The organism is Lysinibacillus sp. NPDC095746 (genome assembly GCF_044763535.1).
In the GTDB taxonomy this organism is placed as follows: Bacteria; Bacillota; Bacilli; order Bacillales_A; family Planococcaceae; genus Lysinibacillus.
Genome location: NZ_JBIWGL010000036.1, coordinates 1 through 45,788 on the forward strand (window position 1 = coordinate 1; position 45,788 = coordinate 45,788).

The 45,788-nt window shown below is 35.3% G+C and carries 41 protein-coding genes and 2 pseudogenes; 19 read left to right on the forward strand and 24 right to left on the reverse strand.

What is annotated here, in order from left to right; all coding sequences use genetic code 11:
- Positions 1-255: 255 nt before the first annotated feature.
- Positions 256-878 (forward strand): annotated as a pseudogene (locus ACIQ7N_RS20405) (response regulator transcription factor).
- Positions 875-1,255: a hypothetical protein gene (locus tag ACIQ7N_RS20410; RefSeq protein WP_402935592.1), complete on the forward strand. Its 381-nt coding sequence runs from the start codon at positions 875-877 to the stop codon at positions 1,253-1,255. The pseudogene ACIQ7N_RS20405 and the gene ACIQ7N_RS20410 overlap by 4 nt, the downstream one beginning before the upstream one ends.
- 766 nt (positions 1,256-2,021) lie before the next feature.
- On the opposite strand, the gene ACIQ7N_RS20415 is transcribed toward ACIQ7N_RS20410, so the two are convergent.
- On the reverse strand, positions 2,022-2,237 hold the full coding sequence (locus ACIQ7N_RS20415; RefSeq protein WP_402935595.1) for a hypothetical protein: 216 nt from the start codon (positions 2,235-2,237) through the stop codon (positions 2,022-2,024).
- Positions 2,238-2,746: 509 nt separating this feature from the next.
- On the opposite strand from ACIQ7N_RS20415, the gene ACIQ7N_RS20420 reads away from it, so the two are divergent.
- The 10 genes from ACIQ7N_RS20420 (at position 2,747) to ACIQ7N_RS20465 (ending at position 9,894) form a co-directional block, all read left to right on the forward strand.
- Positions 2,747-3,040, forward strand: coding sequence for a hypothetical protein (locus ACIQ7N_RS20420; protein ID WP_402935598.1), 294 nt, complete (start codon positions 2,747-2,749; stop codon positions 3,038-3,040).
- A 335-nt stretch (positions 3,041-3,375) separates the two neighbouring features.
- On the forward strand, positions 3,376-3,702 hold the full coding sequence (locus ACIQ7N_RS20425; RefSeq protein WP_402935696.1) for an ArsR/SmtB family transcription factor: 327 nt from the start codon (positions 3,376-3,378) through the stop codon (positions 3,700-3,702).
- Complete coding sequence (gene arsB, locus ACIQ7N_RS20430) at positions 3,702-4,760, forward strand: ACR3 family arsenite efflux transporter (protein ID WP_402935601.1); 1,059 nt, start codon at positions 3,702-3,704, stop codon at positions 4,758-4,760. The genes ACIQ7N_RS20425 and arsB overlap by 1 nt, the downstream gene beginning before the upstream one ends.
- 12 nt (positions 4,761-4,772) lie before the next feature.
- Complete coding sequence (gene arsC / locus ACIQ7N_RS20435) at positions 4,773-5,192, forward strand: arsenate reductase (thioredoxin) (RefSeq protein WP_402935604.1); 420 nt, start codon at positions 4,773-4,775, stop codon at positions 5,190-5,192.
- A gap of 1 nt (position 5,193) precedes the next feature.
- Complete coding sequence (gene arsD, locus ACIQ7N_RS20440) at positions 5,194-5,553, forward strand: arsenite efflux transporter metallochaperone ArsD (RefSeq protein ID WP_402935607.1); 360 nt, start codon at positions 5,194-5,196, stop codon at positions 5,551-5,553.
- Position 5,554: 1 nt separating this feature from the next.
- Entirely contained in the window at positions 5,555-7,321 is a 1,767-nt protein-coding gene (gene arsA, locus ACIQ7N_RS20445; RefSeq protein ID WP_402935610.1) for an arsenical pump-driving ATPase, read from the forward strand.
- A complete protein-coding gene (locus ACIQ7N_RS20450) occupies positions 7,318-7,599 on the forward strand; it encodes a Fe-S cluster assembly protein HesB (RefSeq protein WP_402935613.1) in 282 nt (93 codons plus the stop codon). The genes arsA and ACIQ7N_RS20450 overlap by 4 nt, the downstream gene beginning before the upstream one ends.
- 64 nt (positions 7,600-7,663) lie before the next feature.
- On the forward strand, positions 7,664-7,885 hold the full coding sequence (locus tag ACIQ7N_RS20455) for a hypothetical protein (RefSeq protein ID WP_402935616.1): 222 nt from the start codon (positions 7,664-7,666) through the stop codon (positions 7,883-7,885).
- A 101-nt stretch (positions 7,886-7,986) separates the two neighbouring features.
- Positions 7,987-9,342 (forward strand): NAD(P)-binding domain-containing protein, encoded by a 1,356-nt coding sequence (locus ACIQ7N_RS20460; RefSeq protein ID WP_402935699.1) that lies wholly within the window; start codon positions 7,987-7,989, stop codon positions 9,340-9,342.
- A 57-nt stretch (positions 9,343-9,399) separates the two neighbouring features.
- Entirely contained in the window at positions 9,400-9,894 is a 495-nt protein-coding gene (locus ACIQ7N_RS20465; protein ID WP_402935619.1) for a GNAT family N-acetyltransferase, read from the forward strand.
- 490 nt (positions 9,895-10,384) lie between these two features.
- Here ACIQ7N_RS20465 and ACIQ7N_RS20470 read toward each other — a convergent pair whose 3' ends face one another.
- From ACIQ7N_RS20470 to allW, 15 genes and pseudogenes are all read right to left on the reverse strand, one after another.
- The gene (locus ACIQ7N_RS20470) at positions 10,385-10,798 is read right to left on the reverse strand and encodes an epimerase (RefSeq protein WP_402935622.1); all 414 of its coding nucleotides are present in this window, start codon (positions 10,796-10,798) and stop codon (positions 10,385-10,387) included.
- A 972-nt stretch (positions 10,799-11,770) separates the two neighbouring features.
- Positions 11,771-12,292 carry a hypothetical protein gene (locus ACIQ7N_RS20475; RefSeq protein ID WP_402935624.1) on the reverse strand — a complete coding sequence of 174 codons (522 nt, stop codon included), beginning with the start codon at positions 12,290-12,292 and terminating at the stop codon, positions 11,771-11,773.
- Between the two features lie 290 nt (positions 12,293-12,582).
- Positions 12,583-13,526 (reverse strand): annotated as a pseudogene (locus tag ACIQ7N_RS20480) (alpha/beta hydrolase fold domain-containing protein).
- Positions 13,527-13,932: 406 nt separating this feature from the next.
- Complete coding sequence (locus ACIQ7N_RS20485; RefSeq protein WP_274066825.1) at positions 13,933-14,382, reverse strand: GNAT family N-acetyltransferase; 450 nt, start codon at positions 14,380-14,382, stop codon at positions 13,933-13,935.
- 692 nt (positions 14,383-15,074) lie between these two features.
- Positions 15,075-15,791, reverse strand: a complete 717-nt coding sequence (locus tag ACIQ7N_RS20490) for a polysaccharide deacetylase family protein (RefSeq protein WP_402935627.1) — start codon at positions 15,789-15,791, stop codon at positions 15,075-15,077.
- A 368-nt stretch (positions 15,792-16,159) separates the two neighbouring features.
- A complete protein-coding gene (gene arcC, locus ACIQ7N_RS20495; protein WP_402935630.1) occupies positions 16,160-17,092 on the reverse strand; it encodes a carbamate kinase in 933 nt (310 codons plus the stop codon).
- Positions 17,093-17,097: 5 nt separating this feature from the next.
- Positions 17,098-17,868: an oxamate carbamoyltransferase subunit AllH family protein gene (locus tag ACIQ7N_RS20500; protein WP_402935633.1), complete on the reverse strand. Its 771-nt coding sequence runs from the start codon at positions 17,866-17,868 to the stop codon at positions 17,098-17,100.
- Entirely contained in the window at positions 17,865-19,130 is a 1,266-nt protein-coding gene (locus ACIQ7N_RS20505) for a YlbE family protein (RefSeq protein ID WP_402935636.1), read from the reverse strand. The genes ACIQ7N_RS20500 and ACIQ7N_RS20505 overlap by 4 nt, the downstream gene beginning before the upstream one ends.
- A complete protein-coding gene (locus tag ACIQ7N_RS20510; RefSeq protein ID WP_402935639.1) occupies positions 19,130-20,884 on the reverse strand; it encodes an acyl-CoA synthetase FdrA in 1,755 nt (584 codons plus the stop codon). The genes ACIQ7N_RS20505 and ACIQ7N_RS20510 overlap by 1 nt, the downstream gene beginning before the upstream one ends.
- A 17-nt stretch (positions 20,885-20,901) precedes the next feature.
- Complete coding sequence (gene allD, locus ACIQ7N_RS20515; protein ID WP_402935642.1) at positions 20,902-21,951, reverse strand: ureidoglycolate dehydrogenase; 1,050 nt, start codon at positions 21,949-21,951, stop codon at positions 20,902-20,904.
- 131 nt (positions 21,952-22,082) lie between these two features.
- Positions 22,083-22,886, reverse strand: a complete 804-nt coding sequence (gene allE / locus ACIQ7N_RS20520; RefSeq protein WP_402935644.1) for a (S)-ureidoglycine aminohydrolase — start codon at positions 22,884-22,886, stop codon at positions 22,083-22,085.
- Positions 22,887-22,913: 27 nt separating this feature from the next.
- The gene (allC, locus tag ACIQ7N_RS20525) at positions 22,914-24,143 is read right to left on the reverse strand and encodes an allantoate deiminase (RefSeq protein ID WP_402935647.1); all 1,230 of its coding nucleotides are present in this window, start codon (positions 24,141-24,143) and stop codon (positions 22,914-22,916) included.
- A gap of 361 nt (positions 24,144-24,504) precedes the next feature.
- Positions 24,505-26,130: a lactate permease LctP family transporter gene (locus ACIQ7N_RS20530; protein ID WP_402935650.1), complete on the reverse strand. Its 1,626-nt coding sequence runs from the start codon at positions 26,128-26,130 to the stop codon at positions 24,505-24,507.
- A gap of 430 nt (positions 26,131-26,560) precedes the next feature.
- A complete protein-coding gene (gene allB, locus ACIQ7N_RS20535) occupies positions 26,561-27,940 on the reverse strand; it encodes an allantoinase AllB (protein ID WP_402935653.1) in 1,380 nt (459 codons plus the stop codon).
- 15 nt (positions 27,941-27,955) lie between these two features.
- Positions 27,956-29,401, reverse strand: coding sequence for an allantoin permease (allW, locus tag ACIQ7N_RS20540; protein ID WP_402935656.1), 1,446 nt, complete (start codon positions 29,399-29,401; stop codon positions 27,956-27,958).
- 149 nt (positions 29,402-29,550) lie between these two features.
- On the opposite strand from allW, the gene ACIQ7N_RS20545 reads away from it, so the two are divergent.
- The gene (locus tag ACIQ7N_RS20545; RefSeq protein ID WP_402935658.1) at positions 29,551-31,164 is read left to right on the forward strand and encodes a PucR family transcriptional regulator; all 1,614 of its coding nucleotides are present in this window, start codon (positions 29,551-29,553) and stop codon (positions 31,162-31,164) included.
- 181 nt (positions 31,165-31,345) lie between these two features.
- Here the strand turns inward: ACIQ7N_RS20545 and ACIQ7N_RS20550 are convergent, their stop codons facing one another.
- The 6 genes from ACIQ7N_RS20550 to ACIQ7N_RS20575 all read right to left on the reverse strand — a co-directional run bounded on the left by ACIQ7N_RS20550 (position 31,346) and on the right by ACIQ7N_RS20575 (position 38,993).
- Entirely contained in the window at positions 31,346-32,599 is a 1,254-nt protein-coding gene (locus ACIQ7N_RS20550) for an MFS transporter (RefSeq protein ID WP_132362136.1), read from the reverse strand.
- A 455-nt stretch (positions 32,600-33,054) separates the two neighbouring features.
- Positions 33,055-33,438 carry a cupin domain-containing protein gene (locus tag ACIQ7N_RS20555; protein WP_402935662.1) on the reverse strand — a complete coding sequence of 128 codons (384 nt, stop codon included), beginning with the start codon at positions 33,436-33,438 and terminating at the stop codon, positions 33,055-33,057.
- A gap of 43 nt (positions 33,439-33,481) precedes the next feature.
- Positions 33,482-34,441 (reverse strand): 2-hydroxyacid dehydrogenase, encoded by a 960-nt coding sequence (locus ACIQ7N_RS20560; protein ID WP_402935665.1) that lies wholly within the window; start codon positions 34,439-34,441, stop codon positions 33,482-33,484.
- A gap of 390 nt (positions 34,442-34,831) precedes the next feature.
- On the reverse strand, positions 34,832-37,156 hold the full coding sequence (locus ACIQ7N_RS20565) for an ABC transporter permease (protein ID WP_402935668.1): 2,325 nt from the start codon (positions 37,154-37,156) through the stop codon (positions 34,832-34,834).
- 2 nt (positions 37,157-37,158) lie between these two features.
- Positions 37,159-37,863: an ABC transporter ATP-binding protein gene (locus ACIQ7N_RS20570; protein ID WP_402935671.1), complete on the reverse strand. Its 705-nt coding sequence runs from the start codon at positions 37,861-37,863 to the stop codon at positions 37,159-37,161.
- Between the two features lie 542 nt (positions 37,864-38,405).
- Positions 38,406-38,993: an SCO family protein gene (locus tag ACIQ7N_RS20575; RefSeq protein WP_402935674.1), complete on the reverse strand. Its 588-nt coding sequence runs from the start codon at positions 38,991-38,993 to the stop codon at positions 38,406-38,408.
- Positions 38,994-39,580: 587 nt separating this feature from the next.
- Between ACIQ7N_RS20575 and ACIQ7N_RS20580 the strand changes: the two genes are divergently transcribed.
- From ACIQ7N_RS20580 to ACIQ7N_RS20600, 5 genes are all read left to right on the forward strand, one after another.
- Entirely contained in the window at positions 39,581-39,916 is a 336-nt protein-coding gene (locus tag ACIQ7N_RS20580) for a DUF485 domain-containing protein (RefSeq protein WP_402935677.1), read from the forward strand.
- Entirely contained in the window at positions 39,917-41,470 is a 1,554-nt protein-coding gene (locus ACIQ7N_RS20585; RefSeq protein ID WP_132362121.1) for a solute symporter family protein, read from the forward strand. It begins immediately after the preceding gene.
- A gap of 489 nt (positions 41,471-41,959) precedes the next feature.
- On the forward strand, positions 41,960-42,298 hold the full coding sequence (locus ACIQ7N_RS20590) for a DUF485 domain-containing protein (RefSeq protein ID WP_402935681.1): 339 nt from the start codon (positions 41,960-41,962) through the stop codon (positions 42,296-42,298).
- 8 nt (positions 42,299-42,306) lie between these two features.
- The gene (locus tag ACIQ7N_RS20595; protein ID WP_402935702.1) at positions 42,307-43,851 is read left to right on the forward strand and encodes a solute symporter family protein; all 1,545 of its coding nucleotides are present in this window, start codon (positions 42,307-42,309) and stop codon (positions 43,849-43,851) included.
- A 280-nt stretch (positions 43,852-44,131) separates the two neighbouring features.
- Positions 44,132-44,314: a hypothetical protein gene (locus tag ACIQ7N_RS20600; protein WP_402935684.1), complete on the forward strand. Its 183-nt coding sequence runs from the start codon at positions 44,132-44,134 to the stop codon at positions 44,312-44,314.
- Here ACIQ7N_RS20600 and ACIQ7N_RS20605 read toward each other — a convergent pair.
- Both ACIQ7N_RS20605 and ACIQ7N_RS20610 read right to left on the reverse strand, forming a co-directional pair.
- Complete coding sequence (locus tag ACIQ7N_RS20605; RefSeq protein WP_402935687.1) at positions 44,311-44,733, reverse strand: DUF5360 family protein; 423 nt, start codon at positions 44,731-44,733, stop codon at positions 44,311-44,313. The genes ACIQ7N_RS20600 and ACIQ7N_RS20605 overlap by 4 nt on opposite strands.
- Before the next feature lie 13 nt (positions 44,734-44,746).
- Positions 44,747-45,319 carry a TetR/AcrR family transcriptional regulator gene (locus ACIQ7N_RS20610; RefSeq protein WP_402935690.1) on the reverse strand — a complete coding sequence of 191 codons (573 nt, stop codon included), beginning with the start codon at positions 45,317-45,319 and terminating at the stop codon, positions 44,747-44,749.
- Between the two features lie 155 nt (positions 45,320-45,474).
- Between ACIQ7N_RS20610 and ACIQ7N_RS20615 the strand changes: the two genes are divergently transcribed.
- Positions 45,475-45,684 (forward strand): hypothetical protein, encoded by a 210-nt coding sequence (locus tag ACIQ7N_RS20615; RefSeq protein ID WP_402935693.1) that lies wholly within the window; start codon positions 45,475-45,477, stop codon positions 45,682-45,684.
- Positions 45,685-45,788: the final 104 nt, after the last annotated feature.

The following is a 45,788-nucleotide window of genomic DNA, read 5'->3' on the forward strand; positions in this document are numbered from 1 at the left end:
GTAGTTGACATAAAGAAGCACCTCCTATAATTTGATACATTTATCGTACCGGAGGTGCCTGGTTGTTTATATGCGTTATTTGATTACGGGCTTACGTAATATTAGTAGTATCTAATGTATTATTCCAATCAGAACAAGGCAATCTTAATGTTACATAAGGAAAAATTTTAGAATTAAAACAGTAGGGGTATAGACATGAAAAATACCAACATTTTGGTCGTTGAAGATGAAGAGAAAATTGCACGTTTATAAGAAATAGAGTTAACATATGAAGGTTATAACATAGGAAAAGCATTAAATGGTAAGGATGGCTTATCCATGTTTCGTGAAAAAATCTTGGGATTTAGTTTTATTGGATGTCATGCTTCCAGAAGTTAGTGGAATTGAGGTGTTACGGCGTATTCGAATAAGCGATCAGGTTACTCCTGTTATCTTACTCACCGCAAAGGATTCTGTTGAGGATAAGGTGTCTGGATTAGATTTAGGGGCAAACGATTATATAACTAAGCCGTTTCAAATTGAGGAAGTGTTAGCACGAATTCGTGCAACATTAAGGTTAATTCAAAAACGTAAGGATGTGGAGTTGAACAATGACTGGCACCAAGTTGCTGATTTAAGGGTGAGTGAAGTGACACGGGAAGTCATGAGGGGCGAAAACTTGATTGAACTAACTCCTCGTGAATTTGATTTACTTGTATATTTAATGGTGCATTCACGTCAAGTTCTAAACAGGGAACAGCTCTTAAATGGGGTATGGGGATACGAATATCGTCGATGTCTATATCCGTTATTTACGAAACAAAATTGATAAACCATATGATAATGCGTTAATTCATACCGTTCGAGGTATTGGTTATGTGCTGAAGGAATCAAGATGAAGCTTAGAAGTAAAATAAATCTTTATACTACAGTTATGTTCATTTGTTTATTGATAGTGATAAATACTGCAATCTATTTATCATTTAGTCACATGATGTATTCAAGTGAATTAGAACGGACAAAGGCTGAAGCATTAAAAATGAGCAGAGGAATTACTCAATCTGGGTCGTCGATACAGCCTAATACATTACTTCGTGCCTATGTACCGATTAATGGAATGCTTAGGATTGTAAGGTCAGATGGAAAAGCAATTTCTTCCGTAACAGCTCCAGGCAAGCAAGACCTTCTTAGTGGGATAGCGTTGTGCAGTAGCAACTTGGCGCGATGCAATGCAACAGGTTACTATCCCGGAATTAATAAATGTAATTTAAGTTGAAAACATTACAACTATAAAATGTGTGTAAATGAAGAAAAAAACCATCTCCAATAGCTAAAAAGCAATTTATAGAATTGGAAAAATGTAAAACATTTAAGGGAATATACTATATAAAATGCTCCTCTATAAATTATCTAGGTTTTTGACATCGAATTAAAAAATAAATAAATGTAAAAGGGTCACTTGAGCCAAAGTGACCCCAAAAGCCAATAAATTTTTAGAAGGTGGAGAGCTAAGCAAATTTGCTTAACACTATTATAACTATGTTTGATTGGTTAGTTTTGTATAGGGAGTTGCCTAAAATAGAATAAACCATAACGGCGAGGTCGTTATAGTTTTAAGGTAGTGTGTGAGAAATATTTTTTCGGAACAACATGAAGATGTTAAAGGGATAGCACGTGCGATAACAGTTTGGGGCAATGCAAGAGGTTGCTATCCCGAAATAAATATATGTAATTTGAATTGAAAACATTACTGCACATAAAAAAAGGGTCATTTCCAAAATCGGAATTAACCAATAGTTGCTTTTAAAAAAATTATGTTTTGAGGTGAAAAAAGTTGCGAAGATGAAATTTACTGATGACACTTCTATTATACGCTTCATAAACAGAAGCATTTAGGCATTTTACAATTATAAATGTAATAAAAAAACTGTGGCGCTCGTCTGATATGCTCCCTAGTTGATTAACAGAGTTTATTTTCTAATCTGTCTGCCTAATAGGGAGTATATCAAGGTGAGTACCTGAGATTTTTGTGTTTATTCAGTTTATTCATCATACGGTCTATATTTTGTATGAAGCTTCTTAGCCGCTTCATGGATAGTATTCTTCTCAGAAACTTCTTCAGTATAAGCATTTACAGTTTTTTCTTTAGCTTCTTTTTGCTCACTAGCTGGAGCTTCTTCTTTTGATGCAGCTTCATCCTCACTACATGCAGTTAGTATTAATATAAACAATACTCCTATATAAAATATTTTCTTCATTATATAACCTCCTCGTAATATCGTTTGGGTGTATTTAACATTAGATATACAGATAAAAAAGACAAAAAATGCATTCAGTTACCTGTTTTGCTATCTGTTCTGGGTTGTTTATCTGTATTAATTTCTTCCTCAAAAACTGCTTTAATTTCCTCAATTGTTTAGTAGAATACAACTTTTGAAGAGTCCAGTACTGATTTATTACTTGTTGGAATGGAGGGAGTAACCGCTATAAATGCTCTGTGGATCTAGTTGATGAGCAAGCGGTTGAAGGTTCTTACAGTTTAAGTATGTTTATATCAAATTTAATTATACGTAAGGAGGAAATACAATTGTCTCATTTTAAATATATGGAGTAACTATTCTATATATAGGGATAATGTCCTAGTGTATTTCTACAATTGGTAAGAGTATCCGAACATAACCCAAAAAATGTTCAGTATAGTATTAGCCTAATTTTCCAATACTAAATATGTTTTAAATACTGTATTTAAGGAAGGATGTTTTTAATAATGAGATTTCTTACATGGGGTGTAATTGGAGCTGTTATTTTGAGTGTAATTAGAGGAATGCAAAATGGTACTCTTCAACAGTTCACAAAAAATATTTCGAGCAAGTTAAATCTCCAGAATGCTCAACAAATGGCACAACCATTGCAGCAAATGTCTCAGCCTCTACAACAAATGAACCAATCTTCACAACAATCGAAGCAACCTCAACAACAAACGAACCAATCTTCACAACAAATGAATCAATCAATACAAAATACAACTATTAATCGATCAACTGGTAATTCATCAAAATAATAATGTATACAAATGAACGATTGCTATGAATGAGAGGGGAACGGATGAAAAACGGTTTACTCATCAGAATACATTCATAGCAATTACTCTACATATTTTAGTATTCATTCACAATTAGTTGAAGACTTACGATTTATATATGATTAATGTAAAAACTAGAAATGTAAGTAGCAGTAAAAATTTTTTCTAAAAATGTGTAAATGTCTATTGCAATTACAATTTAGAAAGCATAATATAAGCATATAGTTATGTATCGATTTAATCACCTGTAATTAGTTAGGTGATTTTTTTGAGAAAATATATAAGCAAATGATTATACAAGGAGAGCAGATATGATGGAAAATACACTAATTGAAAAACAATTAAAGGCAGCAGCTGACCTGAATCGTCTTAAATTACTTGCATGTATGAAAAAAGGAGAGGTTTGTGTATGTGATTTTGTTGATGTTCTGGGGATTTCGCAACCAGCAGTTAGTCAGCATCTTCGAAAATTAAAGGAGGCAGGTATTATTACTGAACGAAAAGTTGGTACTTGGAAACATTATCGTTTAGTTGAGAATCAAACGCCACTTATGAAAGGTATTTTAGAACAAATTGAGCCGGTACAGGGATGTGATTGTAGTTCTGACTGTGAATGTACTCATATAGGGGAGGAAAATTAATGGGTAATGAATCATTAACAAAACAGCTTTCTTTTCTAGATAGGTATCTTACCCTCTGGATTTTTGTTGCAATGGGAATAGGTGTCTTATTTAGTATCACAATGCCCAATATTGGTGAAGCATTAGAATCAATGTCGGTTGGTACAACATCTATACCCATTGCCATAGGGCTAATTGTGATGATGTATCCACCTTTAGCAAAAGTTAAGTATGAGGAAATGTGGCGCGTATTTAAGGATTGGAAGGTGCTTTTACTATCACTTTTTCAAAACTGGTTACTTGGACCATTCCTAATGTTCTTTTTAGCGATCATCTTTTTACGAGATTATCCAGAGTATATGGCTGGGCTTATTATGATTGGTTTAGCTCGATGTATAGCAATGGTAATCGTGTGGAATGATTTAGCTCGTGGAGATCGAGAATATGTAGCTGGTCTAGTTGCATTTAATTCTATTTTTCAGATCTTAACCTATTCGATTTTTGCTTACTTTTTCTTAAATGTATTACCTGGTTGGTTTGGCTTAGAGAATTTTAATGTGTCCATTTCCATGTGGGAAATTACGAAAAGCGTCCTTATTTACTTAGGAATACCGTTTGCTGTTGGATTTCTAACTCGTTTGATAGGTATCAAAACAAAAGGGAAACAATGGTATGAGGAAAGGTTCTTACCAAAGATTTCACCGCTTACTTTAATAGCACTACTGTTCACAATTGTGATGATGTTTGCCTTAAAGGGCGAGAAATTAGTGGAATTACCACTTGATGTAGTACGAATTGCTATTCCATTATTTATCTACTTTGTGATAATGTTTGCAGTTTCATTCTTTTCTTCACGTAAAGTAGGTGCATCCTATCCCGTCACGGCAGCCCTTTCTTTTACAGCGGCTAGTAACAACTTTGAGTTGGCAATTGCTGTAGCTGTAGGCGTTTTTGGACTTCATAGTGGCGTTGCTTTTGCAGCTGTTATTGGTCCACTTGTCGAAGTACCGGTACTTATTGGACTTGTTTGGGTTGCCTTGCGTTGGCAGAAGAAATATTTTAAAACCATTAAATTATAGGTAGTACTTTTTATGACAAACACACTTTATTTCTTATGTACAGGGAACTCTTGCCGTAGTCAAATGGCTGAAGGGGGGGCAAGAAAATTATTGCCTACAGATTGGACAGTTAAAAGTGCTGGTATTGAAGCACATGGTGTAAATCCGAAAGCTATCAAAGCTATGGCTGAGGTAGGAGTTAATATTTCGAAACATACATCTGATCTAATTGACTTTGAGACATTAAACAATGCAACGCTTGTTGTTACTCTTTGCGGAGATGCAGCAGATAAATGTCCGATGACGCCACCTAACGTTCGTCGTGAACATTGGGGATTTGAAGATCCTGCGAAAGCGTCAGGTACAAAAGAAGAAAAGTGGACTGTTTTCCGAAATGTACGTGATGCTATTGGAAAACGCATTGAACAATTTGTAGCAGAGGAGCTGAAATAAAATGAAAAAAATTCATATTTATGAGCCAGCAATGTGCTGTTCTACGGGCTTATGTGGACCATCTATTGACCCAGAGTTATTACGTATATCCTTTGTAATGAATAATTTAAAGAAAGCAGATATAAAAGCTGAACGTTTTAATCTTACAAGCGAGCCCAATGCTTTTGTGGAAAATGAAGCAATCAATCAGCTCCTAATGTCAGAAGGAATGGATGCCCTACCTGCAACGTTTGTAGATGGAGAATTACTTTGTAAAGGGAAATACCCTACAAATGAACAATTTTCACAATGGTCAGGACTTTCAGAAGAAGAGCTATTACAAAAACCAAAAGTACGCTTATCACTAAAAGGAGATGCGTAAAATGGAACGCTTTACAATAAGTCATTTCCCTGATACCCCGTTCTTGTTTTTTACGGGGAAGGGGGGCGTTGGAAAAACATCAGTTGCTAGTAGTCTATCAATAGCCATTGCAAATGAAGGGAAAAAAGTACTTTTAATTAGTACAGATCCAGCATCCAATTTACAAGATATCTTCGGCCAAACGCTATCTAATAGCCCGACAAAAATTGAAGGTATAGACAATTTATTTGCATTAAATTTAAACCCTGAGCAGGCAGCACAACATTACAAAGAGCAAATGGTTGGGCCGTACCGTGGGAAACTACCTGATGTGGTGCTACAAAATATGGAGGAGCAACTTTCAGGCGCTTGTACAGTTGAAATTGCTGCCTTTAATGAATTTGCGACACTATTGACTGATACTTCAGTGATTGAAAAATTTGATACCGTTGTGTTTGATACAGCACCAACAGGACATACGTTACGCTTGTTACAACTGCCTTCTGCATGGTCTACGTTTTTAGATGATAACACGACTGGTACTTCATGCTTAGGTCCATTAAAAGGACTAGAGCCGCAACGTGAAATCTATAAAGAGGCTGTTGAACGTTTAAAAAATGCCAATCAAACAACACTAATGCTTGTGACACGTCCAGACGTAAACCCATTAAAAGAAGCAGCACGTGCTTCTCATGAACTGTTTGAAATCGGCATTCAAAACCAGGTTTTACTAATTAATGGATATATGAAAAATGTTAGTTCTAATGATGAAATTGAGAAGGCATTCATTGCCCGCCAAACCGAGGCATTAGAGAAAATTCCTAAAGAGTTAAAGCAATTTGAACAATACTACTTACCGTTTGTACCATACTCATTATCAAGTATTGAGCGTATGCAAGCATGGATGACAGATCAAGATGTCACACATGAAAATGAAACAGACAATGGTATGACAATCCCTGAAGTAGAAGAAATGATTGCTGATTATTTAGAACGGAAACCAAAGATTATTTTTACAATGGGTAAAGGTGGTGTTGGTAAAACAACAGTTGCTTCGTATATTGCCATACGCTTAGCAGAAGAGGGTATCAGCGTGCATTTAACTACAACTGATCCAGCAGCGCATTTAAATTGGACGTTCGGTGATGACAAAGTTAAAAATGTAACGGTAAGTCGTATTGATCCGAAAGTAGAAGTTGCAAATTATGAGTCAGAAGTGCTTGCAAAGGCAAGTGAAACGATGAATAAAGAAGGTTTAGCATTTGTGAAAGAAGACTTGGCTTCTCCTTGTACAGAAGAAATCGCAGTATTCCGAGCATTTGCTAATGTTGTAGAAAATCATCAAGATGAAGTCATTGTTATTGATACAGCTCCAACTGGCCATACGTTGTTGTTACTAGATGCGACAGAAGCTTACCATCGTGAAATAAGCCGTTCGCAAGGTGAAATCCCTTCAGCTGTTTCAAACTTGTTACCACGGTTACGTGCAAGTTATACAAGTGTAGCAATCGTAACACTGCCTGAAGCAACACCTGTTTTTGAAGCAACTCGTTTACAGAAAGATTTACTGCGTGCTGGATTGTCTGTTGATTGGTGGGTTGTCAATCAGACATTTTCATCTATCAAAACAACAAGTCCAACATTAATACAAAAACAACAAGCCGAAACAAAATGGCTAGAAGAAATCAAATCCATCAGCAACAATCAATTCGTGGCAATCCCATGGGTAAAAACGCCACCAGTAGGAACAAAAGGGTTACACGAACTTAAAGGAGAGAAAATCAAATGAAAATGAGTCCAGAAGGTAAAAATTATTTAGAGGAAGTATTAGCTGATTCAGAGGTGAAAACACTTCGCTTCTTTGGCATTCCAGGTTGCTGTGGCGTTAATTTAGGTGTGGGTTTAGAAGCACCATCAAAAGAAGATGCTATAGAAACAATTGAAGGTATTGAAGTTGCCATTCATCCAGATATTGCATCTCAATTAACAGAGGTTACGATTCATGCAGAAGAAGAAAATGGCGAACTAGGTTTAGTGTTAGTAGGATATTCACCAAAATCTTGCTAATTAAAAAACTTGAATATACTGTCTGTCATAGTAGTTATTCAATCCGTTGAATGGAGGATTAAAAATGACAGTAAATCATGCTAGCGTATTGACTAAAGATTATTTTATCGCTTATTTAAAGTTAATTATGAATAGTAGAGAATACACATTGATACAGGCTAAAGAGTTTGCTTTTGATTTCTTCTTTAAAGGAGATATGGATCGTTACGGAACTTCTACATGGTTACAATTCGAAAGAGCTATAAAAGAAGTTGATAAAACAATGTGTGAAATTGAAGTATGTTAATTACATTCGCAAAGCTTAAACGTCTAGCTAACTGCTAGACGTAAAAAATGCATTTTATATAAGCATTCCCTTATATATAAAAAAAAGAGGAGAAGTTAATGATGAAAACACTTAAAGTAATCAATCAAAATGGATCTTGTTGTAATACTACTAAGAATACTGAAGTACAGGAGACTGTTAACAATCCCAATAAGAATTTACCGATTGTAATTATTGGTGCAGGTCCAATTGGATTAGCTGCAGCTGCTCATTTAGTGGAACAAAAGCAAGCATTTATTTTACTAGAGTCAGGGCGTGAAATAGCACTTAATATTCGTACCTGGGGGCATGTTACATTATTTTCACCATGGCGATATAACATCAATAAAGCTGCTAAAGCCTTATTGAATGCCTCCGGTTGGGTAGAACCTAATTTAGATACGTTACCAACAGGACATGAATTAATTGATCTTTATTTAAAACCTTTGTCTGAGTTAATACAAATAAAGCCTAACATTCAATTGAACGCAAAAGTAGTTGGGATTTCACGACTATTTAATGATAAGATGAAGACAAAAAATCGAGTAGAACAGTCTTTTAATATTTTTATTGAACATGAGAATGACATCCGTATCATTGAGGCGAGAGCTGTTATTGATGCGACGGGTACATGGGGAAATCCAAACCCAGCAAATTCTACAGGTGTATGGCTACAAAATGAAAAAGCATTAGCAAATCACATTGAGTATGGTATCCCAGATATAAATACGAATACTAAGAGATATGCCAATAAAAAGATTGCAGTTATTGGTGGTGGCCATTCAGCTATCAATACCTTATTGGCACTTGCGGAATTACAAGAAGAGCATCCTACAACAAAGCTAGTGTGGATTATGCGTAAAAAATCTGTAGAAGAAGCCTATGGTGGCGAAGAAAAAGATGCATTGGCAGCACGTGGCGCACTCGGTGTTCGCATTCACGAAATAGTAGATACAGGTAAGGTTGAAGTAATAACACCTTTCTATATCTCACAGGTGAAGAAAGGTGAGGACATCCATATTGTTGGTACTATAAACGGAGAACAAAAAGTATTAACGGGATTTGAAGAGCTTATTGTCAATGCAGGAAATAGACCTGATCTTTCAATTAACAGCGAACTACGCCTTTCCATTGATGCAGCAACAGAAAGTGTGCATGCATTAGCGCCACTAATTGACCCAAATGTGCATAGTTGTGGCACAGTAAGAGCGCATGGTGAAGAAATACTACGCCAACCCGAAAAAGACTTCTATATAGTCGGAGCTAAAAGTTATGGACGCGCACCTACATTTTTAATGGCAACAGGCTACGAACAAGTTCGTTCAATAACAGCTTATTTATCAGATGATGAAGAAGCTTCAAAACGTGTGGAATTGGAGTTACCGGAAACAGGTGTATGCGGTATTAATCTTGCCGATCAATCAAATTCATGTTGTTAATAATTTGACTGTTAGTGAAAGCTAGCAGTCCTTTTAAAATACTAAGGAGGAAATGGGATGGACACACTAATTATTCGTAAAATGGAAAAGAATGATTTAAAAGAGGTATTAAAGATTTATAAAGAGGGAATCGAAACAGGGATGGCAACCTTTGAAACAATTGTGCCAAGTGCACAGATATGGGATGAAAGACATCATGCAACCTTACGTTTTGTAGCAGAAGAACACAATAAAGTGGTTGGTTGGATTGCCATTTCACCAGTCTCTACACGCGCTGTTTATTCTGGAGTTGGAGAAGTTAGTGTTTATATATCAAGTGATAGTAAAGGGAAAGGCATTGCCACTAAGTTGTTTAAAATACTAATCGAAGAAAGTGAAAAGGCCGGATTTTGGACACTTCAATCATCTGTTTTCGCCATCAATACATCAAGTATTCAATTACATAAAAAGATGGGCTTTAGAGTTGTTGGAACGAGAGAAAAAATTGCTCAATTACACAATAAATGGCATGACACGGTAATTATGGAAAAAAGAAGTGTAAGGACTATCTAATAAATATATTATATGTTAGGTAACAATTAAAAAAACAAAAGAGGACATCTTTGTATTAACAAAAGAATGCTCTTGCTTTACAAAAGATTCTTTTGTTGGCATTCGGTACTCCAAAAGTATGAACGAAAGAATCTTTTTTATTACAAGAGAGGATCTCAACAAACTTATACTTCGTCAGAAAAAATCAATCGAACAATAAAAAAAGGTGCAAAAAAACCCCAGTGTAATACTGGGGAGACGATTTTTCAGGTAAATCATTTTTACTTTTCTGGATAATCTACATGTAATGGTAGTGGCATTAACCAACCTTTAGTTTTATTAAGACGTAGTAGTTTAGCGCCGAGTTAGGCTTTTGCTGTATGGAATTGACCATACATTTAAATTTTATTGATTTAATTTTCACGTAAAAGAAGGGTTTATGAATCATAATTTAATAATTTTAAAGCCCAGGTACTCAATTAATTTTGAGCCTAGGCTTTCTTTACGTTTATTATAGCTTTTCTAACAATTTTATTTGGGCTATTAAAACAATTGGAGTGATAACTGCAATTGTTAAAATTCCAATGGAAGATAACTCAACAGATGTAAGGTTGAAAGTTTTCATCCAATAATAACCTACAACTATAGAGAGAAATGACGACAAAACAGAGATCATTAAACCAAGAAATCCTAATTCGTCTAGCTTTTGTTCTGTTAAACCTATAAGGCTTAATACCTTAGAGAAGATACCTGAAATTATAAATAGCGCAAAAGATAAAATAAATAATGACAGTATTCCTGAATGTGTAATTTCATTAGGCACGAACTTAACTAGAGCCATCATTATAAATGCAGGTAGAAAAAATGGTAATATTAAACCAGCAATAATACCTATTGAAACAAAAATTTTTTTGGGGTTACTCATAAATCCTCCTAAATAAATAATATAAAAACGTGATTAAACTATATCACGTCAATACAATTAACTTTATTTTATTATTTTTTCTGATAAAATAGGCTGAATCATCTCATCAAGCGAACGATATTTTTATAAATCTTGATTACAACCACAACATAGCAATACTTGGTAAAAGCGAACTGGATTTGATTCCTAGTTTAATGAAAAAATTGAATGAGTATACATTACACATAGTAAGATTGTGAATAAATGTACTTAAACTCCCATGAAAGAACTTAATCATCTTTCATTTTCTGTGGTGAAGTGCTTATTTTTGCGCTTCATGGATGGCTAACGGGGGCTTTAGTGAAATAAGGAGTACAAAAAGTTAACTCCATATTGATTATTATTTTTCAGAATGGAGTTTGTTTAAATTAGCTATTAAAAAAATCTGAATTCAAATCAATCATTTCAAATAATTTTAGTTTACATAATATAAATTATAGGAAGTTGTATATCAATGAAAAGTATACTAATAACATTGAGACGAAACGGCTAAAAAAATGTAAACTGGTATTTCTTTAAGAGCTCGCAAAAAATCTAAATACGTTTGTACTATGAGTTTACGTTGTTTTACGTATCCATAATCAAGTCAGTCAAACGTTTATTTGTAACTAAATATATATAATTATGCCGACACCCAATAATCATCCTAAAGCGTGTGAAAATACGTAATATCTGCCATAAATTTTTTATGTTCTCACGTTTTCACTGATTACTATTTTTTGGCGTCGGACTGTATTTTTTGTAATGTTTTATCGAATTTCATTTTTTCATAATTCATAAAATGCAATCAAACTACCTTTGAAAAATTTTCGTCACTAAAGCTTTTTCACGATTGGTTTTAGCCATCCTTTATTAACATCACCTCCACATTTTATACTCTTATCAGCTAAATGATAAAGTTAAAACTTTTTATAAATAAGAATATTTTCCTACTTATTCCATAGAGTTAACAATTTTAACCACACCATCCATAGTAATTTTTTTACTGCTCTCTTTATCAATCATAAAAGTGTATCCAAGTTCTTTCTTTTCAACTACAAACACATCAAAATCACTGTGATTATAATAAAGTAATTCATTGCCATCCTCTAAACGTATTTTTTTTGAAACATTTGAAGAAGGTGGCTTTTTGGAAACCAATATTTTAAAACGGGTACGCGGTGAATTCTCATCTAAATAAGAAATTTCTAAATTAGGTCCTCCTGATGTACTGCTAAAACTACCTATAATATGTGTAAAAGTAATTGGTGGAACACGAGTTGGAAGCTCTAAATTTTTTTTTAATAAATCTTCGGTTTTTTTTATTGCTTCATTAACCTCAGTAAAACCGTTGTCTAAATAAAGTTTCTTAACATCATACGAACTTCCTTGTTTTGTTGCTTTATCTTCTGCATGAACAAGGTTACTGCTCCCAATAAACAAAAAAACAAAAAGTAATACGTATATTTTTCTCAATTCAAATTTCCTCCTATATTAATTTATTAATTATTTCGCCTCCCGAAAAAGGATTTATATATTTCATTGCGTGTGAATAGCTTTTATTCACTGACATGTATTTTATGAATTGATTGATTATACGAATACGTACTTTCAGACACCTTTAAATTACACACATCGCAGGTTAATGCTCGCTTTCTTTCGTAATATAGTCGATTAACTCTTATCTTCTATATTTGCACGAATAAAGTCATAGAAGTTCTTGTTTTAAACGAAGTTTGCCCTCCTGGTGGCCGCTTCATGTACAGTTAACTCTCCATTTCTTTCAATGCACTAATTATAGAAATAATTTTCTGTTGTGCATTCTCCGCTTCAGGGATTGGCATAACAACAAACACATGATTCATTTTAGGATAAACAAAAGTATCGATTTCAATTCCCTGTTCTGTTAGCTTTTCATCAAGTCTTATTGCATCTGGATATAAACATTCATGTGTTCCAATAAAATGAGTAATCTTCCCAAGTCCTTTAAAGTCACCGTATATCGGACTGATCAACGAGTCTTTTACATTTTTATCAGCTGCCCAAATCTTTGTAATGACTTCCATTCCTTCCCTAGCTAACATCGGATCCTTTTCTTCATATTCAGCTATATGAGGATTTTCAAAACTCATATCAACACATGCCGACAATAAAATAATATCTTTTGGTTGCGGCAAACGGTTCATTTTTAAAAGATGAGCCAGCCCAAGTACTATATTGCCGCCTGCCGAATCTCCCATGATAGTCAATTGCTCGGTACTTTCAACTGTTTCAAGAATTTCTTTATAAAGGTTTAGGATTTTTGGATAAGTATCTTTATAGTTAAAATGAGGTACTTTAGGGTAAATAGGAATAATTATTTTCGCATTTAAAGATTGCGCTATTTTATCCAAGAACCACCAGTGGAAATTTAAAGGTTGATTCGTCCAAGCACCACCATGTATATATAGAATAACTTTTTGCTTCAGGGACTCTTGGTCATTTAATGTGAAAACCTGCATGCCCTCGAATGCTTGCTCCTTAACATTATTTGAAAATTGAACTCGTCCCCAACAACATATGGCTTTATATTTTCAATTCCCATTTGCTTAACATACTGTTCGGTGTTTTCAATACTAGAAAAACTCTTTTTATTACTTTCTGAAGTTAACAATTTTTCAAATTGAATACTTTCTACAGAACGTTCTCTGTTATAAATTTCTACACTCATTTCCCATTTTCTCTCCTTTAAACACTTTTCTTGTTCATCTTGAATGTTTCATAACACGGTATGATTTGAGATAGCCACGTATCTCTTTATCAAAAGTTTTTAATGGAACGGAGGCGATAAGGATCTATACTGCAACGATTACAGTATAAAGGTTAAACTATGTTGCAGGGTCAAATAAAAAATTTTAATTTTCGTGAGCATGAGCCTCCATTTCAGCTATTATAACAAATATATCACCTAATTTTTCCCATTCGGTAATAGTCATGTTTCTTTTAGACTGTTTTCTAAAAATTTATTAACATAAAAACAGAGTTAATCTACAAAATTATAGAATCAACTCTGTTTTTAATATTTCGTAAATCGAACTAGACTGCCCATTCCTTACAATCATCGTTTAGATTTGCAATTATGTGGATTTCCATTCATATTGAATATCAGCTAAATTTTCTTCATTTTCGTGTCCTCTACCGATGATTGCAAATCCTTGTTTTTCATAAAATCGTTGTGCATTTTCATTTACTTCAAATGTGTGTAATGTTAATCTACCGCTTGATTGTGCTTTTACTTTATCTAGTAATGTATGACCTATACCGATTCCTTGATAATCTATATGAATATAAAGTTGGCTTATTTCCCTTTCATTATAGGCAATCATTCCAACTACTTTTTCATCAATTAACGCTAAATCTATTTGAAACTGCTCAGATAATATATGGTTTAAAAAATAAACGTGACTTTCAAAGCTGTGAATTTCTTTCTGACCAATAGCCTGTTCCTTACTATCTCGCCACATCTCCACTGTTTGTTCAGCGTATTTAAGATTATACTGAGTAATAATCACTTTGTGTTGGTTCACTACAATACCTCCTCAAGTTTTGTTTACTGCTTTCTATATTATTTTCCTGATGTAAGTTCCATGAATAGTACCTGTTGCAGGTATTTTAGCATAAAAAAACAACCTTCTTTTACAATGTTCCTGATGTAACTTACTGACTTCCCTCTTTAGCCTCAATTCACCGAAAGGAACACATGTTCTCCACCCCGTAAAATTGGCATTTTTCCTGAAAAATTTAAAAAAAGACAGCGATCTTTACATTCACACAAGATCATTTTTCGTGTTGAAAGTATAGAGGACACTCACCCAGTCATCCCAGCCTTCTATGTTATTTGTGTTCCTTAGGCATATGCTGCTTTGCCTTCAGTTGCCTTCTGATTCCGCGATACCACAGACCCTTTGCTACCAGCTAACTATTCCTTCTATCTTCCCGCTTCTGAACCTTCCACCTAAACGTATGCCGAGCTTACAATGTAAAGCTGACTATCCTTTTTTATAAACGTAGCCCTCGATTTATGCCCTAACATCTTTTCTTTCGCTATCTACTAACAAGAAGATCTTTATTTTAAGGGTATGTCTCAAAGCTTGTTGGTGTAAAACATAAAGTCAGGTTTCCCGAAGAAGAGGAAAATTTCCTGAAGAAGGATGCTTCCAACTATTTAAAGGGAAAACAGCCGTAACAAAAAACAGAGTTAATCCTAGGAAGTAGGAAACTAACTCTGTTTTTTATCCTTTAAATCTTGAAGTTCATTCACCGTGATAAACGTATAACCCTTCTTTGAAAGTTCCTGAAGTATACCTTCAATTGTTTGGAGCGCTTGGCCTGTTTTATCATACATTGGATGCAGCAAGATAATCGAACCAGGTTCAATATTTTCTGTCACATATTTTACTTTGTCAGAAACCGTTGTGTAAAAAGTATCTGGCTCAAGGTTCCAAGTTATAGTTTCTCTTTTATGTTTATTTAGGTAATACGGCAACCCTATCAACTTTTTCCCATTAGGTGGCCGAACATCAATTTCACCTTTGTATCCTGCATTTTGAATCAATTGATCTGTCTTTTCTATTTCTTCTTTGTAGTAAGAGGGTGTTTTGAAAATCATCCGATTATGCGAATAGGTGTGATTCCCAATTTGATGTCCTTCTTCTGCAATTTTTCTTGCTTCCTCTGGAAATTTTTCTATTTCTGCACCTATCAGAAAAAAGGTAGCTTTAGCATTGTGCTCTTTTAATAGCGACAATATCTGATTTGTGTTATCTGTCGGACCATCATCAAAAGTTAAAGCAACCACTTTTTGATTCGTCTCTACTTGTTTGGTTAAGCCCCCAAATAACTGATAAGTCCTAGAATTCATTAATTTATAAGTGCCTAGTAGGAGAAGAAAAACTAAGAGAATCCCTATCCCTATCAATACCAACTTCTTTTTCACAGCAATCCTCTTTCCATACAGAAGTATTAAATACAGTTTCCCATTTTATCAGAAAGCGTTAGTCCTTTCAAATCGAAATCAGCCGTCAAAAAATATTCTGTATTCTTTTCCTCGTCAAAAATCCAATTTAGAAAGTCCTCCTGAATACTGTTCTTCTTCCTATTCAAGGTCTTATCTTACTTAGCTTTGTTATGCTACCGAGCTGTGGATCGTATTTGCCGAAAAGGAAAAAAATACTTAGATAAAATCAAAGAATCGTAAATATCAAAAAAGCGCAAGCTATCAATGTTTCTAAAATTGATTTCTTGTGCTTTTTAAGGTTTTAACTTGATATATCCGCCTCTTTGTTTATGGAGCCAACAAGAGCCTTATTGTATTATACGTGTGCCCGCTTCTCCTTCTAATGCAGCAACCGCTTGATCCAACGAACAAATAATTGCCTCTTTACCTAATTTCGCAAATTCGATAGCTGCTTGCATTTTTGGTAACATACTACCTGCTGGGAATTGGCCTTCTGCAACGTATTGTTCAGCTTCTTTTATGGTAATTTGGCTTAATTTTTGTTCATTTTCTTTTCCAAAATTAATATAGACATTTGGGACATCCGTTAACATCATGAAAACATCCGCCTTCACTTGTTGCGCAAGTTTTAATCCTGAACGATCTTTATCAATGACTGCTTCAATACCATGTAATTGACCACTGTCTTCACGATATACAGGTATACCGCCACCACCAGATGAAATAACAATCGTTTCATCAATTAAACGTTTAATTTCATCTATACCATGAATCACTTGTGGTTCTGGTGAAGGGACAACGCGTCTATATCCTCGACCTGCATCTTCTGCCATAGTAAAGCCTTGTTCTTCTAAACGCTGCGCTTCTTCTTCCGAGAAAAATACACCGATTGGTTTAGTCGGATTTTTAAAAGCCTGATCACCCTTGTCCACTTCAACCATTGTTAGCAATGTAACCACATTTGCATGAATGTCTCGCTCTTTAATATGGTTTTTTAAAGCAGTTTCCATCATATAACCAATGAAACCTTGTGATTCTGCGTTACAAACATGGATTGGTAGTGGTTCGACTACATGTTTAGCAGCTTCGTTTTGGGCAATGATATTTCCCACTTGCGGGCCATTGCCGTGTGTAATGACAATTTTATGCCCCGCTTCCTTCATTTCTATCATATGACGAGTTGCAGACACTACATTTTTGAATTGATTTTCATAAGTTGCTTTTTGTTGAGGCTGTAAAATTGCATTACCGCCCAATGCAATAACTACACTCTTTCCCATTTCTTTCACTCCTTCATTAACGACATGTAAATGCCATATAACGTATCCATCCCAGATGAAGAGCCAACTTCTATAAGACTTTTCATGCTTTCTAAAGATGGGTCGTGCTGTAATGCTGTAATCTTCGAACTAAATACACCATCTAGAGCACATGTTAAAAAGCGCTTACTGACAATGGTCGTTAAAGGTTCCTTGATTAAAGCTTTTAAAGTTTCAAGATGTTTATGTTCGATAAAATTATTTAGAAAATGCCCGTACAATATGCCGACCAGTATATCGTCACCAGTTGGTGTTAAACCTTGTCCACGTCCAATAAAATAACGGAATATCTTCTCAAGATTTTGGGTTGGATCATGTAATCTATCGATCAAGGCCAACACACGTGCTCGTTCAAAATCTGTTGATTCATAGGATGTAAATGAAATGTATTCGAAATTTTCTTTTAGTCTATTGATATTTGCACGATCAAAATCCATATATAACGGTAGTACTTTTACATTAAACACCATTTCAAAACAAGTATGAAAGAGACGATTATTGTGAAATGTTAATGTATCGCCTACTCTTATATAGGACTTTATCGTTTGTTTAGTTTGACGATCAAGCAAGATGCCGAATGGAAATGTCCCATTTTCGTCGGTACCAGCAAATAGCAATTCGCCATGTCGATCAACCATATTCAAACCTTTTTCAAAAATACTGTGCACGGTAAAGGTGTTTCCTTCATTCAATACTTCAAGTGCGATTGGACCAACCGCACTTGCTTGTAAAATCATCCTTTAAAACCTAGCTTTTCAGCATATGCTGTGATGGCTTTCTCAAAACATTCGATTGGCGGGTGTACTGTACCGGCACCAATTTGTCCATAACCCGCAATTTTATGGGCAATCCCTGTATTGATGACAGGTGTTATTCCGGTTTCTACAACTTTCCGTGCATCGATCCCTAAACATGCGCCTTTGAAGTCCCATGTTGGAATAATATAGTTCGGGTTTTCGCCGATACAAATTTCAGTCATTTGATTACTTATTTCAAGCGCATCATTAAATCCTCCTGTACCAACGAAGCGGGTAACTGCTGGTGCCGCAATCATCGCCATGCCGCCAACACCGATTGTTTCTGTAATCGCAGAATCGCCAATATCTGTGTTAGCATCTTCTGCTGAATAACCAGTGAAGTATAATCCTTGCGGGGTATTAACAGGACCAGTAAACCATTCGTCTCCCATACCCGCAATACGGATACCAAAGTTTTCACCGTTACGGCACATTGCGGTAACAACTGTACCGTGTTCGATAGTACGTGCTGCATCCATGATTGCTTTACCAGTCGCCATTGCAACATTTAAGAAAAATTGGTCTGTGTCAGCTAAAAATTGGATTACTTCTATACGTTGTTCTTTTTTAACGTCTTCTAATGATGCAATGACTGGCGATAGTTCTTTTAAAAATGCAAGTGAAGCTGCAATATTACGCTGGTGGAACTCATCACCCATTGCAATAGCTTTAGCAATCAATACGTTGACATTCAAGCCTTCATTAAATGTTTTTAAGGCTTTACTTAATACAGGACCTAGCACATCTTTCATCCAGTGTAAACGATTGATGACTTGCTCATTGTAGGCGCCAAAGCGTAAAACGGCTCCAATGCCTTCGTTCATTTGACAGTACGCTTCATTACCATTTTCTTTGTTTACAACAACGAGTACTGGCATGTTAGGTGAAGTGATACCACCCATTGGTCCAACAGCATTCACATGGTGACATGGAATAAATGTGATCTTTTCGCTTTCCAGTAATTCACGTGCATTCTTCTCGTCTTCTGCCCATCCTTCAAAAAGGATTGCGCCAACACAGGAACCTTGCATAGGATCAGTCATATTTTCATATTTAATGGGAGGCCCAGCGTGTAATAACACATAATCTTCTAATTCGGGAATGACCGATTTCGCAGGTACAACATCCGTTAAAAATGGTGCTGCTGCTATGATCTTCTGAATAACGGCTTCGTTCGCTTCATTTATTGTTTTGTAACCCATTAGATTGTACCTCCTTCATAATAGTTTAAGAATTGAAGTACTTTCATTAACTTCTCATCGCCACCAGCAATTGGACGCCAGTTAAATTGAACACATTCGGAGCCACTGTTTTGAAGAGCTTCCGTAAAGCTTTTTAGCCCAATATTGATGACACTTGGTTTTCTATTAATTAAGGACATAATTTTCTCATCGACTGCCAAGTTTTCTTCTGTATAATCAAATTTTTGTACATCAACGATTGGTTGTTCCACTGTACCGCCTACAAGTTGGATAGCTGTGCGAACCATTTGATCGTTTGTCTTACAAATAATTGCACCACTCTCTTTTAAAATCTCAATTTGTTTATCATAACCTTGGATGTCCTGTACTGTACCAACAACTGTTGCAAGTACTGCAAGTTGACGACCATCTTGACGTGCACTGTCCAAAATACGTTTGATTGTTGGTGCTAGTTCACTAGCCATATCTTCATGACCGCCGTTACCAATCACGTTATCAATCATAATGACTGCTGTTCCAGGGTCGTCCATAGATTTTTCAAGCATTTCGATACGTTTTTCAGGATCAATCATCGGGTGTGGTTTACCTTTTGTATATACATCATCACCTAAATCAATGATTTCATGATGGTTTGTTTTTAAAACATAGCTTTCACTTTTCTCTTTAGTCATTGTATCTTTGAAAGCATCTCTCACTAACATTGCTGCTTCAGATGCTAATGTACCGCCTGAATAATAACCTTTAATACCAACTTGTGATTCTTTTAATACAACGTTTACATCAGCTGTTGTCGGTTCAAAATTTGGTTTGTCACCGTTTGATAATTGAACAGCTACAACTGCTGCTTCTTCAAGTGTATAAGCATGATAGATGTTCTCTTCTTGGTAAGAAGGTTTGTCACCTAAAAATAACGTTACAACTGGTTTGTTAATATTTCTTAATAGGTTTAATACTTTGCGCTGTACTTCCTCTGCAGGTGGTTTAGAAATCACGGTAATGACTTTTACTTTCGGATCTTGGTTTAACGCTTTGATGCTATCTAACATCGTGATCGCACCAACTTCCGTTGATAGATCACGTCCACCTGTACCAAGTGCGTTTGTCACACCTTTTCCATAACGGTCAATAATTGTTGTTACTTCTTGGATCCCTGTACCTGATGCACCAACAATACCAATATCGCCTTCGTTTACGTTATTGGTAAAGGCAAGGGGTACGCCGTGAATAAGTGCAGTACCACAGTCTGGACCCATCACTAATAACCCTTTTTCATGCGCTTTTTGTTTCAATTTCACTTCGTCTTCTTTAGCAACATTGTCACTGAACATGAACACATGTAAGCCTTCGTTCAACGCGTTTTCCGCTTCCATCGCTGCATATTGGCCAGGAATTGAAATTAATGCTAAGTTCGGATTGTTCGCAAGCTCCATTGCACGTTTCCAGTTGTGAGCTTCTTGATCTTTAGACGTATTTTGTGAATCCGAATCACCTTTTAAAGCAATTTCTACTTCTTCTTTCACTTCGTCTACTTTTTCTTCTTGCTCTGTATCTACAACGATAACGATATCATTTGGCTTTGCTTTTTCTAATTCATCCGTGCCTAAGCCAGAAGATTTAAAAATGTCTTTGTTCGCTGGTGTTCCCATCATGATCGATACTTTGTTTACACCATCAATTGCAGACAACTTGTTGGATAAAAGCATTAACACGATGGAGTCTTTATAAGTGTTTTCTTTTATAATTGTGTATAACATGATGATCCTCCAATTTATTATTCTGCAAATCTATTTTTTCCGTGATAACGATCGTAATGAACTTCGTCTGACACAAGGTAGTTGTAAATGTCGTCTACGATTTCAATACCTTCCTTATCATATTCCTGACTTCTTAATATACCGCGTTCACCTGGATAATAAATTTCTCCATAGCCCTCTGCCGCTGGCTGTGTTTTTAATTCATTGAGCATTGTTGTAATTTGTAGTTTGAAAGCATCTAAATCTGTGAAATAGGCAGGGTTAATCACGATATGAAGTTGACCTAAATCACGCCCTTTTGTTAAGTCCTGATACATGGAAGACACATGTATACCATGTGGGACTCCAAGAAGGCTACCTGATAAAATATCCACCATCATCATTAATCCATACCCTTTTGGACCTGAAATCGGTAAGAGTGCATGAACATCTCTTGCATTCGTAGTTGGTGCACCCGTTGCATCTACTGCCCATGTATCTGGAATCGATTCATTTTTACTTCTTGCGTCTAAGATTTTGCCCCATGCTTGGACAGTTGTCGCCATATCGAATGTGATGATACGATCATCAGCGGATGGTGCACTAAAGGCAATTGGATTTGTTCCAAAGTAAGGCTCAGTTCCTCCAAATGGCACGACCATTGGATCTGATTGACACATACTTAAGGCAACCATATTTTGCTCCGCCGCCATTTCAACAAAGTAACCTAATGCACCACTATGCGAAATATGTTTCATACCAACAACGGCAATACCCGATTTTTTTGCCATTTCAATTGCTTTTTCCATCGCTTGTTTTGCAACTTGGTGACCTGGACCATTATCTCCATTAAAGACCGCAGATGCTGGACCTGTTTGTTCAAATGTATAGTTTGGATTTGCTGTAATGCCACCTTTTGCAATGCGTTCAGAATAGTATTCAACACGTACGGCACCATGGGAGTGAATGCCTCTATGATCGGCGTATGTTAATACATCTGCAACATCATGTGCCGCTCCTTCATTTAATCCCGCTTTCATAAACTTTTGCTTCATTAAATTAAATAGTTCTTCTCTAGATACACGCATCTTTTTTACTCCTTATATAATTAATATTTTGTGTCAGATTCTAAATAATTTAGAATGTATGTTTGAATATCTTTTGTAACTAAGATGCCTAATTTATCTTTGGATAACTATCGGAGATACTATACTCACTTTTATAAATCAATATCTCTGTTTGCATCTTTAGAATAAATGTATGAGAATGGTTCATCTAAACCGATTGCATAGGTTGCTTGCGGTACATAAGCACCCATAAAGATATAGTCACCTTTATCAACTGGCATCCATTCGTTGTCTAAGTTGTACATGCCGCGCCCACTTAATATGTAAGCACCGTGTTCTTGGACATGTGTTTCAACGTAACCATGTGAAGCACCTGGCTTGAACGAAAGAATATGAATGTTCATGTCATATCCAATTTCTTTTGGTAATAAGTCTTGAATTAATACTTCTTTCATACCTTCATATGCCTCTTGTTCGATGTCGTTCACATTCCCTGTAACGACTTCTGGAGTATACCCTTTAAGAGGTTGTCCTTTAAGAGGTTGATAACGTTTTTTGTATAAGAATAAGCGGCTATCTTCACCGTTATTATTATTTTCAAACGTCAACTGTAAGTGTGGGGGTACATATAAATACCCACCTTCTGTTAATTCGTATCTTTTACCATCTGCAAAAGCATTGATTTTGCCATAAACTACGTATACAAATGATTGAATACCATCACCAGCGAAACCAGCTTTGTTTCCACCTTGGTTTTTTACTGTTACTAAATAATCTACAAATCTTGCACCTAAACGTGGAGATCCTAAGATTGTTACATCACAATCTTTAAAGCCAGGTACAACATTATTAACTAGGCCGTCTGGTGTGATTACCGCGTAATTGTCTTTCTTAATGACAGAACGTGTTTCTAATAAACCTTCTCTGTATCCTTGAACTTGATTTAAGTAACCCATAAGTATCTGGCTCCTTTTTCTTTATTTTTATTCTTTATATGCTAGTTCATAAAGTACATCGCTTAATACTTCAATACCTTTAACAAGATCTTCTATCTTCGTCTCTTCACTAATGTTGTGACTAATTCCACCAATAGAAGGTACAAACAACATCGCCGTTGGAACATATTGAGCAAAAATTTGTGAGTCATGTCCTGCACCCGATGGCATCACTTTATATTGATCACCTACATTATTCTTTGCTGCTTGTTCAATGATTTGAACGATTTCTTTGTCCATCAATGTTGGTGCCTCATCCATCCATAAATTAATATCATACGTCATGCTATTTGCTTCAGCGACTAATTTAATTTTGTCTTCGATTTCTGCTGCAAAATCATTTAATAGTTGCTGATCAATATGACGACAATCTATTGAGAACGTAATTTCACCAGGAACTACATTTACTGTGTTTGGTACAAGTGTGACATGACCGAACGTTAACACAAGTGGTTCCCCAATCTCTCTAGCACGTTTTGTTAAGTCCGAAACAATTTCACTATAGGCAACAACTGTATCACGACGTAATGACATGGGCGTAGTGCCAGCGTGGTTTGCTTCACCTTTTAAATTGATCGTGAAGCGTTTTTGACCGACGATTCCATTGACAACACCGATTGTTTTATGTTCTGTCTCTAACACTTTACCTTGTTCAATATGAATTTCAACAAATGCTTTGATGTCATTACGAACGTCAGTCGTTTTCCGATAATCAAAACCTGATTTACGCATCGCATCTTCGAACTTAATACCCTCAGCATCTTCAATTGTGTCAACATCCGATTTTTTAGCTAAGTTAAAGAAGTTTTTGCTACCCCAAAATGTGTAAGGGAATCGACTACCTTCTTCTTCTGCAAGCGATAATACTTCTAATGATCGTAGTGGTTGCCCATATTTTTCTTTTAAATATTTCACAGCAACAAGTGCAGATAAGATACCGAATTGACCATCCAGATGCCCACCTTCAACAACTGTGTCGATGTGTGATCCTGTCAAAATTGTTTCTTTTGGATATTTACTTCCAACAAGACGCCCAGATAAGTTCCCGATGTCGTCAAAGCTTGCTTCTAATCCTTCTTCTTTGAATGTTTTTTCCAGCTCACGAACCGCATCATTCCATTCTTGAGAATATAAAAGGCGTGTAATTCCACCTTGTTCTAAGCCCCCAAAACCTGTGAATTTCTTATCAAAAGCTTCAAACGTTAATTGAATATCCATTACTCTTTCACTCCTTCCTCTAATACACTTTTATTATAGGACCATACTCACAACCATTCATTGACAGAACAAACAATTATGGAAGCTCTTTTTATGCACTATCAACAAATATATGTTGGATAAAGGTTCAAAAGTTGGATCAGAGGTAAACGCCGAGCACGAAAAATGAATACAGTTAGCTATCGATTATGTATAGGCTACTAAGTAGTTGTACGTACGGAGCAAGTTCCAGCTTTTTTTATACAACTCCATAAGCATTCAATAATAGCTAAAGGAAGCGAATTTATCTTTATTAAAAAATACCGCATAGTAAATCAATGTGAAAACTCTGATTTACCATGCGGTTTAGTTCATTTTTAAATTATTTTAAGATAAATGATAAGCCAAATGTCATGATACATATGAGAAGTAGCAAGCCTAAGCTGTACCGTAATGTATATTGGAAGATTTTTGACTCATTCCCAGTCTCATTAACGGCTGCTGCTGCAATAGCGATAGATTGTGGTGAAATCAATTTTGCCACGCTACCTCCAGCTGTATTGGCTGCCATTAACAAAGATGGTGATATACCGACTTGCGTCCCAGTAACCACCTGTAAGCTACCAAATAACGCGTTATTATTAACAACAGATCCAGTGAGAAAGACACCAATCCATCCTAATACTGGACTTACAAATGGAAAGAAGTCACCCGTTTTTGCAAGTGCAAGTCCCAAAGAAGTACTAAGACCCGAGAAGTCCGAGAGATTTGCAAAAGCCATTACAAGAACGATCGTAAAAATTGGTAACCACAATTCTTTAATGGTGCCACCGAGCAAATTAACGGTTTGATTTATGTTTAACGCAGGAAATAGAATACTTGTTAAAATAATTGTCACTAGAATCGCTGTTCCTGTTGCTGAAACAAAGTTAAGATTTAAGATTGCTGGCATAGGTATTTCTTCGGTTACTATTGGCGGTGTACGCATGACTTGATCATGTAATCCTGGGATTTTCAAGGCAACGTTTGTAAAATTAAGTGCACCATCTGCTGCAAATAAATTTTTAAATGTAGGGAGGCTCCAAATGGCTATAACACCAGTAAGTAAATAAAATGGTGACCATGCTACCATGATTTCTCTCATAGAGTAGTTTTTTAAATTTCCTGTTGCTTCTACACCAGGCTCATGATAAATCGTTTTAGGCTGCCATCTTCTTAAAAATACTGCCAAAATTATCATACTAGCTAAAGAAGGGATAATATTCGCAAGCTCCGGCCCGATAACAGTAATCGTTAGTAATTGAAGCCCCGAAAATGCGCCACTGACGATTAAAATTGCTGGGAATATTTCTTTTATTCCTTTGAGCCCATCTAGAATAAAGATGAGGATAAACGGAACGAGAAATGAAATTAACGGTAACATAAATGCTGTCATTCTAGAAAGATCTAAAATTTCCATACCACCTACTTGAGCACCTGTAATAACTGGAATTCCAACTGTACCGAATGCACCTGTAGAAGCATTAGCGATTAGGCAAAGTCCAGCAGCTTTAATTGGTTTAAAACCAAGAGTCACAAGTAATGCTGCACAAATAGCGATTGGGACACCTAATCCTGCTGCGCCTTCTAAGAAAGCATTAAAGCAAAAGCCAATTAGCAATAATTGAAGACGTTGATCCTCTGTAATACTAGCAATACTATCACGTACTGTTTCAAATTTTCCGGCTTTAACTGAAATCTTGTACAACCAAACAGCCATAATAACGATATATCCGATTGGCCATAGCGCTTTGCCTGTACCGAGAAGAATTGCCCCTAAGGCTTTCGTAATGGGCATTCCGAAGAATCCAACGGTAATAATAAGGGTAAAGCCTAATGTTAATGCTGCTGCATAAACCCCTTTTAATTTAAAGACTGTTAAACTTAGTAGAAATAGAAGAATGGGAAGGAAGGCTATGATTCCACTCACTATTTCGTTTCCAAGTGGATCGTATTGTTGAAACCACATCGTTGTCACTTCTTTCTAAGTAGTTTATTTCTATAAAATTTAAATTGAGCTAAACTAACTTGATTGTAGATATCCATTCATGCTTAAACACGATAGACGAGTTTTTTGTTCTTCTTCGTTCATACATCGTAATTCCATAAGCATTGCACCTTTTTTCAGAGTAATAGGTATGAAACATTATATACTTATAAAGATCTTTTCAAGAGGTCCCCTACGTTATTTACGATGCTCCGCTACAAGTATATTTAAAGCGCAACAGGACCTATTTTCTACTACTCTAAAGAGTAAGTACTTTATGCCATGTCCAAAACAATATAAACATAGATATTTAAAAGTATTATCCCAGAATGTAGCAAGTGTTGTTCCACGTCCAATGGCATGATGTAGAAAGTCTATTTCATTCAATATCGCTTGTTTGGATAAATCACGGCTAATTATCTATTGCTTGAGAGATAAATCGACCTACTTTCTCATCTGCAATTCCTTTATCTTTGTCATAGATTTCAACACCGCGAAGGATTGTTTTCACTATCTGTGCTCCGATTTTGCGCCCAACATAAGGACTAATTTTGTGTCGGTATGCTAAGTCCTCGGCTTTTAATTCATAAGGTGCATCTTTTTTAATAAATACGAAGTCTGCATCTTTCCCTACTGTGATGCTACCTTTTTGTTCTAGATTAAAACGTCTCGCAGGGTTTGTAGCAATAATCGCTGCAAATTGAGCTAATGGCATGTTTCGTTTTTGTACACCTTCATCGAATAATATATCTACGTTATTTTGTACACCTGCTATACCTCCCCAAGCCTCAAAGGCATTGTCCTTATCTTTCAAGTCTGGTGTACATGGTGAATGATCTGATGTTACGAATGAAATATCCCCATTAAGTACACGATTCCACATACCTTCCAAACGAGATTGTTCACGGATTGGCGGCGAACATTTTACAACTGGACCGATAGTATCTAATTCTTCTTTATAGAAATATAGATAGTGTGTACATGTTTCGCATGTAATATCGACACCTTCTTGCTGCGCTTTCACAATTTCATCTATACCTTCCTCACAAGCTACATGAACGATGTGCACGCGACAACCGGTTTCTTTAGCAAATAGGATTATTTTTCGAATTGGTTCCACTTCTGTAAATACAGGTCGTGAATCTACATAAGCACGTAATGATGTTTCGCCATTTTTATATGCTAATTCGCCTAACCTATCAGTAATCTCAGCATTTTCAGCGTGAATAGATAAGATTTTACCTGTCTTCGCAATTTGTTTCATACCTTCATAAAGTGTATAGTCATCCACGTTCATGAAATCACCTTCTATAGAACGGTCACCACAGGTCGCTACAAAACATTTATAGGCAACGACACCATTGTTATCTAATTCTTGAATACCACCGTCTAAGTTAAATGGCACTAATCCACCATAGCTTGCAACATCTACGGATAATTTCCCGTCTCCAGCTGTAAATTTTTCTTTAATAGATGAGCCATTAATTGTTGCGGGTACTTGGTTTAATGGCATTTCGATAATTGTTGTTACCCCACCTTTTGCACATGCCCGTGTACCTGTATCATAACCTTCCCATTCATCGCGATAGCCTCCTCCTGGTTCCGTGATATGTACGTGTGCATCTACCATGCCCGGAGATACGATCAAGCCTTGTGCATCAATAATTTGTGCACCTTCACCTAAATCTTTACCAATTGCGGCGATTTTACCATTTTTTATGCCTATTTCGACTTCTTGCTCACCATTTTCTAGAATAACTAATCCTCTTTTAATAATTAAATCGAATTGCATGAGAATCATCCTCCTCTATTTTTTTAAAACGTTTAATAATAAAAGTAAAATACCTGCTGTGAAAAATCCGATAAACCACGAAAAGTCCAAAATGACATGGAACCTCGGTATAAAACCTAATAGAGATATGAATACTCCAACGATTGTCGCAATATAAGCTTGTATATTGATTCTCACCTTTGGTCGTTCGTTGCTATTACTATCAAAATATAATTCATCGATATTGATCCTACACTTTGAAATGAAGTAGAACTTTACAATCATTACACCAGCAACCGGACCAAGAATGGCACCGATCATATTTAAAAACATGAAGATACTTTCACTACTCTCCATCATCTTCCATGGCATAGTGATAATACTTGCAATCGATGCAATCCATACTCCACGTCGATAATTTATATACTTCGGAAATAACGCACTTATTTGATAGGCCGCTGGAATAATATTACTAGTTGCATTTGTAGAAATTGTTGTCATAAGAAGTACACCTGTAGCAAAGAAGATGGCCCATACACTATCCCATTGATTGATAATATTTAGTATATTCCACTCTTGTTGACCAAAATAAATGGACCCACCAATTAAAATTGTTACACTTGAAAATGCAAACAAAATATGTGCAACAACAATACCAGAAACTTGTCCGAAAATTTGTGCTCTTGTTGATTTCGCATTTTGTGTGAAATCAGAAACGCTTGCCCCTGGAGCAGCCCAAACACCAAGTAATGAGTTAAACACTAAGATAAACGCTAAAATGGTTTGATATAAAATACTACCCTCCGAACTCAGTTCATAGCTCAAAATTTTATTGAGTCCACCACCAACTTTAATGCCCCAGATTGCCATTCCACCAAAAACTATATAAATCATTGGGTTTAAAATAGCAGTAAATTTATTTAAGGTTCCTCCGCCGCCAATACCAATGGCAAAGTTAATTACCCAGAATAACAAGAAAGCGATTAATCCGGGAATAGTAATACCTAAAATTGTAGTACCATCTCCAATGTCATTGACTCCCGGAAAAATTTTATTCATTAGAATCAATAAAGCTTGTGAGCCAGCAAATGTTTGTAAACCAAACCAAGCAATGCCGGCTACAACACCACGTAATACACCTGGTAATTTAGCACCTATATCACCATATGTATGCCTTAAGTGCATGGCGAATGGAATACCATATTTTGAGCCTGCGTAACCGTTTACAACAAGTAGTAAGGCAATTAAAAATGAGCTTATAACAAGTGATAACATCACTTGAAATGGTGATAAGCCTAATAATAAGAAGCCACCGACAGCTGTATAATTAGGAATGTTATGCACTGCCCCCATCCACAGTGTAAAAAAGTTAAATGCGGATGAATTTCTTTGTTCAAGCAACTTTGGCATGATATCCTTGTTGTAACCGCGCTTTTCAAAAAACGAAGGATTTCGTTGGATATCCTGACCTTTTTTTAGCATAATGATTCTCCTTTATTATTAATAAAGGATTATACGTATAATAACCTTCAAAAATAGTATACAATCAGTGTGATAGGTTATCTTTGTAACATCATACATATTTAATTTTTATTTTGGCTTTTTCAAACAAAGATTAGGAGAGAGTTCTTATGACAACATTAAAAGAAATAATGTCTGTACAACAATTTTCAGATTTAACATTGTTAAATGATAAAGGCGATTTAGAGAGAGTGGTAGAAATGGTCGATATTACAGAGACACCTGATATCAAAGACTTTACTGCACAACACTCATTTATCGTAACAACTGGTATGTGTTATCAAGACAATCAATCTGGATTAATTGATCTCATTAGAGAATTAAATGATATACAAGTTGCAGGCATAGGTATCAAGCTTTCCCGATTTTTAAAAAAATTAGATGATGAAGTCATAGAATTCGCAAACGAATTAAAATTCCCAGTTATTAGCATTCCTGATAGTTGGAATCTAGGATCGATTACTCATCACATCTCGTCATATATTTTAGATGAAGAAACTGAAAAATTATATTTTGCATTAGATATCCAACAAGAATTAAATACGATGCTTATGAGAGGGTTAAGTTTGGAAATGATGATTGAACGGATGAGTAGACTCCTCAGAGTTCCAGTGATGCTATTAAATCCTCTTTATCAAATTAAATCAATGAGCCATCACTTCAATCAACACCCTGAAAATGTTCAAAAAAATCTTAATTATTTTAAAAGATGTTTAAATTCCAAGCATATTACGCCTAATAATAGAGAAGCTTTCCAGGAAGAACATATTATATTTGAGGTTCCTGCATTTAAATATTTTCCTTATTATCTTATGGTTTCAAACGTCAATACGCTCAATTATCCATTTAGTTTGCTAGCTATAGAACAGGCTGTAAACACTCTCAGTCTTGCAATCTATAAAAATAGTAAAATTAAGGAAGCGGAACAACAGGATGTGGACAGATTTTTTGAATCACTCATGTCTGAACACCCTGATAACCTTATTTCTGTCAAGCAGCACCCTGAGTTTTTAAAAAAGCATCATATCCAACCATCAAATTACTATCAAGTAATAATTTGTGCGATCGATAAAGAACAAGATGTAGAAAATAATATCTATTTGAATGAGCGGTATCAAATGACTTTTGAATGGCTAACGCATAAGTTAATTGACATTGATCCCACTATCAGTATATATACGTCTCCAGGTAAGCATCGCTTTACGATACTTTTACAAACGAGACATCAATATTACTTAGATTACTGCAAATATCTCAATAAAGAGTATCAAAAGTTTTTTAATAATTCATTATCGTTTGGTATTGGTAATGAAGTCTCTGAATTCTCACAGTTACCACTATCTTATTTCGAAGCAAATGAAGCTTTTGATAATAAGTTTGAAAATGGTGAAGTAGGATTTATAGAACTCTATAAATCCAAAAGTGTTGAAGAATTATTACAACTCATACCAGCCAACAAATTAAAACCGTTTATCACGTACACATTAGGTTCATTAGCCTATCCGAAAACAACGAAGGAAAAAGAACTAAAACATACTTTAAAAGTATATTTGGCAAACCATTGCGACCTCACAAAGACTTCAGAAGATATCTTTATTCATCGTAATACAGTAAAATATCGTATTAAAAAATGCGAAGAAATTTTAGGTCAGTCTGTCGAAGCTTCCGAAGCCTCCTTGGATATTAGATTAGCTTTATTTGCATCAGAAAAAATTGCATTTTAAAAAATCCCGCTAAAAAGCTATTTTGCATGCTTTTTAGCGGGATTTTTTTAGTGAAGAAAATGGAAATGTGTTCTATTACCTATAACAGTTAAAAATGAATAAAATATTCCTGATTTAAATATATAAAAAAGCAGACCATCAGTGGAAGATGTAGAAAATCTCCACTGATGGAAGCCTTGTTTTATTCTTGAGTTACAGAAGTTAGGGGCTGTTTTTTTTCACTTAACATAACTACAAGGAAAAATAATATCGCTGCTGCTGCAAGAAGGATTGCTGCAATATAGAATGCTAATACCTTCGAGCCAGTAATGTCACCAATATAACCAGTAAGCGTTGGCGCAACAACCGACGAAGTCATACCAAAGAAGTTAAAGAAACCTAATGCTTTAGCAACTGTATTTGAAGATACTGAATCAGTTACATACGTGATTAATACTGGATCAATTGCAAGTTTGCCTAGTAAACCATATAAGATTAGTGCAACATAAAGTACTGTTGGGTTAGGGGAAAATACTGTTAGACTAATTGTTAGCGCTGCACCAATTAACAAGAAGAAAATTAATTTCAGACGCATATGTGCATTTTTATCAATATATTTAGAAAAAATCAGTGCACCCGGTACTGCTGAGATTGCAACTAAAGCAGCTACATAGCCTACTGAACCTTGTTCGAATCCTTTTTCTGTGACAAGGAATGACGGTAACCATGTTACAATCATGTAATAACCATAACATGTTGCAAAATAGACAAAATAGACAACTAATTGTTTTGGTGAGAATAAATTGACTTTAGAATCTGTATGTTGTGTTGTTTTCTTATCTTCTGTTAGTTCTTCTGTAGCTAATTTTTTGTCTTGTTTAACAAATAAAGCAAACACAAATGTTACAGCTAAAATGAGGATTGATATAATATAAAGTAAGAAATTCCATTTAATTTCAAGACCACCTACTAATACAGATGAGCCTATTAAACCAATAACCATCCCTAACGCTGAACCACTGTTTATGATTGCATTAGAAAAACTTTTCTTATCTTTTGGCATATATTTAGCTGATAAAGAGAAAGCTGCACCGTAGTATGAGCCAGTCGAAAGACCTGCCAATAAGGCGCCGATGTACACTTGCGTGATTGACGAGCTTGTTCCAATGACGAATGCTGCTAATGAGAAAATGATGAATGCAGGGATTAATACTCGTTTTTGACCAAATTTATCAACGAGTATTCCTGATGGAATTTGCATACCTGTATAGGCAAAGAAATAGATTGAAGCAATAAGTCCTACTTGAGTATCGCTTATATTCCCTAGCGATTCTTGAATTTGTGGATATATTGGCGTAAGTATTGTGCGATAAATCCAAATAACTACCCAACCTAAACACAGTGCAACAATTATTTTTTTGTAATAATTCGGGTCATTTTTAACTGTTTGTCCCATAATACGACACTCCCATTTTTCGTTTTTTTTTACTTATGTAGTGCTTAATTAAATTTTAGGGTATGAGTACGTAAATAACATTGTTCACTTTTAACAAAAACAGAACCAACATTGCACATTTCAGACAAAAAACTTATGCTTGAAATTTTTATGAAGTATGACTTATGGTATTCTCACTTGCCTATTTTTGCGTAGTGCTTTTGTATCTTCGCAAACTCTTCGGACAGCACGGAAGGCTCAAGTAAACCAAAAAATAAGCCCGACTACCCTATAGGTAATCGGACCGACCATAATCTACAGTGCAACAGTTCTGCTTTGTAAAATAAAATTTTGCTAAAGGTGTGACAATCCTTAGTGCTTGCACGAAAGATTCCTCCATGTAGATATTACATTTACAAGGAGGAATCTTTCGTTTTACTATGAAAACTAGCTAATCAACAGACGTGCAATTTCAATTAATGATGTTTATGCGGAATAAAGCCGATTGGTGTTGGCCCCGCAATCCCTAACATTACAAAATCTTTTTCAGAATTATTCGTCATTCCGTGCTTTTCACCAGCACGTGCAACAACAACATCTCCAGCTTTAATTTGAACCATTTCACCACACTCTGGATAAAAATCTGCTGTTCCTTCGACAACAATCCAAATATCATCAGCTTTCTCGTGCGAGTGAATTGGCAAATCTTGTCCTGGATGCATACACCAAACAGCTCCTACAGTATTAGGTGTTTCATAGAAAATATGCTTTGTCGCTTCTTCGTCTCTAAACTCTTGAATATCTGGCCAATGGAAAATACGATTTTTTAAATCTTTTCTTGCTATTTTTTTTAATGTCATTGTATTTTCTCCTTGTTTCAAATTTCCAAAAACCTTACATTATTTAGCGTTTAACAATATTTTGGGGTTTACCGTCTAAAAATGCTGTAGTGTTATCGAATGCAATTTTAGCACGCAGTTCCATCGCTTCATCCGTAAAGAAACCTACATGTGGTGTTAAAATTACATTTTTGGCGTGTAATAGTTTATAGTATCCAGGAATAGGCGGTTCCATATCAAATACGTCGATACCAGCTCCCGCAATTCGCCCTTCATTTAATGCATCCGCCAATGCATCATTGTCAACAATTGGGCCTCGTGCACAGTTGATGAAGATGGCTGATTCCTTCATTAAATGTAATTTTTCTTTAGAAATTAAGCCTTTCGTGCTAGGTAGTAATGGAATATGTAAAGACACAATATCTGATTGTGCTAATAACTCATCTAATTCCATATACTCGATACCTAAATCTTTAGCTTCTGGATTTCTGCTAGATTGATCTGAAGCAATTAAGTTTGCACCAAATGCTTTAAACAATCGAGCAGTCATTAAGCCAATTTTACCTGTACCAATTAATCCAACTGTTTTACCTTTAATTTCACTACCTTGGAATGCCCCTGGGAAATGATCGGCACGAATTTCCTTATCACCCTTAGTTATGCGACGATACACGTCCAATACTAAGCCAATCGTTAATTCCGCAACGGCTTGATTCGCATATCCAGCTGCATTACATACCATAATATCTTGGTTTTTAGCTTGTGTGATCCCTACATGATCAACACCTGTAAAAGCCACATTGATTAATTTTAATTTGTCATTTTGATCAATTAATTCTGTAGGATAAGGATTATTCGCAATCATAATAATATCTGCACCTTCACTACGACTTGCTAATTCTGCCCAATCAGACGTTTTCTCATTGTAATACACAAATTCATGACCGCCCTGTTTGATTGGTTCCGCTAACTTTTCAATGATTGAATCTGGAACATTTAATGGTTCTAATAATTTTACTAACATACAATCCATTCCTCCTATTTATCGATACGTCTGTTGATTAACTAGTGTCCATAGTTAGAAAGAAAGAGTCACACTTCATTTGTTTTTGTATACTTCGCACAAAAAATATAGTATTTACATTGATTCACACTCCTGTTTTTTCTTATTTTTCATGCTAAAAGCTTAATTTTATTGTAGGATACGAGTGATTAAAAAACATTGTTCACTTTTAACAAAAATACGAACGACATTACATATTTTCGACAAAAGCTTTCGTGCAAATAGAAAAATCAGCCCAAAAATTATCGGACTGATTCGTTACATTAACATCGTATATTTACCCACATATTGTTTTTTGTCGACCTCTTTAAGCAATCGATGGTCACCTTTTACACCTTTACGATAAAAACTCTATTCCACACTTTTTAGCGATTCTATCATATTTATTTTCGTCACTTTTCTTCTAAGAAGTAAGTTAGACACTATAGTCAGTAGGAACGCGACAATTATAGAGACGAATATGATGAACATATTTAATTTATCTGGGATTTGTTGATGGGTGCTTGATAGAGCCTTTACTATAATTTTATAGACATAACTACTGATTGGTATAGCTACAATGACCGCAAATGTTGTTAGGATAATGTTTTCCAAAAATATTAATCGGTTTATTTTGTTTTTTTGATAACCTAATACTTTCAGTGTTGCCAGCTCACGATTCCTTTCATATATGTTGATGGAAGATATCGTATAGATGGCACCAAAGGACAGTATGATGGCGCTTGTGATAAACATGATAAATACAAAACTGTTTTGCTTCACAATATATTGTGCCGATTTTTTTAATTCATTCTTATCGGTAATTGTATCTACACTGCGATCTTTTTCAAAAAAATTACGAGCGCTCATAGCATCTGTAGCGTTATTTGTTTGAACTAAAAGCGAAGTTGGATTGTAGTCTATGTTAAAGCTCTTTAAGTACTCTGGTGTACTATAAAATGATGGATTCGAATACTGTGTAGAGATATTTAAAACCTTCATTTCTACAGAAGTATCTTTTAGCTCTGGTGCTGTAAACTTTATATTGATACGATCCCCTTTAGAAATATGATATTTGTTAGCGTAAGATTTGGGGACAAGCACACCGTTATTTTCTAAAGAAATGCTATTGTCATTTTCGTCGAAGAAATGAACGAGATTGTTTTCTTGTTCAGTAACTACTAAATTGGCGCTTTCTTTTTCATTATCTTTTATGATTTCAATCGGAAGAGTGGCTAACAAATAACTTGTTTTAATTTCAGAAGGTAGTTTTACCGTATTAAAATTTGTACCCATCGTATAATCGACTTTTAGATCATACGTATAAACATCTTCAATTTGATCTGCTACTTTTAGCAAGGATGCTTGAGTACCGAAAGCAGTAATCAATAACACGGTGCTTACAACAACACCAATTGAACTTGCTAAAGCTTTTCGTTTATTTAAAAATATATTTCTCAAAATGAGTTTATAACTGTAGGAAATACGACTCCATAAACCTGGAATTCTTTCTATCAAGAGCTTTTTCATCTTCTTTGGCGGTTTAGGACGCATAGCCTGAGCCGCGTTTTCCTTTAATATTGCTCTTCCACTTAAGTAACACGATAGAACACCGAAAGCACTAGAGAAAATAATTGGTGGGATGATTGACAATAAAGAGAGTGAGAATTTTATGTCAGGCAAAGAGTAGGCCCTTGCACAAGACTTAGTGACTAAAGGAATAAATACAAAAGCGGCAATTACACAACCTATAATAGAGCCTAGTATACCTGCCAGCATAGGGTATCCCATATAGTGAAGCATAATATTGCTGTTTTTTATACCTAAAGCCTTCATAATACCAACTTGATTCCTTTGCGAATCCATAGTCCTTGACATAGCGAGAAAAAGGATAATCGCTTCAATCAAAAAAAGTACTAATGGGATAACTTTACTCATTAAGTTATTATTTTTAATCGTTTGATTGATTTTAGAATAGTTCAACGTCCGTTCCTTATTTACTTGATCTAAATAGCTAAGCTGCTTGGACTGCTCTTCTATTGATTTGCCTAACTTTTCAATATCGTAACCTTCTGTAGCATCCACGATGATTTCATTAAAGTAAAAGCCATTTAAAATTTCAGGTAATGTTTCTTCAGCAATATAAGCGACTCCATATGCTTTATGGTCTTGAATTTCATTCTTTTTTGCGTGTTCAACATTCTCACCTAAGCCACTAATTATAAAATTAAAGCTGCTTTCATTCGCATTTATCGTGATTTGATCACCAACACGATATTGATGTTCTTTTGCATAATGAGAATCTAATAAAATCTCATCCTTTTTTAATGGGATACTACCATCAATTATAGTAGGTGTATTTATTTCATTGTTGTCTGGGATCGAATGAATTTTTAATGTTGTTTTGTAATCTTCAAACGTTTGCGTACCATCAAAGGTATAACGTCCTTCGATTTTATTGATACCTTCAATTTTACTTAACCGAGTGACATCATTTTTAGAAAGCTGACTGTAATATACATGTAAATCGCTTAAATTATGTTTTTGAAAGTAATCCATCGTATACGTATTAAGATTATTGCTGTAGGTTACTAGTCCTGCATAGAAAAAAGCACCTACTGCAATAACAATCACGACGGCTATAAATTGCCCCATAGACTGTTTAATGTCCCTCAATAATTTTAAAAGCAATTTCATGATTACCACTCAATCCCTTCAACACTTTGTTTTTCCTCATTTATCGTAACACTTTCTATCAGTCCGCTTTTTACTTTAATAATTTTGTCAGCCATAGGGGCAATGGCCGAATTATGTGTGACTAAAACAACACATTTCTTCGTTTCTCTATTTAAATCTTGCAGAAGCTTTAATACAGACTTGCCGGTTACATAATCCAAAGCGCCGGTTGGTTCATCACAGAGTAAAAGCAAAGGGTTTTTCGCAACAGCTCTAGCTATAGCTACTCTTTGTTGCTCTCCTCCAGAAAGCTGGGAAGGGAAATTTTTCATACGATCCGCTAATCCGACTTTATGTAAAATATCTTTAGCATCCAAATTGTTTTTACATACTTCAGTAGCGAACTCAACATTTTCAAGAGCGTTTAAATTCGGAATCAAGTTATAGAATTGAAAGACGAAGCCCACTTTCTCACCACGATATTCCGTTAACTTTTTTTCGTTCAATCTTGTTATTTCTTGATTCCCAACAAAGACTTGACCTGAGGTAGCCGTATCCATACCGCCAAGAAGATTTAGAATTGTACTTTTACCCGCACCACTAGCCCCTAAAATAACGACGAATTCCCCCTCTTTTATGGAAAAATCAACACCATTAAGGGCTTTGATTGGGACTTCTCCTATTTTGTATTCTTTCGTTACGTTTTTAAATTCAATCAGCTTTTTCATGTATTTCATCTCCTTAAATAATTTTTGATTAACGTCAAGTAACTCTAAAATAAACAACATTTGTCGTATATTTTAGAGTTACATTTTTTTGCTTCATTCTATTCAATAAACTTTATCTAGAAGCCGTTGATCACGGCAAAACATTTGAAATTTAAATCGATTTTAGCAATTATACCTCGGCATAATTGCGTCCGGTCATAGCTGCAGGACGCTTTCTGAAAAAAATACATTTACTGAAGTTAAATATTTCTAATTAAATATAAGCTGATATTTTAAATATATACATGTTTAACAAAAAAATACACTTAAATTTTCCTTAATTTACGAAAGGATTTTAATATGTATAAGAACTTCCATACTGTTAAATTATATATTTTTAGTAGACATAATATAATTATTGGTAGAATTAGTTTTGAAATCTATAAGTTTATTTGTTCAATTGTGCTCACGGTGTACTTTGACTTTGCTATGGATATTTCTTTCATATTCAAAACCATAAAAAATAACTCAGAGGTCATTTCAACCTCTGAGTTATTTGTTTATTATTTAGCTAACGCCTGCATATCTGCCACAATCGTCTCAACTGGTACATCTGTATAAGCATCATAATCTTTCACAACAATCCCATCAGCATTAACTAAGTAATACCTTCCCATATGTATAACTTGGTCAGTATTTGGATCATTTTTCACGTGTGATTTAAACGATTTCATAGCAAACTGTTCAATAAACTTTTGATCATAGCCAGTCAATAGTTGCCATTTGCTTTCATCGGGTGCTGAATATGTTTTTAAATAATTTTTTAAAACTTCTGGCTTATCAACCTGAGGATCAACGCTAAACGCTAAAATCTGATAATCTTCCATGCCTTTATCCTGAAGTGCCTTTTGTACCTCTGTCATGTTATACGTCATTGGCGGACAAATGGTATTACAATTAGTAAAGATGAACATCGCTAACGACGGCTTGCCTTTAATTTCTTTAAGGCTAACCTTTTCATTTCTTTGATTAGTTACCGAAAAATCCTGTACTTCTATGTTCATTTCAGGTTCAAATTTATAACTTCCACAACCAGTTAGAATGCTACTTAATGTTAGTATTAACACGAGCAAGACACTGTTCTTTTTCATATATTTGCACACTTCCCTTCCATTTACCATCGTTTTTTATTGTATAAATTATAGTTACTGAATACAAGATATGAGCTTAACCTTTCATTTTTTTATGTCCATTCAATGTATATTGTATGATTTTGGTATATTAATATCCTATAATTTCTAGACAATTCACAATTCTTTTAAATTTTTTAAAACTGTTTTTTTACTATTTCGGTTATTTCCCAAGACATCATATAATTGTTATATAACAAAGTTTTTTTAGTTTTTAAACATATCCTACATATGGAAATGCAATAATAAATTCCTAAAAATTCTCTTTCGCGTTCGAATTTTCTCCTACATTCGCAATTATCATTATTAAACTATTATAAGAATATTATTCTATAAAAAACTCCATTCTCTTTTATACGGATTATTTCTATTAAATCCTTATTATTTCTATGTTATTTCCATAATCTGAAAATGATTAAAAATTATAAAAACTCAAAATTTAGTATTGCATTATAAGAATCTTCCCCATAAAATAAGTGAATATAACGACGAGAAAAAAAGAAATATGTCGTTTAAGACAGCAATATATCACTTGAGGGGGAATAATAATGGTAAACATTTCTGGAAATAAAAATAAAGATTCAGTTGACTATAGCGCAATTGAAGCTATGGAATCGTTCAACAAGTTCGTAAAAAAGAAGAATGCCTTCCTTTTCTCGATTACAGCAGTATTTTTAACCCTTTATATTTTGTTACCGATCCTTGCTTTCCAACCTGTACTACAACAAAAATTCGTCGGAAATATTACAGGTGTTTGGGTTTATTCGGCAGGATTATTCATGATGACAATCGTTCTTTGCACAGTGTATGTGAAAAAAGCTGCTTCATTCGATAAAGCTGCGGCTGCAGTACTAGCTGAGTATCAGGCGAAAGGTGGAAAATAAATGAACTTAGTATCCGTTGGTTTCTTTTTAGCGATCGTTAGTTTAACGCTTGTAGTAACCTATATCGCAGCGAAACGTACGTCTTCTGCGGCAGATTTTTATACAGCTGGTGGTGGTCTTAAAGGTTGGCAAAATGGTTTTGCAATCGCTGGTGACTACTTATCTGCCGCTGCATTTCTTGGCGTATCCGGTGCGATTGCCTTAACTGGTTTTGATGGCTTCTTCTTCTCTGTAGGCTATGTAGTAGCTAACTTAGTTCTTCTTTATGTAATTGCGGAGCCGATGCGTAATTTAGGTCGTTATACTTTAGCAGATATGCTTACTGCCCGTTTTAATGAAAAACGCATTCGCGGAGTAGCCGCGTCAGGAACAATTATCATCGTAATCCTTTATATGATTGCCCAATTAGTAGGTGCTGGTGCTCTTATTAAACTATTATTTGGTATAGAGTATTGGATTGCAGTTTTAATCGTAGGTGTTATGATGACGACTTATGTATTATTCGGTGGCATGACAGCTACTTCTTGGGTGCAAATTATAAAAGCTAGCCTTCTTTTATTTGGGACAGGCTTATTAGCTACATTAGTATTAATTAAATTCGACTTCTCTCTAATGAAAATGTTTGATACGATCGCTGTGGATCATGGCGAGAAATTCCTTGTACCAGGGATGAAATATACAAGTTCAATTGATTCGGTTTCGATGATGATGGCGCTTGTCTTAGGAACATCTGGGTTACCTCATATTTTAATGCGCTTCTTCACCGTTAAAGATGCCAAAACTGCTCGTTCTTCTATTTCATGGACGACTTGGATTACAGCTATTTTCTTCTCATTAACTATTTTCTTAGGCTTCGGAGCATTAAATTTTGTAGGGATCGATAAAATCCTTGCTGAAAGTAAAGCTGGTAACACGGCTGCCCCACTTCTTGCAAATTATTTGGGCGGTGATGTGTTAATGGCATTTATCGGTGCCGTAGCATTTGCAACTATTTTAGCTGTTGTATCGGGCTTAGTTTTAACAGGGGCTTCTGCGATTTCCCATGATATTTATGGAGAAATTATTAAAGGTGGTAAATTAACAGAAAAGCAACAAGTTGTAGCAGCTCGTACTGGTTCAATTTCTATTGCCTTTGTTTCCATTATCCTTGCACTATTTGCGCAAAACTTGAATGTATCATTCTTAGTATCCTTCGCATTTTGTATCGGTGCTTCAGCAAACTTACCTGTTATTCTGTACACAATTTATTGGAAAAAATTCAATTCAACAGGTGCTATAACAGCGATGGTAACTGGTTTAGTATCATGTTTAGTTTTAGGTGCTATGGGGCCAAATGTATGGAGTCCTGTTGAAGGTGCGGCAATATTTGTTGGTAATCCTATCGTACCGTTAGCAGTTCCAGCGATTATTACAATTCCACTTGGCTTTATCGCAGGTTATTTAGGCACTGTTCTTTCTTCTAGCAAAGTACCACAGGAAGAAGCAGATCGCATTTACAAGGAAATTCGCGTGAAAGCAAATACAGGTGTATCCGTCTCTGATATCTCTCATTGATCGCTTTTTTGCAATCCAAATAATTGCAAAAGGCTATATCAATCGTCCTATCATTCATAATAAAAATATCAAGCTAAAAAACTCGATTTTTTGTCGGGTTTTTTAACTTTTTATTATAAAAAATTTACCAATTTACTTATTGAACAATACTATTCTCTTTCAAAAAAAATCGATTTTCACTGAGTAAATAGTGTTTATTTTTTATAAAAAACCATTTTCTTTTTGAAATTTTATGCGAATTTCCCACTCGCAAATCTAGAGTTGACCTATCTTCATTTATTTATCAGAATTTTCCAAAACCCTTTTATTTCTAGGACTTGTTATGTATATTCTCTTTTAAGACTATTTTTCTGAAAATTATTTTTTCATAATTTTTCTGAAAAGTATTGCAATTTTGTGAACCGTCTCATAAAATGAAGATGTGAATTCACTAAACTAGCAAATTCAAGTCTTTAAGCAGTAAAAATAAACACAAAATGGGGAATGTTAATGGGGAACAATCAAGCAAGCAAGGGCGTCGTGATTGACTATGATGCAATTGCAAGTCAAGAATCATTTAAAGCGCTTGTTCGAAGAAAGAAATCATTTCTTTGGTCAATAACTGTGATTTTCTTAGTAGCTTATATGTTGCTACCAATTCTTACTTCGTTCACGACAGTACTACACCAAAAGGCAATTGGGGAAATTACTTGGGTGTGGCTATATTCAGCAGGATTATTCATCATGACTTGGGGCTTATGTCACGTATATGTAGCAAAAGCGCATAGTTTCGATAAAGAAGCACAGGCGATTATCGCTGAATACGAGAACGGAGGTGGCCGCCGATGAATGACGGGATGAGTTTGACAGCCATATTCTTCTTCGTAGCCATTGTTGGTTTAACATTAGTTATTACATGGTGGGCATCAAAACGAACATCTTCTGCAAGTGATTTCTATACTGCAGGCGGCGGGTTAACAGGCTGGCAAAATGGACTAGCCATCGCAGGTGACTACTTATCAGCAGCATCTTTCTTAGGGATCGCCGGAGCAGTTGCATTATTTGGATTTGATGGATTCTTCTTCTCTATCGGATACTTAGTAGCTTACTTAGTAGTTCTATACATCGTTGCTGAGCCATTACGTAATCTTGGTAAATTTACATTAGCTGACATGATCACAGCGCGTTTTGATAGCGCTAAAGTTCGTGGTACAGCAGCTTTAAGCACTATTACAATTGTATTATTCTACATGATTGCACAACTAGTTGGTGCAGGAGCACTTATTCAATTACTTTTAGGGATCGACTATTGGGTAGCCGTATTAATCGTAGGCTTTATGATGACGACATATGTACTATTCGGTGGGATGACTGCAACATCTTGGGTACAAATTATTAAAGCTTGTCTTTTAATGTTAGGAACAGTTATTATTTCATTCTTAGTATTAAAAGAATTCGGCTTTAGTATTGCAACGATGTTTAAAGAAATGGAAACTGCAACTGATAGCGGTGCAGCGTATTTGAACCCAGGTCTTAAATATCAAAATGGTATTGATACTATTTCAATGTTAATCGCTTTAGTATTAGGTACAGCGGGACTTCCACATATCCTAATGCGCTTCTTTACAGTAAAAGATGCGAAAACTGCTCGTTCCTCAGTAATCTGGGCTACTTGGATTGTAGGTATTTTCTACATTCTTACAATCTTCTTAGGTTTCGGTGCAGCTAAATTCGTTGGTAAAGAAGCAATTATTTCTGCAAACGCTGCAGGTAACATGGCTGCTCCACTTCTTGCGGAAGCGCTTGGTGGAGACATACTATTCTCATTCGTATGTGCGGTAGCTTTCGCAACAATCTTAGCGGTAGTAGCTGGTCTTGTACTTTCTGGTGCATCTGCCCTTTCGCATGATATTTATGGTCAAATCATTAAAAAAGGCAAAATCACAGAGAAAGAGCAAGTACTTGCAGCTCGTATTGGTTCTATCACAATCGCTGTTATTTCAATCCTTTTAGCACTGGGTGCACAAACATTAAACGTAGCATTCTTAGTATCACTTGCATTCTGTATTGCAGGTTCAGCTAACTTACCTGTAATCATCTATACAATCTACTGGAAACGCTTTAATACAGCAGGTGCTATTACAGCAATGTTAACAGGTTTAATATCTGCTTTAATTCTTGTTGCAGTTTCACCAAACCTTTGGAACCCAGTTGAAGGAAAAGCAATTTTTGTTGGGAATCCATTAATTTCATTAACGAACCCTGCAATAATTTCTGTACCACTTGGCTTCCTTGGTGGTTTCATCGGAACATTACTTTCTAAGGAATCAGATGCTAAGAAATATCGTGAAGTGGATGTTAAAGCTAACACAGGTATTTCTGTACAGGACGTATCTCACTAATAATATGACAATCGCCTCGTAAGTTAAATACTTACGAGGTTTTACTTTTTCTTGGCTCATTTTTAAAAGTTGAGGATATTACCATTGCTAAGTCGTATGCTATGTATATAAGTTGAATGGAGTGGAGATTGTAGATGAGGCCTTGGAACGAGCCTAGCGAGTTAGGTGGCTCATCGGCCCCCCCAGGAAGCTTTGCTCTGCGAAAGCGAAGCGCCAGCAACAAAGCGCCTAGTTGGAATGGAAATCAACCCATGTTACGGTAATAATAGGAGGAATAGCAATGACACAATCAAAAGCAAAAAAGAAGCGCATGCATATTAAGCGTACGAAAGGAAAGGACGTTGAAAAAAATCGTCAATCCTCCCCTTTTAGTACACACGAACGTGTAACGAAAACGAAAAAAGAAAGCATTGAACAAAATTTTACAAAGCATAGAAAACACAACCACACCGAGGATGATTAGTGGTTGTGTTTTGCTTGCAATGAGGTATCTTGATGTTTAAATGCAATAAGCTTTGGAATAAAGTACAATGGATACAGTAAAAGGAAAAGATTAGGTATCCACCACATAAGATCAAAATCAAGCTTTATTGTCCAAAATGCAATCGCCTGTAATCCAGAGCAAAATGTTAGTGCCAGAGATAATAAGGCGAATGCTCTCCACTTTTCATTTTTCACTTTAAAAAGATAGAGACTTATAAAACCACTAACTGAAATTAAAATATCTAGCGGGAAAAACGACCAATTCCATATAACTAATAATTCATTTTGATAATCTTGATATAAATACTCTTCTGGAATCAAATGAAAAAAGGTGACTAGCCAATACAGTATAAAAAAGAAATCGGTAACTAAAAAAATTAATCTTAAAGCTTTGCTCATTTACAACCCCCATTTAATTTTCTTCATGAACGTTATCTTCAAGAATTCCATGCATAAGAATGTCTACCATTTCCTGCATTGCATCTTGAAGTGACATCATATTTCTGTTTTTCGCTCCATGTTCCATCAATCGATAGAGCCCGCCAATATAGACTTCTATAAATATCTCTTTATTAAAGGCACGTATTTTTTTTGTGGCAATCCCTTCATCTAGTAGCGAAAAGATACCTGTCCATTGTTCGTGAATAAATAGATCTAGTGTTTCCCATTGCTTAGGGTAATAGCGTTGAAGCTCCTCTAAATATTTGAGTTGAGCAAATTGAAAATCTGCTGGAATGAGTACAAGACATTTCTGTAGTTTTTCTACTAGATTTAAAGTTGAATCATGCAGTATTTCTTCCTCTTTCTTTTTCAATTCATTTATTGCAAGATCAATCATTTCATTTAGCAGTTCTTCCTTTGAGGGGTAATATCCATACAATGTTTTTGTACTCATACCAAGCTGTTTTGCTAGCTCCCCCATCGTAAATCGGAAGCCTTTTCGTTCAGCTTCACTTATTGACACCTTTAAAATTCTATCTTTCAATATGATCACCTACCTACCCAAAAATAAAAAAATATTTTTATTTTCCTTATTTTCCGTTTAATAATAGTACCTAATGAAAATAATGTCAATGTTATGATAATTTAACAATAATTCCTCCATCCTATTTTGGAGGATGGTAAAAAATGTAGGCTATCGTGATTCGACTATTTTTATCAGCGATGTTTGACGTTTTATCAGCGATTCTAACTCTTTTATCAGCGACGTTCGAGGTTTTAACAGCGATTCTAGCTCTCTTATCAGCGATGTTCGAGGCTTTATCAGCGATTCTAACTCTCTTATCAGCGATGTTCGAGGTTTTATCAGCGATTCTAGTTCTTTTATCAGCGATGTTCGAGGCTTTATAGCGATTCTAAAGTCAAGTCCTTAATATTGTGTAAAAATATTATACAAAGTTTTCAACCCTGATTTTTATCTAAACGTCTGATTGATAAATGAATTGGGCTTACTC

Coding starts and splice junctions, on each gene's coding strand:
- ACIQ7N_RS20410 (WP_402935592.1), top strand. CDS start 875: ATGAAGCTTAGAAGTAAAATAAATCTTTATACTACAGTTATGTTCATT.
- ACIQ7N_RS20550 (WP_132362136.1), bottom strand. CDS start 32,599: ATGGGACAAACAGTTAAAAATGACCCGAATTATTACAAAAAAATAATT.
- ACIQ7N_RS20425 (WP_402935696.1), top strand. CDS start 3,376: ATGGAAAATACACTAATTGAAAAACAATTAAAGGCAGCAGCTGACCTG.
- ACIQ7N_RS20575 (WP_402935674.1), bottom strand. CDS start 38,993: ATGAAAAAGAACAGTGTCTTGCTCGTGTTAATACTAACATTAAGTAGC.
- ACIQ7N_RS20555 (WP_402935662.1), bottom strand. CDS start 33,438: ATGACATTAAAAAAAATAGCAAGAAAAGATTTAAAAAATCGTATTTTC.
- ACIQ7N_RS20580 (WP_402935677.1), top strand. CDS start 39,581: ATGGTAAACATTTCTGGAAATAAAAATAAAGATTCAGTTGACTATAGC.
- ACIQ7N_RS20420 (WP_402935598.1), top strand. CDS start 2,747: ATGAGATTTCTTACATGGGGTGTAATTGGAGCTGTTATTTTGAGTGTA.
- ACIQ7N_RS20570 (WP_402935671.1), bottom strand. CDS start 37,863: ATGAAAAAGCTGATTGAATTTAAAAACGTAACGAAAGAATACAAAATA.
- ACIQ7N_RS20590 (WP_402935681.1), top strand. CDS start 41,960: ATGGGGAACAATCAAGCAAGCAAGGGCGTCGTGATTGACTATGATGCA.
- ACIQ7N_RS20505 (WP_402935636.1), bottom strand. CDS start 19,130: ATGGGTTACAAAACAATAAATGAAGCGAACGAAGCCGTTATTCAGAAG.
- ACIQ7N_RS20470 (WP_402935622.1), bottom strand. CDS start 10,798: ATGAGTAACCCCAAAAAAATTTTTGTTTCAATAGGTATTATTGCTGGT.
- ACIQ7N_RS20465 (WP_402935619.1), top strand. CDS start 9,400: ATGGACACACTAATTATTCGTAAAATGGAAAAGAATGATTTAAAAGAG.
- ACIQ7N_RS20530 (WP_402935650.1), bottom strand. CDS start 26,130: ATGTGGTTTCAACAATACGATCCACTTGGAAACGAAATAGTGAGTGGA.
- ACIQ7N_RS20545 (WP_402935658.1), top strand. CDS start 29,551: ATGACAACATTAAAAGAAATAATGTCTGTACAACAATTTTCAGATTTA.
- allB (WP_402935653.1), bottom strand. CDS start 27,940: ATGCAATTCGATTTAATTATTAAAAGAGGATTAGTTATTCTAGAAAAT.
- ACIQ7N_RS20500 (WP_402935633.1), bottom strand. CDS start 17,868: ATGATTTTACAAGCAAGTGCGGTTGGTCCAATCGCACTTGAAGTATTG.
- arsA (WP_402935610.1), top strand. CDS start 5,555: ATGGAACGCTTTACAATAAGTCATTTCCCTGATACCCCGTTCTTGTTT.
- ACIQ7N_RS20595 (WP_402935702.1), top strand. CDS start 42,307: ATGAGTTTGACAGCCATATTCTTCTTCGTAGCCATTGTTGGTTTAACA.
- ACIQ7N_RS20455 (WP_402935616.1), top strand. CDS start 7,664: ATGACAGTAAATCATGCTAGCGTATTGACTAAAGATTATTTTATCGCT.
- allE (WP_402935644.1), bottom strand. CDS start 22,886: ATGGGTTACTTAAATCAAGTTCAAGGATACAGAGAAGGTTTATTAGAA.
- ACIQ7N_RS20560 (WP_402935665.1), bottom strand. CDS start 34,441: ATGTTAGTAAAATTATTAGAACCATTAAATGTTCCAGATTCAATCATT.
- arsD (WP_402935607.1), top strand. CDS start 5,194: ATGAAAAAAATTCATATTTATGAGCCAGCAATGTGCTGTTCTACGGGC.
- ACIQ7N_RS20450 (WP_402935613.1), top strand. CDS start 7,318: ATGAAAATGAGTCCAGAAGGTAAAAATTATTTAGAGGAAGTATTAGCT.
- ACIQ7N_RS20600 (WP_402935684.1), top strand. CDS start 44,132: ATGACACAATCAAAAGCAAAAAAGAAGCGCATGCATATTAAGCGTACG.
- allD (WP_402935642.1), bottom strand. CDS start 21,951: ATGCGTGTATCTAGAGAAGAACTATTTAATTTAATGAAGCAAAAGTTT.
- ACIQ7N_RS20585 (WP_132362121.1), top strand. CDS start 39,917: ATGAACTTAGTATCCGTTGGTTTCTTTTTAGCGATCGTTAGTTTAACG.
- allC (WP_402935647.1), bottom strand. CDS start 24,143: ATGGATATTCAATTAACGTTTGAAGCTTTTGATAAGAAATTCACAGGT.
- arsB (WP_402935601.1), top strand. CDS start 3,702: ATGGGTAATGAATCATTAACAAAACAGCTTTCTTTTCTAGATAGGTAT.
- ACIQ7N_RS20565 (WP_402935668.1), bottom strand. CDS start 37,156: ATGAAATTGCTTTTAAAATTATTGAGGGACATTAAACAGTCTATGGGG.
- arcC (WP_402935630.1), bottom strand. CDS start 17,092: ATGGGAAAGAGTGTAGTTATTGCATTGGGCGGTAATGCAATTTTACAG.
- ACIQ7N_RS20510 (WP_402935639.1), bottom strand. CDS start 20,884: ATGTTATACACAATTATAAAAGAAAACACTTATAAAGACTCCATCGTG.
- ACIQ7N_RS20605 (WP_402935687.1), bottom strand. CDS start 44,733: ATGAGCAAAGCTTTAAGATTAATTTTTTTAGTTACCGATTTCTTTTTT.
- ACIQ7N_RS20415 (WP_402935595.1), bottom strand. CDS start 2,237: ATGAAGAAAATATTTTATATAGGAGTATTGTTTATATTAATACTAACT.
- allW (WP_402935656.1), bottom strand. CDS start 29,401: ATGCTAAAAAAAGGTCAGGATATCCAACGAAATCCTTCGTTTTTTGAA.
- ACIQ7N_RS20460 (WP_402935699.1), top strand. CDS start 7,987: ATGAAAACACTTAAAGTAATCAATCAAAATGGATCTTGTTGTAATACT.
- arsC (WP_402935604.1), top strand. CDS start 4,773: ATGACAAACACACTTTATTTCTTATGTACAGGGAACTCTTGCCGTAGT.